General features: G+C 44.7%; 54 protein-coding genes and 2 tRNA genes. 29 read left to right on the forward strand and 27 right to left on the reverse strand.

What is annotated here, in order from left to right:
* Nucleotides 1-214: 214 nt before the first annotated feature.
* Nucleotides 215-302 (reverse strand) — tRNA-Ser (locus tag B5E64_RS00005).
* 288 nt (nt 303-590) lie between these two features.
* Here B5E64_RS00005 and B5E64_RS00015 point away from each other — a divergent pair.
* Nucleotides 591-1,514 (forward strand): alpha/beta fold hydrolase, encoded by a 924-nt coding sequence (locus B5E64_RS00015; protein ID WP_087166489.1) that lies wholly within the window; start codon nt 591-593, stop codon nt 1,512-1,514.
* Between the two features lie 91 nt (nt 1,515-1,605).
* On the opposite strand, the gene B5E64_RS00020 is transcribed toward B5E64_RS00015, so the two are convergent.
* The 11 genes from B5E64_RS00020 to B5E64_RS00070 form a co-directional block, all read right to left on the reverse strand.
* Complete coding sequence (locus B5E64_RS00020; protein ID WP_087166490.1) at nt 1,606-1,971, reverse strand: DUF1667 domain-containing protein; 366 nt, start codon at nt 1,969-1,971, stop codon at nt 1,606-1,608.
* Nucleotides 1,972-1,973: 2 nt separating this feature from the next.
* Nucleotides 1,974-3,239 (reverse strand): FAD-dependent oxidoreductase, encoded by a 1,266-nt coding sequence (locus B5E64_RS00025; protein WP_087166491.1) that lies wholly within the window; start codon nt 3,237-3,239, stop codon nt 1,974-1,976.
* Between the two features lie 17 nt (nt 3,240-3,256).
* On the reverse strand, nt 3,257-4,693 hold the full coding sequence (locus tag B5E64_RS00030; protein WP_087166492.1) for an NAD(P)/FAD-dependent oxidoreductase: 1,437 nt from the start codon (nt 4,691-4,693) through the stop codon (nt 3,257-3,259).
* A 33-nt stretch (nt 4,694-4,726) separates the two neighbouring features.
* Complete coding sequence (gene glpK / locus B5E64_RS00035) at nt 4,727-6,223, reverse strand: glycerol kinase GlpK (RefSeq protein ID WP_087166493.1); 1,497 nt, start codon at nt 6,221-6,223, stop codon at nt 4,727-4,729.
* A 38-nt stretch (nt 6,224-6,261) separates the two neighbouring features.
* Nucleotides 6,262-6,831, reverse strand: coding sequence for a glycerol-3-phosphate responsive antiterminator (locus B5E64_RS00040; protein WP_087166904.1), 570 nt, complete (start codon nt 6,829-6,831; stop codon nt 6,262-6,264).
* 204 nt (nt 6,832-7,035) lie between these two features.
* Entirely contained in the window at nt 7,036-7,746 is a 711-nt protein-coding gene (locus B5E64_RS00045) for a lysophospholipid acyltransferase family protein (protein WP_087166494.1), read from the reverse strand.
* 13 nt (nt 7,747-7,759) lie between these two features.
* The gene (locus B5E64_RS00050; RefSeq protein ID WP_162610106.1) at nt 7,760-8,398 is read right to left on the reverse strand and encodes a Fe-S-containing hydro-lyase; all 639 of its coding nucleotides are present in this window, start codon (nt 8,396-8,398) and stop codon (nt 7,760-7,762) included.
* Complete coding sequence (locus B5E64_RS00055; RefSeq protein WP_087166496.1) at nt 8,359-9,201, reverse strand: fumarate hydratase; 843 nt, start codon at nt 9,199-9,201, stop codon at nt 8,359-8,361. The genes B5E64_RS00050 and B5E64_RS00055 overlap by 40 nt, the downstream gene beginning before the upstream one ends.
* A 12-nt stretch (nt 9,202-9,213) precedes the next feature.
* Nucleotides 9,214-10,692, reverse strand: coding sequence for a DUF4173 domain-containing protein (locus tag B5E64_RS00060; protein ID WP_087166497.1), 1,479 nt, complete (start codon nt 10,690-10,692; stop codon nt 9,214-9,216).
* Complete coding sequence (locus B5E64_RS00065) at nt 10,673-10,909, reverse strand: helix-turn-helix transcriptional regulator (RefSeq protein WP_087166498.1); 237 nt, start codon at nt 10,907-10,909, stop codon at nt 10,673-10,675. Before B5E64_RS00065 ends, B5E64_RS00060 begins: the two co-directional genes overlap by 20 nt.
* Nucleotides 10,910-10,922: 13 nt before the next feature.
* Nucleotides 10,923-11,387, reverse strand: coding sequence for a DUF2975 domain-containing protein (locus B5E64_RS00070; protein ID WP_242960046.1), 465 nt, complete (start codon nt 11,385-11,387; stop codon nt 10,923-10,925).
* A gap of 213 nt (nt 11,388-11,600) precedes the next feature.
* Here B5E64_RS00070 and B5E64_RS00075 point away from each other — a divergent pair, with 213 nt between their 5' ends.
* The 3 genes from B5E64_RS00075 (at nt 11,601) to B5E64_RS00085 (ending at nt 13,594) form a co-directional block, all read left to right on the forward strand.
* The gene (locus tag B5E64_RS00075) at nt 11,601-12,197 is read left to right on the forward strand and encodes a type IV toxin-antitoxin system AbiEi family antitoxin domain-containing protein (protein WP_087166499.1); all 597 of its coding nucleotides are present in this window, start codon (nt 11,601-11,603) and stop codon (nt 12,195-12,197) included.
* Nucleotides 12,198-12,280: 83 nt separating this feature from the next.
* Complete coding sequence (locus B5E64_RS00080; RefSeq protein ID WP_343284028.1) at nt 12,281-13,021, forward strand: nucleotidyl transferase AbiEii/AbiGii toxin family protein; 741 nt, start codon at nt 12,281-12,283, stop codon at nt 13,019-13,021.
* A gap of 108 nt (nt 13,022-13,129) precedes the next feature.
* A complete protein-coding gene (locus B5E64_RS00085; RefSeq protein ID WP_087166501.1) occupies nt 13,130-13,594 on the forward strand; it encodes a C-GCAxxG-C-C family (seleno)protein in 465 nt (154 codons plus the stop codon).
* Between the two features lie 22 nt (nt 13,595-13,616).
* On the opposite strand, the gene B5E64_RS00090 is transcribed toward B5E64_RS00085, so the two are convergent.
* The 4 genes from B5E64_RS00090 to B5E64_RS00105 form a co-directional block, all read right to left on the reverse strand.
* Entirely contained in the window at nt 13,617-16,286 is a 2,670-nt protein-coding gene (locus B5E64_RS00090) for an ABC transporter permease (protein ID WP_087166502.1), read from the reverse strand.
* A complete protein-coding gene (locus B5E64_RS00095; protein ID WP_087166503.1) occupies nt 16,283-16,966 on the reverse strand; it encodes an ABC transporter ATP-binding protein in 684 nt (227 codons plus the stop codon). Before B5E64_RS00095 ends, B5E64_RS00090 begins: the two co-directional genes overlap by 4 nt.
* A 94-nt stretch (nt 16,967-17,060) precedes the next feature.
* Nucleotides 17,061-18,065, reverse strand: coding sequence for a HAMP domain-containing sensor histidine kinase (locus tag B5E64_RS00100; RefSeq protein ID WP_242960047.1), 1,005 nt, complete (start codon nt 18,063-18,065; stop codon nt 17,061-17,063).
* 2 nt (nt 18,066-18,067) lie between these two features.
* On the reverse strand, nt 18,068-18,745 hold the full coding sequence (locus B5E64_RS00105; protein WP_087166504.1) for a response regulator transcription factor: 678 nt from the start codon (nt 18,743-18,745) through the stop codon (nt 18,068-18,070).
* Nucleotides 18,746-18,998: 253 nt separating this feature from the next.
* Here B5E64_RS00105 and B5E64_RS00110 point away from each other — a divergent pair, with 253 nt between their 5' ends.
* Nucleotides 18,999-20,318, forward strand: coding sequence for an MATE family efflux transporter (locus tag B5E64_RS00110; RefSeq protein ID WP_087166505.1), 1,320 nt, complete (start codon nt 18,999-19,001; stop codon nt 20,316-20,318).
* Between the two features lie 83 nt (nt 20,319-20,401).
* Here B5E64_RS00110 and gyrA read toward each other — a convergent pair whose 3' ends face one another.
* The 6 genes from gyrA to dnaA form a co-directional block, all read right to left on the reverse strand.
* Nucleotides 20,402-22,900 (reverse strand): DNA gyrase subunit A, encoded by a 2,499-nt coding sequence (gene gyrA / locus B5E64_RS00115; RefSeq protein ID WP_087166506.1) that lies wholly within the window; start codon nt 22,898-22,900, stop codon nt 20,402-20,404.
* 17 nt (nt 22,901-22,917) lie between these two features.
* A complete protein-coding gene (gyrB, locus tag B5E64_RS00120; RefSeq protein WP_087166507.1) occupies nt 22,918-24,831 on the reverse strand; it encodes a DNA topoisomerase (ATP-hydrolyzing) subunit B in 1,914 nt (637 codons plus the stop codon).
* Nucleotides 24,832-24,844: 13 nt separating this feature from the next.
* Complete coding sequence (gene recF, locus B5E64_RS00125) at nt 24,845-25,930, reverse strand: DNA replication/repair protein RecF (RefSeq protein ID WP_087166508.1); 1,086 nt, start codon at nt 25,928-25,930, stop codon at nt 24,845-24,847.
* Nucleotides 25,931-25,944: 14 nt separating this feature from the next.
* Nucleotides 25,945-26,154, reverse strand: a complete 210-nt coding sequence (locus B5E64_RS00130) for an RNA-binding S4 domain-containing protein (RefSeq protein ID WP_087166509.1) — start codon at nt 26,152-26,154, stop codon at nt 25,945-25,947.
* A gap of 17 nt (nt 26,155-26,171) precedes the next feature.
* Complete coding sequence (gene dnaN / locus B5E64_RS00135) at nt 26,172-27,278, reverse strand: DNA polymerase III subunit beta (RefSeq protein ID WP_087166510.1); 1,107 nt, start codon at nt 27,276-27,278, stop codon at nt 26,172-26,174.
* 179 nt (nt 27,279-27,457) lie between these two features.
* Entirely contained in the window at nt 27,458-28,867 is a 1,410-nt protein-coding gene (gene dnaA, locus B5E64_RS00140) for a chromosomal replication initiator protein DnaA (RefSeq protein ID WP_087166511.1), read from the reverse strand.
* A gap of 545 nt (nt 28,868-29,412) precedes the next feature.
* On the opposite strand from dnaA, the gene rpmH reads away from it, so the two are divergent.
* The 8 genes from rpmH to rsmG all read left to right on the forward strand — a co-directional run bounded on the left by rpmH (nt 29,413) and on the right by rsmG (nt 36,533).
* Nucleotides 29,413-29,547, forward strand: a complete 135-nt coding sequence (gene rpmH / locus B5E64_RS00150) for a 50S ribosomal protein L34 (RefSeq protein ID WP_024733939.1) — start codon at nt 29,413-29,415, stop codon at nt 29,545-29,547.
* A gap of 88 nt (nt 29,548-29,635) precedes the next feature.
* Nucleotides 29,636-30,025: a ribonuclease P protein component gene (gene rnpA / locus B5E64_RS00155; RefSeq protein WP_087166513.1), complete on the forward strand. Its 390-nt coding sequence runs from the start codon at nt 29,636-29,638 to the stop codon at nt 30,023-30,025.
* Complete coding sequence (gene yidD, locus B5E64_RS00160) at nt 30,022-30,237, forward strand: membrane protein insertion efficiency factor YidD (protein WP_087166514.1); 216 nt, start codon at nt 30,022-30,024, stop codon at nt 30,235-30,237. The genes rnpA and yidD overlap by 4 nt, the downstream gene beginning before the upstream one ends.
* Before the next feature lie 31 nt (nt 30,238-30,268).
* Nucleotides 30,269-31,558, forward strand: coding sequence for a YidC/Oxa1 family membrane protein insertase (locus tag B5E64_RS00165; RefSeq protein ID WP_087166515.1), 1,290 nt, complete (start codon nt 30,269-30,271; stop codon nt 31,556-31,558).
* Between the two features lie 24 nt (nt 31,559-31,582).
* Nucleotides 31,583-32,449, forward strand: coding sequence for an RNA-binding cell elongation regulator Jag/EloR (jag, locus tag B5E64_RS00170; RefSeq protein ID WP_087166907.1), 867 nt, complete (start codon nt 31,583-31,585; stop codon nt 32,447-32,449).
* Between the two features lie 114 nt (nt 32,450-32,563).
* Nucleotides 32,564-33,934: a tRNA uridine-5-carboxymethylaminomethyl(34) synthesis GTPase MnmE gene (mnmE, locus tag B5E64_RS00175; protein WP_087166908.1), complete on the forward strand. Its 1,371-nt coding sequence runs from the start codon at nt 32,564-32,566 to the stop codon at nt 33,932-33,934.
* Nucleotides 33,900-35,801 carry a tRNA uridine-5-carboxymethylaminomethyl(34) synthesis enzyme MnmG gene (mnmG, locus tag B5E64_RS00180; protein ID WP_087166516.1) on the forward strand — a complete coding sequence of 634 codons (1,902 nt, stop codon included), beginning with the start codon at nt 33,900-33,902 and terminating at the stop codon, nt 35,799-35,801. Before mnmE ends, mnmG begins: the two co-directional genes overlap by 35 nt.
* An 18-nt stretch (nt 35,802-35,819) precedes the next feature.
* Nucleotides 35,820-36,533 (forward strand): 16S rRNA (guanine(527)-N(7))-methyltransferase RsmG, encoded by a 714-nt coding sequence (gene rsmG / locus B5E64_RS00185; RefSeq protein WP_087166517.1) that lies wholly within the window; start codon nt 35,820-35,822, stop codon nt 36,531-36,533.
* Between the two features lie 41 nt (nt 36,534-36,574).
* On the opposite strand, the gene B5E64_RS00190 is transcribed toward rsmG, so the two are convergent.
* Nucleotides 36,575-37,525 (reverse strand): alpha/beta fold hydrolase, encoded by a 951-nt coding sequence (locus tag B5E64_RS00190; RefSeq protein WP_087166518.1) that lies wholly within the window; start codon nt 37,523-37,525, stop codon nt 36,575-36,577.
* A 499-nt stretch (nt 37,526-38,024) separates the two neighbouring features.
* On the opposite strand from B5E64_RS00190, the gene B5E64_RS00195 reads away from it, so the two are divergent.
* From B5E64_RS00195 to B5E64_RS00255, 13 genes are all read left to right on the forward strand, one after another.
* Entirely contained in the window at nt 38,025-38,795 is a 771-nt protein-coding gene (locus tag B5E64_RS00195; protein ID WP_087166519.1) for an AAA family ATPase, read from the forward strand.
* A complete protein-coding gene (locus B5E64_RS00200; RefSeq protein WP_087166520.1) occupies nt 38,792-39,712 on the forward strand; it encodes a ParB/RepB/Spo0J family partition protein in 921 nt (306 codons plus the stop codon). The genes B5E64_RS00195 and B5E64_RS00200 overlap by 4 nt, the downstream gene beginning before the upstream one ends.
* A 1-nt stretch (nt 39,713) precedes the next feature.
* Complete coding sequence (locus B5E64_RS00205; protein WP_087166521.1) at nt 39,714-40,241, forward strand: DUF4446 family protein; 528 nt, start codon at nt 39,714-39,716, stop codon at nt 40,239-40,241.
* 17 nt (nt 40,242-40,258) lie between these two features.
* Nucleotides 40,259-41,539, forward strand: a complete 1,281-nt coding sequence (gene serS / locus B5E64_RS00210) for a serine--tRNA ligase (protein WP_087166522.1) — start codon at nt 40,259-40,261, stop codon at nt 41,537-41,539.
* On the forward strand, nt 41,539-42,417 hold the full coding sequence (locus B5E64_RS00215) for a DUF3881 family protein (RefSeq protein ID WP_087166523.1): 879 nt from the start codon (nt 41,539-41,541) through the stop codon (nt 42,415-42,417). The genes serS and B5E64_RS00215 overlap by 1 nt, the downstream gene beginning before the upstream one ends.
* Nucleotides 42,418-42,471: 54 nt before the next feature.
* Nucleotides 42,472-42,545 (forward strand) — tRNA-Arg (locus tag B5E64_RS00220).
* Nucleotides 42,546-42,716: 171 nt separating this feature from the next.
* The gene (locus B5E64_RS00225) at nt 42,717-43,685 is read left to right on the forward strand and encodes an ORF6N domain-containing protein (RefSeq protein ID WP_087166524.1); all 969 of its coding nucleotides are present in this window, start codon (nt 42,717-42,719) and stop codon (nt 43,683-43,685) included.
* Nucleotides 43,686-43,759: 74 nt separating this feature from the next.
* Nucleotides 43,760-44,371 carry a type I restriction enzyme HsdR N-terminal domain-containing protein gene (locus B5E64_RS00230; RefSeq protein ID WP_162610107.1) on the forward strand — a complete coding sequence of 204 codons (612 nt, stop codon included), beginning with the start codon at nt 43,760-43,762 and terminating at the stop codon, nt 44,369-44,371.
* 427 nt (nt 44,372-44,798) lie between these two features.
* A complete protein-coding gene (locus B5E64_RS00235; protein ID WP_087166526.1) occupies nt 44,799-45,209 on the forward strand; it encodes a peptide deformylase in 411 nt (136 codons plus the stop codon).
* A 1-nt stretch (nt 45,210) separates the two neighbouring features.
* On the forward strand, nt 45,211-45,798 hold the full coding sequence (locus B5E64_RS00240; RefSeq protein WP_087166527.1) for a class I SAM-dependent methyltransferase: 588 nt from the start codon (nt 45,211-45,213) through the stop codon (nt 45,796-45,798).
* A gap of 61 nt (nt 45,799-45,859) precedes the next feature.
* Nucleotides 45,860-46,873, forward strand: coding sequence for an acyltransferase family protein (locus B5E64_RS00245; RefSeq protein WP_087166528.1), 1,014 nt, complete (start codon nt 45,860-45,862; stop codon nt 46,871-46,873).
* A gap of 74 nt (nt 46,874-46,947) precedes the next feature.
* The gene (gene bsh / locus B5E64_RS00250; RefSeq protein WP_087166529.1) at nt 46,948-47,889 is read left to right on the forward strand and encodes a choloylglycine hydrolase; all 942 of its coding nucleotides are present in this window, start codon (nt 46,948-46,950) and stop codon (nt 47,887-47,889) included.
* Between the two features lie 132 nt (nt 47,890-48,021).
* Entirely contained in the window at nt 48,022-50,973 is a 2,952-nt protein-coding gene (locus tag B5E64_RS00255) for a lamin tail domain-containing protein (protein ID WP_087166530.1), read from the forward strand.
* A 49-nt stretch (nt 50,974-51,022) separates the two neighbouring features.
* On the opposite strand, the gene B5E64_RS00260 is transcribed toward B5E64_RS00255, so the two are convergent.
* Genes B5E64_RS00260 through B5E64_RS00270 form a run of 3 tightly spaced genes read right to left on the reverse strand, consistent with a single transcriptional unit; the run spans nt 51,023 to nt 53,323 of the window.
* A complete protein-coding gene (locus tag B5E64_RS00260; RefSeq protein WP_087166531.1) occupies nt 51,023-51,484 on the reverse strand; it encodes a hypothetical protein in 462 nt (153 codons plus the stop codon).
* Nucleotides 51,485-51,519: 35 nt separating this feature from the next.
* A complete protein-coding gene (locus tag B5E64_RS00265) occupies nt 51,520-52,986 on the reverse strand; it encodes a DNA methylase (RefSeq protein ID WP_087166532.1) in 1,467 nt (488 codons plus the stop codon).
* Between the two features lie 34 nt (nt 52,987-53,020).
* Complete coding sequence (locus B5E64_RS00270; protein ID WP_087166533.1) at nt 53,021-53,323, reverse strand: hypothetical protein; 303 nt, start codon at nt 53,321-53,323, stop codon at nt 53,021-53,023.
* A 268-nt stretch (nt 53,324-53,591) separates the two neighbouring features.
* Here B5E64_RS00270 and B5E64_RS00275 point away from each other — a divergent pair, with 268 nt between their 5' ends.
* A complete protein-coding gene (locus tag B5E64_RS00275) occupies nt 53,592-54,656 on the forward strand; it encodes a helix-turn-helix transcriptional regulator (protein WP_087166909.1) in 1,065 nt (354 codons plus the stop codon).
* Nucleotides 54,657-54,734: 78 nt separating this feature from the next.
* Here the strand turns inward: B5E64_RS00275 and B5E64_RS00280 are convergent, their stop codons facing one another.
* Entirely contained in the window at nt 54,735-55,397 is a 663-nt protein-coding gene (locus B5E64_RS00280; protein WP_087166534.1) for a GGDEF domain-containing protein, read from the reverse strand.
* Between the two features lie 638 nt (nt 55,398-56,035).
* On the opposite strand from B5E64_RS00280, the gene B5E64_RS00285 reads away from it, so the two are divergent.
* Together B5E64_RS00285 and B5E64_RS18575 are read left to right on the forward strand one after the other, a co-directional pair.
* Entirely contained in the window at nt 56,036-57,451 is a 1,416-nt protein-coding gene (locus B5E64_RS00285; RefSeq protein ID WP_162610108.1) for a D-alanyl-D-alanine carboxypeptidase family protein, read from the forward strand.
* A gap of 6 nt (nt 57,452-57,457) precedes the next feature.
* The gene (locus tag B5E64_RS18575) at nt 57,458-57,589 is read left to right on the forward strand and encodes a hypothetical protein (protein WP_255396377.1); all 132 of its coding nucleotides are present in this window, start codon (nt 57,458-57,460) and stop codon (nt 57,587-57,589) included.
* Nucleotides 57,590-57,671 lie beyond the last annotated feature (82 nt).

Below are 57,671 nucleotides of genomic sequence, written 5' to 3' on the forward strand. Positions count from 1 at the left end.
TCCTTGTTCTGAATAATTCTCATGAATTTTCAGGGATCGTTGTCTATTGTTCAGTTATCAAAGTTCTTTGTTTTCGTTGCCGCTCTCTCGCGACAGCTATATCAGATTATCACATCCGCTCGTTTCTGTCAAGCACTTTTTTAAAACTTTTTTTGTTTTTTTGATCTGATAATCTGTTCTTTATTTATCACCCGAAAAAGGGCAATAAATAAAACGGAGAAAGAGGGATTTGAACCCTCGCGCCGGTTGCCCGACCTACACCCTTAGCAGGGGCGCCTCTTCAGCCTCTTGAGTATTTCTCCGGATACTGAATTCATGTCAGTATTTTATTATGCGTTCCATAACGCATGAGTAATTATACTAAACTCCTTTCTTATTGTCAAGCAGAATTTTTCGGTTTTCTTGCCAATTTTTGAAATTTCACTTTTTTCATCTTTCATTATATAATTCTCTCTCCGTTTTTCCTGTTTTAATTTAAGAAAGCCGGAAAGATACGCATTCTTTCTTGACATCATTTTTTCTGAATTCTACAATGATTTTAGACAGATGAGATGAACTTACGATCTGTAATCTAGAATGGAGGTGTTTATATGTTACATGAAGTTCAGTTTCCATCTTATAATGAACGTGATACCGTCTGTGGCTGGATTTACGTTCCCGCTGCAAAGCCGAAGGGCATTGTCCAGCTGATCCACGGATATGGTGAACACTCACGAAGATATCTTCACATGATTTCAGCCTTTGTGGATGCCGGCTATATTGTTGCGGCCGATGATCATGTAGGACATGGAAAAACGGCTATGATGAACGATACCTGGGGAGACTGGGGTGACAAGGGATGCCATACTATGATGGAAGATGAACATGCACTGACCGGGATTGTCCGCGAAAAATATCCGGAGCTTCCATATTTTCTTTTCGGACACAGCATGGGATCTTTTATCGCAAGAGATTATGCAGCCAAATATGGTGCAGAGCTGACCGGTGTCACAATCTGCGGTACCGCCGGTGTTTTCCGGGGAGCCGGGGAGGCGGAGGAGGAACTGAAATCAGTTGTCGACGGTGGCCATGGCGATGAGGCAGATCCGTCCTATGCCGGAAAACTTCTCGGATGGATGTGTGAACGCTGCGAAAGTTCTGCTCTCGGCAATGAATGGATTTGTTCTGATCCATATGTTCAGAAAGACCATGCGGAAGATCCGTTCGATGCTTTTACCAAGCCAACGTTGAATCGTTCTCTTTACTATTTCACTCAGATGATGCGTGTAATCACAGGAAAAGAGTGGGCTGAAAAAGTACCTGCTTCTCTGCCATTCTATAATATTGGAGGAGATCAGGATCCGGTCGGCAACTATGGTCAGGGTCTCTATGAAGTATCCAACTGGCTTCATGATACCGGGCATCAGGTTCAGACAAAAGTGTATCCTGGATACCGCCATGAAATTCACAATTACGCAGACATCCGCTGTGATGTAGAACAGGGGATTATCGACTTCATGGACAGTCTGATCTGACATCCGGCTCCGATAAGATATTCTGCATAAATAATTAAAATGTGCCGTACAGGAATTATATTCTTTTCCGTGTACGGCACATTTTATTTCTTTATGCTTTTTCTACATGTTTCGTCGCAACAATATCCACGCCTGTCCCGGCCACATCTTTCAGGATTACGTCACCAATCTTTACCGGAGCTTCTTTCTCGATTCCTTTGAGTGCTTTGACGCAGTCAAAAATCTTCCCTTTTGGAATATCTTCCTTTGTCTTTACCGATACCATATCTTCAGCTCCGCCTTTTACCCGGATGGTGGAAGTCACAATCCGGGTCGGATTTGTCACTTCCTTTCTCGCGTAGATATCGCCTCTTTTGCATGTATTTCCTGTAACACTTACGACCTGTCCATCTTCCATCTCTACCGTAATCGGACAGCCCATCGGACAGCTGATACAGGTTAAATGTCGAATTTCCATTTCTACGCCTCCTCTATTGTTACTGTAATTATTTTCAGGTCAGCATGCTGAGAAAGTTGTTCCTTTGTCAGCCTGATCTCTTCCATCTCGCCCGGAGCCACAATCTGACGTCTGCGGCGAATGACCCTTTCCTGATCAAAATATACACTTACATAACAATTTTTAAATACTGCTCCCGCACGGAAGCGTACAGTAAGCTCATTTTCCATCCGTTCCGGATCAATCGTGGATGGAACCGTATAGCGTACTCCTCCTGTCGGATTCATTGTGATTCTCCGCCCGCTTCCCGGTCTGCTTTCGCCTTTTACATACGCTGCCGCATGTTTTCCCGCCGCAGCTGCCTCCTCAGACACAAAGTCCACCAGGTCATGTACGTGAAGCACGTTTCCGCATGCAAAGACTCCCTCAATATTTGTCTCAAGACTCTCATTGACAACCGGACCGGATGTAACTCTGCTCATTTCCACACCCATGCCGCGTGAAAGTTCGTTCTCCGGAATCAATCCGACAGAAAGCAGAAGTGTGTCACATGAATACTCTTCTTCCGTTCCAGGAATTGGTTTCCCGTTTTGATCCACTTCGGCCAGTGTGACTCCTTCCAGCCGTTCCTTTCCCTTGATGTCTACAACTGTATGACTTAATTTCAGCGGAATTCCATAATCGTCGAGACATTGAACAATATTCCTCTTCAGTCCTCCGGAATACGGCATCAGCTCCGCTACCACTTTGACTTTTGCCCCTTCAAGCGTCATTCTCCTGGCCATAATCAATCCGATATCTCCGGAGCCAAGGATCACGATCTCACGCCCCGGCATCATGCCTTCCATGTTGACCAGTCTCTGTGCAGTACCAGCGGAATAAATGCCTGCCGGACGATATCCCGGAATATTCAGCGCTCCTCTGGACCGCTCCCTGCAGCCCATAGACAAAATGACAGCCTTTGCCTGAATTTCAAACAGCCCTTCTTCCTTATTCATGGCCGTTACCACTTTTTCATGGCTGATATCCATAACCATGGTATTCAGCCGGTATTCAATGCCAAGTTCAACGACCTGATCAATAAACCGCTGGGCGTATTCCGGTCCGGTCAGTTCTTCCTGAAAAGTATGGAGGCCAAATCCATTATGAATACACTGGTTAAGGATTCCGCCAAGCTCCTTGTCTCTTTCCAGAATCAGAATACTGTCTGTTCCATTTCTTTTTGCTGAGACTGCGGCTGCAAGCCCTGCCGGTCCTCCCCCGATGATGACAATATCATAGTTTTTCATCTCCGAAGCCTTCCTTTCTACAATCTGTCTTTATTTGTACCGACGACAAGCCGGGACTCTCCGCCCGTTTTTGTAATTTCGGACATGTCTTTTCCCAGTTCCCGTGCGAGAATTTCCATGGTTCTTGGCGAGCAGAATCCAGACTGGCATCTTCCCATTCCTGCCCGTGTACGCCTTTTTACTCCATCCAAAGATTTTGCACCGAGCGGACGGTGAATGGCATCCAGAATCTCTCCTTCTGTAATCATTTCGCACCTGCAGATCACATTTCCGTATGCCGGCTCCTTCCGGATCAGCTCCGCATGTTCTTCTGTTGACAGCGTATTTGGATCAAGAATACCTTTCCTTGTCTCTATGAAATGCTCCTTCTTCTCCAGCCTCATTTTTTCTTTCAGAATATCCGCCACCATCTCCCCAATTGCCGGACAGCTGGTAAGTCCAGGGGATTCAATTCCCGCACAGTCAATAAATCCTTTTGCGTCCTCAACTTCTCCGATGATAAATTCACTGCCATCCTCATGAGCACGAAGTCCTGCAAAGGATGTGATGACCTGTCTCATCGGAAGGTCTTTCACACTTTGTCCCGCCTTTGTGATAACCTCATCAAGTCCTTCTCTGGTCGTATTGGTTCCTTCTTTATTTTCAATATCATTCGCAGTCGGTCCCAGAAGCAGATTGCCGTGTACCGTCGGTGTCACAAGAACGCCCTTTCCATATTTTGTCGGAAGAGAAAAGATGGTTCTGCTCACATGCTGACCGGCTGTCTTATCAAGCAGACAGTATTCCCCTTTTCTCGGCGTGATGTGAATCTTTTTCCTGCTGACCATATTATGAAAACGGTCTGCATACACCCCGGCCGCATTAACAACGTACCTTGTCTGGAAATTTCCATGATTTGTATGAAGTTCATATCCGCCGTCAATCTTGACAATGTTCTCCACTTCTGTTCCTAATCGAAATTCCACTCCGTTCTCACATGCGTTTTCCGCCAGAGCAATATTCAGTTCAAACGGACAGACAATCCCTGCTGTTGGCGCATAAAGTGCCGCACAGACCTGATCATCCAGATTCGGCTCCATGGCCTTTGCCTCTTCTCCGCTGATGATTTTTAAGTCTCTGACTCCATTTTTCAGTCCTTTCTCATACAGTTCCTGCAGTTTCGGCATATCCGTTTCGTTCAGACAGATGACAAGAGAACCGATTCTCCGAAACGGAAAATCCAGGTCTTTTGAAAGCTGTTCCATCATCTCATTCCCTTTGACATTCAGTTTTGCCATCAAAGATCCCGGAACTGCATCATACCCTGCGTGTACAATCGCGCTGTTGGCTTTTGATGTTCCGCAGCAGACATCCTCCTCTTTTTCCAGGACACAGGCTTTGATCTTGTATCGGGAAAGTTCCCTCGCGGATGCCGCGCCGGATACGCCCCCTCCGATTATGATCACATCATACATCTCTTCTCGTCTCCCTTCTTCCTGACACCATTCTCAGTCTTCTTTTGCCCATCCATAGGCATATTTTACAGCTTTATTCCATCCTTTGATTTTTTTCTGCCTCTTTTCTTCATCGATGGATGGAAGGAAAATCTGATCGATCTTCCAGTTTCTCTTTACATCCTGTTTATCTTTCCAGTATCCTACTGCAAGTCCTGCCAGATAGGCAGCGCCCATTGCCGTAGTTTCCACGCATCTTGGACGGTTGACCGGAGCATTGATGATATCCGACTGCGTCTGCATAAGGAAGTTGTTTGCACTTGCCCCGCCATCCACTTTCAAAGATGCCAGCTGGATTCCCGAGTCTGCTTTCATCGCTTCCAGCACATCGTTCACCTGATATGCGATAGACTCCAGTGTAGCCCGGATAATGTGATATTTGTTGACTCCCCGGGTAATTCCCACGATCGTCCCTCTTGCATACTGATCCCAATGTGGTGCTCCAAGTCCGGTAAATGCCGGAACAACATAGCATCCGTTCGTATCCTTTTCTTTTTTTGCCATATATTCCGAATCTGCCGCCGAATCAATCAGTCTCATTTCATCCCTGAGCCACTGCACTGCTGCTCCCGCGACAAAGATGGAGCCTTCAAGAGCATAATTCACTTTTCCATCCATTCCCCAGGCAATCGTGGTAACCAGTCCGTTCTGAGAAAAAACAGGTTTTTCTCCCGTGTTCATCAGAAGAAAGCATCCCGTTCCATATGTATTTTTCGCTTCTCCTGCCTCGAAACAGGTCTGTCCAAACAAAGCGGCCTGCTGATCTCCTGCCGCTCCTGCAATCGGAATCGCTCCGCCCAGAAATGAAGGGTCTGTCTCCCCGTATATGCAGCTGGACGGTTTCGGCTCCGGAAGCATAGCTTTCGGAATATCAAGTTCCTGAAGAATCTCATCGTCCCATTCCAATGTATTGATATTAAACAGCATGGTTCTGGACGCATTCGAATAATCTGTCACATGGACAGCACCTTTTGTCAGTTTCCAGATCAGCCATGTCTCCACGGTTCCAAACAAAAGCTCGCCTTTCTCAGCTCTTTCTCTTGCTCCCGGCACATTGTCCAGAATCCACTTGATCTTCGTTGCAGAAAAATAAGCATCGATCACAAGACCTGTTTTCTCCCGGAATTTTTCCGTCAGTCCCTTCTCTACAAGAGAATCACAGTATTCAGATGTCCTCCGGCACTGCCAGACAATTGCATGATAGACCGGTTCCCCCGTATTCTTATCCCAGACAATCACAGTCTCTCTTTGATTGGTAATACCGATTGCCGCAATATCCTCTGCAGAAGCGGAAATCATATTCATCGCCTCGACAGCCACTCCAAGCTGGCTTGCCCAGATCTCATCCGCGTCGTGCTCCACCCAGCCCGGCTTCGGAAAATACTGGCGGAATTCCCGCTGAGCCACGCTGCACATTTCTCCCCTCTCATTAAACAGGATACACCTGTTGCTTGTGGTTCCCGCATCCAGCGCCATTACATATTTAGCCATATTCAGTTCCTCCTTTTTTTCGGCTCCTGTGCCGTATTTTACATTGTCCAGACATTCTGGTTTGTGGAAGAAACACACAATGCTCCTGCCAACAGTGCAGCCATAACGGATTTTCTGTCTGTAATCAAACCTCCTGCGATAATCGGGGTCTTCAGATCCTGACAGATGTTCCGGATAATATCCGGCATCAGTCCGGGCAGGATTTCAATGACATCCGGTCTGACTCCGCCCGGAAGAGTCCTGACATTTTCCAGCGCCATGGAATCAATCAGGAAATACCGCATGACGGTGAACATTCCCAGTTCTCTCCCTCGTTTGATCAGAGCCGGTTTTGTAGAAATGATCCCGTCCGCCTGCGTAGCCTTTTTGATAAAATCCACCGCAATCTCCCTGCTTCCAAGTCCGGTAATCAGATCTGCATGGACAACTGCCATCTTCCCCGACTCCTTGATTCTTCCTACAAGATCCGGAATACTGCAGAGATCTCCAAAAAGGATGAAGACAACCTTGATGTCTTCCAGACTGCAGCATTTCTCCAGTCCCTCCTCATCCTTCACCGCCGCAATCACCGGATTTTCCTCCAGCATATCATAGAATCTCTGGTTCATTTTTCTTCCACTCACTTCCTTCATTCTGATTCTCCGGAATCAGAAACTCTATCCTCCTCTGTTTCCAGAAAAAAAGAAGAGCAAAACAAAACAACATCTCTGTTGTCCTGTTGCTCTCCCGTCTCAGCATTTGTTCTTCAATTAAGAAAAGTTTATCATAATGCTGTCTCTTTTACAAGAGATCCTGCCGAAATTCTTATGGTATCAGATATTCTCTTCTATTGTCTGTTCGATCCTTTTTTTTACCTCTGCTGCAATCTCCGTCGTTTTCATGTCTTTGTATTCTTCGTAATACATCGGTTTCAAAAAATGAACCTGTACAGTCACCGGTTTGATGCTGTTTGTATCAAACGGCTTAAATGCGTCAATCAGTGCCACCGGAATGATCGGACATTTTGCCTTTGTTGCCGATTTGAAGCTTCCTCCTTTGAAAGTCCCCGGTTTATTTCCCTCTTTAGATCTTGTTCCCTCCGCAAAAATCAGGTAATTTCTTCCACTTTTCACTTCATTTGTCACATCGATGATGACCTGCATGGCCTGCCTGACATCCTCCCTGTCAATCATGTACGCCTTCATGCAGGCAAAGACCTGTTTCAGAAACGGAATATTGGCAATTTCCTTTTTTGCGACAACCGAAAAAGGAACCGGGCATGCCTCAAGCACTGCCAGCACATCGTAAAGCCCCTGATGGTTTGGGAAAAACATAAATCCGTTTTCTTTCGGGATGTTTTCCTGTCCGTGTACTTCGATATGGACGCTGCCTCCCTTATTTGCCTTGTGGTCAATATACTTTAAAAGGCGGTATCGCTCTTCTTCCGTATATTTATCTACGTGGCTGGCGTAATAGCACAGTTTAATCCATCCGTACGGAACAAAAATCAGATTCCGGATGACCATCATTAATATACGCTTCATTTTTCTTCTCCTCTTATGCTTTCCTGTACTGTTCTATTGCTGTTTCGTACAGATTATTTCCTTTGCTGTCTGCCACTACGATAACCGGGAAATCTTTCACATACAGTTTGCGTACTGCCTCTGTTCCAAGATCCTCATAGGCAATCACTTCCGATGACTGGATGCACTTTGATAAAAGAGCTCCTGCTCCTCCGACAGCCGCAAAATAGACTGCCTTGTTTCTTACAACCGCATCCAGCACTTCCCTGCTTCTCTTTCCTTTTCCGATCATGGCTCCAAGGCCAAGATCCAAAAGTTCCGGTGTGTATTTATCCATACGGCTTGCCGTTGTCGGTCCTGCTGATCCGATCGGACGTCCTTCTCTTGCCGGAGACGGCCCCATATAATAAATCATCTGACCTTTTATATCAAACGGAAGTGCCTCTCCCCTGTCCAGAGTTTCCTTCATCCGCTTATGCGCGGCATCTCTTGCCGTATAAATCGTACCTGTAATATAGACATAATCTCCCGCCGTCAGTTCTTCGGCAGTCTTTTTATCGATCGGTGCGCTGATCTGCTTTTCCATCGTCTTATCCTTCCTTTCTGTATTCCATCTTTCTGCTGAGGTTCTTCCTACAGTTCCCGGACAATATGCCGGTTGACGTGGCAGCATATATTGACCGCCACCGGAAGTCCTGCAATATGTGTCGGATAAGTATTGATATGAACTGCCAGAGCTGTTGTAGTGCCTCCAAGTCCGCCCGGACCGATTCCAAGTCCGTTGATCTTTTCCAGCATTTCCTCTTCCAGTTCCCTGACATACGGAATCGTGGAATGAGCCCCGGTCTCACGTGTCAATGCCTGCTTTGCCATCAGTGCGCATTTTTCAAAAGTTCCCCCGATACCGACTCCTACCACCATCGGCGGACAGGCATTCGGACCCGCCTCGCTGACCGCCTTTAATATTGCGTCTTTGACTCCCTCGATGCCATCTGCCGGCTTTAACATGAAAACCCGGCTCATATTTTCACTTCCGAATCCTTTTGGTGTCACCGTAATCCGGACAGTATCTCCAGGGACAATGGAATAATGAATAACAGCCGGTGTATTATCTCCTGTATTGACCCGCTCAATCGGATCCCCTACAACAGATTTTCTCAGATATCCTTCGGTATAGCCTTTACGCACACCTTCATTGACAGCCTCCTCGACGGCTCCGCCCTCCAGATGGACATCCTGTCCGACCTCCAGAAAGACAACCGCCATCCCGGTATCCTGGCAGATCGGAATCATCTCATCCGCCGCAATCTGAAGATTTTCAGAAAGCTGTCCGAGAATCTGCCGTCCAAGCGGGGATGCTTCTGTCTCCTGAGAGTGTTTTAAGGCAGCCTCCATATCTTTTGAGAGATAATGGTTGGCTTCTATGCACATTTCTTTGATGTTCTCTGTGATCTCACTGACATTTACTGTACGCATCGTGTTTTCTCCTTATGTGATGTCTCCATATTCTTTCAAAAAACGCTCCGCTGATTCTTTCGCTCTCGCCTCACCGATACTGTATGTCCATCCCGGTTCATTGTCGTACATGTCTACGACTTCCTGACAGTAATGAATCAGATTTCCCGGATCTCCTTTGAGATGCTGGATCTGCTCCGCGTCCACCGCAAGCAGGAGATCTCTGGAAAACAGATACCGGATTTCATCGTATGATTCGATCCACTCTTCTTTATAGGCCAGATTATAACGTGCCATCCACTCATCCGGTCTGGAAAGGGACAAAATCAAATAGAATGCGGCACAGACAGCCGCACTGTAACGAAACAGTGGAAAGTCTTTTTTATATACATTTACTATAACACCTGCCAAAATGAAAGACAAGACACATAATCCCCACAGTACCAGGACTCTCGAAAGCGTAAACCTGTATGCTTCGATATACATGCACATCCGGTATCCGGAAGAAAGGATCATCACATACGTGCAGCCGGAAAAAACGGTAAGGAGTCTCTGCATCAGCCGTTTTGGGTAAAACAGGTGGATGACCGCAAGAACAATCAGCAGATTGATGATACTGACTCCAAGCAGTTCAAAAAATCCGCTTCTTGCGTATTCTGCATAAGTATATCCATCCGGAAGCCCCATTCCGTGTCCGAAGAACAGTGATCCGAGCTGAATCGCACAGAAAATCAGATAAACTGCCGTCAGAATCGATATGCAGGTGATCCCTGCAACCTGAATCGGACGCTCTTCTTTTTCTTCCGTCTCAAAGTCCGGATCATAATTGACAAATGCCTGCCATACGGCAAAGCAGAGAATAAATCCAGCCAGAAACAGGGTGATCCAGCCTGTCGAAAAAGAAAATCCTCTAAAATTTCCAGTAAACAGACGGATAAATTCCGCAAATACTATATCTCCTGAAAAAAGGAGCGGAAAAATTACAAGCAAAAGCAAACCTGCCAGAATGATTCCGAGCACCACCTGTCCGATATAACCTGATTTCTTCTTTTCTTCCCCGTCTTCCTTACTTTTCCGGTATCGGATCAGTGCCCGGAATGGAGACAGAAGATTTCCGAGCGGAGCAAACATCATTCTCAGATACACCACCGTATAAGAAAGGAAATTCCAGTTCCGGTCTTCGTAAAACTGGTGGATCAGGATCAGAAAGAACAATCCGATACTTCCAAACCAGTTAAACATAATAAAGAAATCCGATGTCGTCAAAGTCGATGATACACCGAGCAGCACCATCACGGTCATATAATAGACTGTCTCTTTTTTCAGTTTCATTTCAAACATCCGGAAAAATCCCGCAAGAAACAGGCAGGTTACCAGCATCAGGACCGGAATCCCGATTCCGCTCATATTCCGGTACAAAAGAACCGCAAACAAGATCCCGTAGATCAGACTGCCCGCAAGCAGTTTTCCCGTCTTTTGTTCCATGATTACTTCATATCTGCTCTTCTCCATCCTTTTCCTCCTCTTCTTCTACATATTCGATCAGATCTCCCGGCTGACAGTGGAGCGCCTTGCAGAGTGCTTCCAGAGTCGTAAACCGTACGGCCTTTGCCTTATTGTTTTTCAGGATTGACAGATTGGCCATCGTGATATCGACTTCCTTCGACAATTCCGTCAGCCCGATCTTTCTTTTTGCCATCATGACGTCCAGATTCATACGTATTGCCATCTTCAGAACCCTCCTAAATTGTCAGATCATTTTCTTTTTTATAGCGGACCGCTTCTGAAAAGACACCCGCCAGCACGAAGCTGAACAACGCCGCAATAAAAAATACAACAATAATCACCACGCCTGCCACGGTTCCCGCAAATATGGTTTTCACAAGAAACGCTGCCGCAATCACAAAACTTGCCGTGCCCATGATCTTGAGTTCTCTCACGTTTTCATCTACAAAACAGTCCTGACTTATGACAGTCTTCATCATCTTCCTGAGACAGAATACAATCGCAAGTCCCATCACACCGGAAATCAGATAAACCGCCACATACAGGATATAGTGTTCCCGGATGACTCCCGCAAAATGATCTCCCGCGTACCGTAAAAGAAACGGGGACATCAAAAGTACAATCACCCCGGAAACAAACATAAAATCCAGAATCCATTTTGTTCCCAGTATCAGTCTTCTCTCAGATCTTTTTCCCATCATTGTTTTGCATCCTCCTTGCTGCTCTTTGACTTTTCTATACCATAGCACGGTGCTTATTGTTTTTCAATATAGATTTATCGTTTTTCGATAAAATTAAGAATTTCTTCATTCACTACATTCAACCTGATACGGAAATTGAACTTCTAAAAAATATGTACAAATTTGACACTATATGATATAATGGTGTCAAGTTAAGCCGAAAAGGGTGATGTTATGATTGATTTAGATTCTTTAAAAAAACTTGTCAGGGAAAATGGTTATCTCTATACCAAAGACGTAACCAACGCAGGAATTCGCCGGGAATATCTCAAAAAATATTTGGAAGAAGGCAGCCTGATTCGGGAAAGTCGGGGAATCTATTCCTTTGCTGACAGTATCAATGATGAATTTGTATTGTTGCAGAGCAGATGTAAAAAAGGCGTTTTCTCTTATGGAACAGCATTGTATTTTCATGGCCTGTCAGATCGGTTTCCACAGATGATTTCCATGACAGTGCCGAAGACCTACAATGTATTTTATCTAAAAGAAGAATTATTTCATGTAGAGTTCCACAGAATCAAACCGTCCTTATGGGACCTTGGAATGATAAAGATGATCTCACCGCAGGGCGGGAAAATCACGGTCTATGATAGAGAACGGTGTATCTGTGATATGATACGAAGCCGCAAGCAGACTGATCCACAGGTTTTTATTCAGGCGGTGAAAGGATATTTTTCTTCCAAAGAGCGTGATAATATTCGCTTGATGGAATATGCCAAGAAATTTCACATTGAGGAAAAAGTGCAAGAGTATATGGAGATATTATTATGAAAACACCAGAACAATTAAAAGGATCCATCCGCAGCCTGGCAAAAAAGAAAGGAATCCATGCACAGGAAGTCCTCCAGATTTTCATGTTTGAACGTATCATTGAACGTCTTTCCGTTTCTTCATACAAGGACAAGTTTATTTTAAAAGGCGGTCTTTTAATTTCCGCCATCCTTGGAATAACTGAACGGACTACAATGGATATGGACACAACTGTAAAAGGATTTCCAATGGATGAAAAGAGCATACGGAAAGCGATCACCGAAATTCTGAATCAGCCAGTGAATGATGGAATCGAATTTCAGCTTTTATACCTAACACCTATCCGTGAAGATGACGAATACGAAAATTTCCGTGCTTCGATCCAAGCGACTTACGGAAAAATGAAAATATCTATGAAGATTGATATAACGACCGGTGACGAAATTACACCAAAAGAAGTCCAATTTCTGTTTGATGACCGCCAAGTACTTGTGAAAGCCTATACACAGGAAACTATACTGGCGGAAAAATACGAAACGATTATCCGAAGAAATATCGGAAATACGCGTGCAAGAGATTTTTATGATTTACACCTTTTGTATCGACTATATCAGGAAAATGCAGACTGGGACCTTTTAAAACAGGCAGTTCTTTCCACAGCGAAGAAAAGAGATTCCTTATCCGTTCTGCAGGACACGGCACGTATTCTGCCAGCGTTGAGAGAATCAACTGTTCTGCAGGGTTTATGGAAAAGGTATCAAACACAAAATTTATATGCAAGAGAGATTACATATCCTGCTATCATGGAAACAATAACTGAGTTTACAGAGAGAATGAATTTCTAGCAAGAACTGTAAACAAAATATAGAAAAATCCTGATGTGCTGCATTTTACTTTTTTCTTTCGGAATTGTATAATGGGATACAAAGAGAGAAGAGAAAAGAGGAATGTATATGAATACAAACATCGATATGGAGCAGCTTGCGCAGGACGCAGATAACATCTTTCATCAGGGATTTGCCTGTTCGGAATCTGTCATCTATGCAATCCGTAAAAATTTTGAAATTGATCTTTCTGATGACGCCATTGCCATGAGCAGCGGATTTCCGTGGGGTCTTGGCGGAGGCGGCTGCATCTGTGGAGCCCTGGCAGGAGGTACGATGTGCATTGGCTACTTCTTTGGCCGGAGAACGCCGGGAGATCCGAGAAATCAGCGGTGCTTCGCACTTACGAAGGAGCTACATGATTTCTTTACGGAATCTTTCCATTCGCCTTGCTGCGGAGTACTGATTAAAGACTACGACAGGGACGCCCCGGAACGGAAAGCCATGTGTACGGACATTGTCACTTCTACTGCGAAAAAAACTGCAGAGATTATTTTAAGAGAGCTGAAACATGACGAACAGCAGGAATCCTAAGCGCGATTCCTGCTGTTCTTTCTTATGAATCTTTCTTTAATTCATCAATAATATTCTGTTTTTTGATCTTACTCATGGAGTAGAGCATCGTGATAAATACAACTGCAAATACCCAGATCACCGAAATAAGAATTCCTTCCCAAGGCTGTCGGAAATCTACAGCTGCTCCCTGGCTCAGAACCATAAACATGGCAAAGCTGATCAGAAGAGACAGGATTACTCCGTAGAAGATCGAACGGAATCCGTAGATCAGACACTCGTAATTCATCATCTTCTTCATGCTTTTCATATTCATTCCCATGGACTTGAGCATGGCGAATTCCCGTTTTCTCAGCATGATATTGGTGGAGATCGTATTAAACACATTGACTGCCGCAATCAGGGAGATCAGTGTAATAAATCCAAATGAAAGAATACGGATCGCGATCTGAATTCCTCTGTCCTGTTCATACTGCTGCGCAATATTTCTGAGCGCATCTTTATCGATCCCTCTCTCTTCCATTTTCTGAGTCAGATCTTCATAAGAGTTCTGATAATTGGAAGACTGAATCTGATAGCACCAGATGAATCCAGAACGGTTATAACTGTTCGTTCCAATGAGCTCTTCTCCACGACTCTCTGGAATCACAATCGTACAGATGGAATTTGAATTTTCAACCCCTTCCGGCATCTGATCTACGCGCTGTCCCAATACAAGGCTTTCTGCTCCGTTCATAATTGTATTTGGATCCTGATATTCCTCATCATAGGATGGATTTTCCGGAAGGATCTGGATATTGATCCCCTCCTGGCCTATCGTACGGACATTCTCATAACGCCCGCTTTCTCCATTATAGAACTGATAGTTATCATAAAAGAGGACTTCTCTGTTCCCTTTCTGCATATACGGAGCCGGATTCACTCCCTGAGAAGAAGCATACTCCTCAAACGCTTCATCTGAAAGTCCGATCACCTCAAAATATCCGTAATAATTTTTCTCATTGAATGGTGATGCTGCTTCCTCGGTAATTGTATAAAATTCCTGAAGTCCATATCCCCATATATAGTTCGTAGCTTCATCAGCGAGATCCTCTTTCGCGATCCCGGCCGGCATGCTCATTTCTCCATGAAGTTCTACTTCATCCACATCCTCGCCCTGCTCAAACATCTGAAGCAGGTCTTCCCGTTCATTATCGGCTCCTTCTGTGGCATCTTCTTCGGAATCAACCAGTACAAACTGAAGTTCATATTCCGGTGCTTCCAGCATAAAGCTTCCGGTCATGTCCATATAATTCGAGAACAGGGTTGCCGACGTAAAGAGCACAATGCTAATGGTCAGAGAAAATACAGTTGCACGGTATTTCTTCCGATCCCTCTTGTAGTTTTTATCTGCCAGCATTCCTTCCAGTCCAAACAGCTTCTGGATGATTTTCGGACTTTTCACTTCTTTTGCACGGATGCGGACATCCTTATTTGCCCGGATTGCCTCCAGCGGCGTGATCTTTTTAATTCTTGCCGCAGGAATCCATACGGAAATGCAGATGATCAAAAACGCTATCAGAGCCGATAACAAAATGGCTCCCGGCGATGTCTGCAATGTCATCTTTCCACTCTGTGTACCATGGATAAACTGCGCCATGGAATCTCCGATAAAGTACAGAGTAACTCCGATTCCTCCGATTCCGCAGAGAATCCCGATCGGAATTCCGATTGCTCCCACAACCAGTGCCTCCTGCCACATGGATCTGCGCAGCTGACGCTTCGTTGCTCCAATGGAGGATAACAGGCCAAACTGCGTCGTCCGTTCTCTAAGCGAAATAGAAAACGCATTGTAGATAAGGGAAACGGCTCCTACTCCAATGATCACAATCAGTATTGTCAACATTCCATTCAACATTCCTTCAAAGGAAGCGTTTCCGGAGACGCCCATCCATCTCAGGACACTGGTATTTCCCTGCATGGAAAACTCATCCTCATATTTTTCCATAAAAGCAAATGCGTCCGAAGGGTTTTTCAGTTCCATATAGATCTGGTTGACAGACTGGGATTCCTCTCCTTTTCCTATAAAAGCATCCAGACCTGCGCCTGCTACCTGGGTGTCTCCCCAGTGTTCCAGAAAACCAACTACTTCAAACTGTCTCTGCTCACGCTCCTGGAAAGTCTCCATTGGATTCCCTTCCTCATCAACCTGAATATAGGCATTGAAAGGCAGGCTGTTTCCCTCTGCATCTTTTCTGTCTCCCACCGGGAATGAAATCGTATCTCCGATCCGGATTTCATTATCGTTTTGCTGAAGTCCTCCCTGAATAATGATCTCATTTTCATTTTCCGGAAGCCTTCCCTGGGTCAGTTTGACAGAAAGCATTTCAGCCGCTTTTTCATCAATACTCTGAAGATACAGATATTGTCCGAAAAGATCCTCATCATTTTCACCGATCTTGGCATATCCGATCTCGGAAATTACGGAAGAATCTTTCACTTCCTCATTTTCCTGAAATTCTTTCACCTGCTCTTCGGAAAGACCTTTTGCCACAACATGCCAGTTTCCATCAGTCTCTACCGCATAATCATACATATATCTCTGTAAGCTGATTCCCAGAGTGATGACCGCTGATATCATGGCGGTGGCAAGAATGACGCCGATGATCGTCACGATCGTTCTTGCCTTGTTCTGCTTCATTGTTCTGTTTGTAATAGTTGCAAAGATATTCATGAGCGGACCACCTCATCTCTTACAATCCGCCCGTCTTCCAGGGTGATAATCCGGTCCGCCTGAAGAGCGATATTTTCGTCGTGGGTGATTACAAGCATCGTCTGATCGTATGCACGGTTGGAATACCTCAGAAGATTCATGATCTCCTTACTGTTTTCCGAATCCAGATTTCCGGTCGGTTCATCCGCCAGCAGAATGGCAGGGGCATTTAAGAGCGCTCTTCCGATGGATACCCTCTGCTGCTGTCCTCCGGAAAGCTCGTTTGGCAGATGGTGAATCCGATCCTTCATGTTCAGTACTTCGATCAGCTCGTCAAACCTCTTCTGATTGACCTTTCTTGCATCCATCAGAACCGGAAGCGTCATATTTTCCTCTACATTGAGGACCGGGATCAGATTGTAAAACTGGTAAATAAGCCCTACCTGCCTTCTTCTGAAAATGGCAAGAGCATCCTCCTTCTGTGCATAGACGTCTTTCCCATCCACATAGACCTTGCCGGAGGTCGGCCGGTCCACCCCTCCGATCAGATGAAGAAGTGTGGATTTTCCGGATCCTGATGATCCGATAATGGAGACAAACTCTCCCTTCTCCACTGAAAAAGAAACTCCGTTGAGCGCGTGTACCTCATTTTCTCCTTTTCCGTAAACTTTCGTCAGATTTTCTATTTTTAGAATTTCCATACTTTTTCCTCCTCCCGCTTTCTGAAAATGAGTATACCCGGCCCGCATGACACCCGGATGACTTTTTCATAACAATTCTGTCACTTTGCATTTTTTAACGGTTTTCATAAAAACGCATCTGAAATTTTGCCCCTCCTTCTTTTGCGTTTTTTGCCGTAATCACCGCCTTCTCGTGTGAAAGGATGCTTCGTGAAAGTGCAAGTCCGATGCCAAAATTCTGCTGTTCCGACATTCTTCCTTTATAAAACCGCTCAAAAATGTGAGGAAGATCTTTTTCATCGATCCCCTTTCCGGAATCTGTCACCGAAATCTCCGTGTAGAGAGGATTCTCCTCCCAGGAAATCCGGATTGTTCCGCCGTAAGGGGTGTGCTCCATACAGTTTTTCAGAACATTCTCCACTGCCTCCATAGTCCAGGATTCATCCACATAAAAAGAAGCATCCTCATTTCCGTTCAAAATCACCTGTTGCTCCCGAAGTTCCATCGGAATTTCAAGGGTACTTAGTACTTCTCTCAGAAATGGTCTTACCATAATTTTCTGCTTTTCCAATGTAACCGCGCCTGCATCCAGTTTGGAAATTTTCAGAAGAGCCAGGATCAGCCACTCCATCCGCTGAAGCATCCCGGTCATTTCCCGGTAGATTTTTCGTTTCTGTCCTTCTTCCATATCCGGTCTTCTGAGCCGTTCCAACATAAGATTTAAAGAAGTAAGTGGTGTACGGATCTGATGGGAAATATCAGCCAGCGCATTGGCAAGATAACTCTTTTCCCGTTCCAGCTGTTCGTTCTGCTCTCTTAACCGCACAGTCATCTTATAGATCTCGTCTTTTAGAATTTCGAGATCCCCTTCCTTATATTCACCAAGCTCCAGCTGATCCTCTCCATGAAGAATCCGGTCGACCTTCTGGGTCAGTTTTTCCATATCCTCATACCGCCTTCTCAGGCAGATGAGAAAAATCCCAAGAAGGATCAGACCTTCCGCCATCAGATAAAAGACCGCATTTCCTCCTGTTAAAAGAAAACAGATGCAGACTGCAGCTGTAGTAAGCAGGAAAGCGGCCATATAGCTTCCAATCTCCCGGTTCCGAAACAGTTTCATCCTTATCCCTCCATCTTATATCCAAGTCCCCGAACCGTTTTGATGATCTTCGGCTCCTGTGGATTGTCCTCGATCTTTTCTCTCAGTCTTTTAATATAGACTGTCAGCGTATTGTCATTGACATACTCTCCTGCAATATCCCAGATTTCCTCCAGAAGCATGGATCTTGACATCACCATGCCCCGATGCTGGAAAAAGACAAGCAGCAGCCTGTATTCCAGCGCCGAGAGAAATACTTCCTCTCCCTTTTTTGTCGTAATTCCCTTGACCGGATCCACACAGATATCCTGACAGGAAAGCATCTTCTGGTTCCGGTCCGTTCTTCTGAGTACCGTCCGCATTCTGGATACCAGCTCCCTTGGCCGGAACGGCTTACTGATATAATCATCCGCTCCCATCTCCAGTCCGGTCACCACGGAAAATTCATCGTCCAGCGCCGTCAGAAAAATAATCGGAATCTCATATCTGGACTTGATCTGTGTACAGGCACTGTAACCGTTTCCCTGTGCCAGCGTAACATCCAGAAGGATCAGGTCAAATTCCTGCTCTTCCAGAAGTCTCATCGCTTTTTCCTGCCCTTCGGCGTACTGTACTTCAAAGCCTTCCCCCTTTAAAAATTCTGTCAGATTTTCTATAATCAGCCGGTCGTCCTCCACCAGCAGAATTTTTGTCGTCTGCATACCCGGTCTCTCCTTTCATCATCTTCTTCCTGTTTTTCATTAAACAGGATAGGCAGAAAAAAGTCAACTCATCTGAATTTTTCCTTGACTCTTTCCTGGCATTCTGATATTCTGATTCGAGAAATAAAATAAAGACTTACCGCCGGGTAATCAAGCGTTGGATTTTGTATCGTAGGCCTTTGAAGATACAAAATGTCAGCGCTTTTCTTTTTGTCTTTTCCGGCGTGGAAGTCCGAAATAACAGGAGGGTTTTATGACGAAAAATACACCATTTCAGGATTTTATCAGGTATTCCTTTTTCAGCATTATGGGTATGATTGCCATTTCCTGCTATATTCTTGCTGATACCTTTTTTGTGGCCCAGGGACTGGGGACAAATGGTCTTGCAGCCCTGAATCTTGCCATTCCGACCTATGATTTTATTCATGGAACCGGACTGATGCTCGGAATGGGAGGCGCTACCCGTTTTTCCATTCTGAAAAGCCAGAATAATCAGAAGGGTGCCGATACGATTTTTACGAATACCGTATATCTGGGGATCTTTTTCTCAATAATTTTTATGCTCGGAGGGCTGTTTTTCTCCGGTTCCCTGGCAAGACTCCTTGGTGCCAATCAGAATACCTTCGAAATGACAAATACGTATCTACGTGTGATGATGCTGTTTTCACCGGCCTTTATTTTTAATGATATCATTCTCTGTTTCGTAAGAAACGACGGCAATCCAAGACTTTCCATGATTGCAACCGTATGCGGAAGTCTGTTCAATGTCGTATTTGACTATATTTTTATCTTCCCTTGCAATATGGGAATGCTTGGTGCGGTTCTTGCCACCGGATTTTCTCCGGTTGTCGGACTCACTATCATGTCCCCGCACTGGCTTGGAAAGAAAAGAGGATTCCATTTCCGGAAACTGGTTCCGGATGCAGATTCCATCCGTACCAATATTTCCCTTGGATTTCCTTCCCTGCTGTCCCAGATCAGCGCCGCGATTGTCATGATTGTATTTAATATGCTGATTCTGGGCCTGGAAGGCAATACAGGAGTAGCTGCCTACGGAGTCATCGCCAATATTTCCCTCGTGGTTCTTTCTTTCTATACCGGAATCGCCCAGGGAATCCAGCCGCTTGTCAGCCATTCCTACGGCCGGAAAAAGACGGACGGCATCCGGCAGTTTCTGCGCTACGCCATGATTTCCATGGTGATCCTGTCCGCAGTGATGTACCTGATCCTCTTTGTATTTGCGGATCCGATCGCATCTGCATTTAACAGCGAACACAACGCAAAGCTGCAGGAGATTGCAATAACCGGACTGAAGTTATATTTTACCTCCCTTGTGTTTGCGGGATTCAATATCATCCTTTCGATGTACTTTACTTCCGTCGAGAAGGCACTTCCGGCACAGATCATCTCTCTCCTGCGGGGGCTGATCCTGATTATCCCGATTGCCTTTCTCTTTGCAAACCTCTGGGACATGACAGGTGTCTGGATGTCCTTCCCGGCTACCGAGCTTGTGACAGCGGTTGTTGGAGCTGTACTGTATTTCATTTACAAAAACCGGCTTTATAGCAGATAAAAAAACAGGAAGACATTCTCGATCTGAGAACATCTTCCTGTTTTCTATGTAACCGTGCACAAAATAGGGGCGCGGTTACTTCTTTATTCTTCTGTCACTTCTTCGTTCTCTTCCTGGCTTTCTTCCTCTTCGTCCCCGTCATCTTCCGTCTTTCTGACTTTGGCGATGCTTGCCACGCTGACGTTATCGTCCAGGTTGATGAGTTTGACGCCGGATGTAATCCGTCCCAGTTTTGAGATGCCGGAGCACTCGGTCCGGATGATAATGCCTTCGGTATTGATAATCATGATCTCATCGTCCTCATCGACGGCTTTCACACCTACGACATTTCCTGTCTTTTCAATGATCTTGTAGCATTTGATTCCTTTTCCGCCTCGGTTCTGTGGTGTGAATTCTTCCATAGCGGTCAGTTTTCCCATACCTTTTTCCGATACAATCAGGAGATATTCTCCCTGGATATCAAGCTGCATTCCGATAACTTCATCCTGATCACCAAGATTCATTCCACGTACTCCCATGGATGTTCTTCCTGTCGGCCGGACATCTGTTTCGTGGAAGCGGATACACTGTCCGTATTTTGTTACAAGCAGAATGTCCTTCGTATCGTCTGTCGTCTTAACCTCGATCAGTTCGTCGTCTTCTCTGAGTGTGATGGCTGCCAGTCCTGTCTTTCTGACATTTGCGTAGTCCATGATCGGAGTCTTCTTGACAAGACCCTTCTTGGTTGCCATGAACAGATACTGTCCTTCTTCATACTCCTTGATCGGGATGACTGCGGTGATCTTCTCCTCCGGCTGAAGCTGAAGCAGATTGATGATCGCCGTTCCTCTTGCGGTCCTTCCCGCCTCCGGAATTTCATATCCTTTCAGACGGTAGACTCTTCCTGTATTGGTGAAGAACATAATATAGTGATGGGTTGAGCACATAAAGAGCTCTTCCACGTAGTCCTCATCCAGTGTCTGCATTCCTTTGATACCGCGGCCTCCACGGTTCTGGCTCTTGAAGTTATCCGTTGTCATCCGCTTGATATATCCAAGCTTTGTCATGGTGATCACAACGTCCTCTCTCGGAATGAGATCTTCTGTAGAGATGTCGTAAACATCGAATCCGATCTGTGTCCGTCTCTCGTCTCCGTATTTTTCGCTGATCGCAAGGATCTCTTCTTTGATGACTCCAAGAAGCAGGTTTCTGTCTGCCAAAATTGCTTTCAACTCCCCGATCCGTTTCATCAGTTCTTCAAATTCTTTTTCCAGCTTCTCTCTTTCCAGTCCGGTTAGAGCACGCAGACGCATGTCTACGATTGCCTGTGCCTGTGCGTCGGAGAGCTGGAAGCGTTCCATCAATTCCGTCTTTGCAAGCTGTACGGTCTGGGAACCACGGATGATCTTGATGACTTCGTCAATATTGTCAAGGGCAATGAGCAGTCCCTGTAAAATATGGGCACGCTCTTCTGCCTTGTTTAACTCGTACTGGGTTCTTCTCGTAATGACTTCTTCCTGATGTTTCAGGTAATGTCCGAGCATATCCAGAAGATTCATGATCTTCGGCTCCCCGTTCACGAGTGCCAGCATGATGACTCCAAACGTATCCTGGAGCTGGGTGTGCTTGTAGAGCTGGTTTAAGATGACGTTTGCGTTGGCGTCACGTCTCAGCTCAATACAGATTCTCATACCTTCCCGGCTGGACTGGTCGCTTAAATCGACGATACCGTCGATTCTCTTTTCTTTCACCAGATCCGCAATCTTTGCAATGAGTCTTGCTTTATTGACCATGTACGGGAGCTCTGTCACAATGATCCGGCTCTTGCCGTTTGCCATGGCCTCAATATTAGTTACGGCCCGGACAACAATCTTTCCTCTTCCGGTGCGGTACGCCTCGTTGATTCCTCTTGTTCCGAGGATCGTCGCTCCGGTCGGGAAGTCCGGTCCTTTTACAATCTTCATAATGTCTTCGATGGTCGTTTCTTTATTCTCCATCTGGTCATCGATGATCCTGACTACCGCACCAATGACTTCTTTTAAGTTGTGCGGCGGAATATTTGTCGCCATTCCGACCGCGATACCGGAGGTTCCGTTTACGAGAAGATTCGGAAATCTCGCCGGAAGTACAACCGGTTCCTTTTCCGTCTCGTCAAAGTTCGGCTCAAAGTCTACGGTATTTTTATTGATATCCGCAGTCAGTTCCATGGAAATTTTACTGAGTCTTGCCTCTGTATAACGCATGGCTGCCGCGCCGTCCCCGTCCACGGATCCGAAGTTTCCATGGCCGTCTACAAGCGGATAACGTGTGGACCAGTCCTGTGCCATATTAACCAGGGCTCCATAGATGGAACTGTCACCGTGCGGATGATATTTACCCATCGTATCACCGACGATACGCGCACATTTACGGTGCGGCTTGTCCGGACCGTTGTTCAGCTCGATCATCGAATACAGGATTCTTCTCTGTACCGGCTTCAGACCGTCCCTTACATCCGGAAGCGCACGGGAAGCGATAACGCTCATGGCATAGTTGATATACGACTCTTTCATTTTTTTCTCAAGATCGATTTCCTCGATCTTATCAAAGATAGTATCTTCCATTGCTTATCTCCCTTCCCTTATACATCCAGATTCTTCACGTATTTCGCATTTTCCTCGATGAACTCACGTCTCGGTTCGACCTTGTCTCCCATCAGAGTCGTAAATGTCAGATCCAGTTCCGAGGATGTCTCTTCATCCATCGTCACACGGATCAGAATTCTCTGTTCCGGATCCATCGTCGTCTCCCAGAGCTGATCTGAATCCATCTCACCAAGTCCTTTGTATCTCTGGATCTTGTTATTCTGGTCACGTCCCACTTCCGCGAGAATGGATGCAAGCTCCTCATCGCTATACGCATACCAGACTTTTTTATTTTTCTCAAGTTTGTAAAGCGGCGGTTTTGCAAGGTATACATGTCCTTCTTTGATCAGATCCGGCATAAACCGGTAAAGGAATGTCAGAAGCAGGGTACTGATATGTGCCCCGTCCACATCCGCATCGGTCATGATGATAATCTTGTCATACCGTAGCTTGCTGATATCAAAATCTTCATGGATTCCGGTTCCGAAAGCTGTAATCATAGCCTTGATCTCCGCGTTTGCGTAAATCTTGTCCAGTCGTGCCTTCTCCACATTCAGAATCTTACCACGAAGCGGCAGAATCGCCTGGGTCGTACGGTCTCTCGCCGTCTTTGCGGAACCGCCGGCGGAGTCTCCCTCTACAATGTAGATTTCACAGTTTTTCGGATCCTTGTCGGAACAGTCCGCAAGCTTTCCAGGCAGAGACATGCCTTCCAGCGCCGACTTTCTTCTTGTCAGATCACGCGCTTTTCTCGCTGCCTCTCTCGCTCTTTGTGCCATCACAGACTTCTCAATAATTGTCTTTGCCACAGCCGGATTCTGCTCCAGGAAAATCTCAAGCTGGGAGCTTACGATACTGTCGACCGCTCCTCTTGCCTCGCTGTTTCCAAGCTTCTGCTTTGTCTGTCCCTCAAACTGAGGCTCCGGAAGTTTAACACTGACAATGGCAGTCAGTCCTTCCCTGATATCTTCACCGCTCAAGCTCTGCTCATTTTCCTTGATCAGTTTATTCTTCTTTGCATAAGCGTTGAACGTCTTTGTCAGAGCATTACGGAATCCCACAATATGAGTACCACCTTCCGGTGTTGTAATATTATTGACAAACCCGTATGTACTCTCTGTGTAGGAATCGTTATGCTGCATTGCAACCTCCACATACACATCATCTCTTGTGCCCTCACAGTAGATAATCTGCTCATAAAGAGGCTGCACGCTTCGGTTTAAATAGCTTACAAATTCGCGGATTCCTCCTTCATAGTGGAAGGACTCCTCCCGTTTTTCCTCTCTGTCGTCTTTTAATGTGATCTTCAGATTTTTTGTAAGGAATGCCATTTCACGGAGACGCTGTCTTAACACTCCGTAATCAAACACTGTCTCCTCAAAAATCGTCTCGTCCGGAAGGAAAGTGACTTTCGTTCCGGTTTTATCAGGGTCACATTCCCCGATTACAGTCAGCGGAGTGACGACCTTGCCTCTCTCATAACGCTGTTCATGAATTTTGCCGTCTCTCCATACTTCTACTACAAGCCAGTCTGAAAGCGCATTGACAACGGATGCCCCTACTCCGTGAAGACCGCCGGATACCTTGTATCCTCCGCCTCCGAATTTTCCGCCGGCATGAAGTACCGTAAATACGACTTCCACGGCAGGAAGCCCGGATTTATGGTTGATGCCGGTTGGAATGCCTCTTCCGTTGTCAATGACTGTCACGGAATTATCCGCGTTGACCGTCACTTCGATCGTATCACAAAATCCCGCAAGCGCCTCATCCACCGCATTGTCCACGATTTCGTACACAAGGTGGTGAAGTCCTCTTGCAGAAGTGCTGCCGATATACATTCCTGGTCTTTTGCGGACCGCCTCCAACCCTTCCAAGATCTGGATTTGATCTCCACCATATTCTGCGCTCATACTGATCCTCCTATTAATTTTCATTTGTTACATGTCCATTCTGGACAAGGAACACTTTATTGATTGAAAAACGATGATTCACGAACTCTTCCACACCGGTACAAGTGATCAGAGTCTGAATATCGTGTATGCTGTCTAATAAATAGTTTTGCCTGTGTTTATCAAGTTCAGACAACACATCATCCAAAAGTAAAACCGGCGTGTCATGAATCACCCGCTTTACGATCTCAATCTCCGCAAGCTTCAGGGAAAGTGCCGCTGTACGCTGCTGTCCCTGAGAACCGAACTTCCGGATGTCCATATCATGGATCCGAAAGCAGATATCATCCCGGTGTGGACCCGCAGAGGTACTCTTCATCCGGATATCCCGCTCCCGGTTCTTTTTCACCGCCTCCTCAAGGGACATCTCCCCTGTGGACGGTTCGTACTCCATGACAAGCCGTTCCTTTCCCCCGGTCAGCTTTTCATGTATCTCTCCGACGATCTCATTGATCTCCCGGATAAACTTCCGCCTTCCTTCCATGACCAGCTCCCCGTACCGGATGAGCTGCAGATCCCAGATGTCCAGCGTATCTCTTAAATTATCCTGAAATGCCATCTCTTTTAACAGTCGGTTCCTCTGGTTGACCACCCGGTTATAGTCCGCCAGGTTGTTCAGATAGATCTTATCGAGCTGGGAGAGCTCCAGATCCATGAACCGTCTCCTCTGAGCCGGACCATCCTTGATAATATTCAGATCCTCCGGTGAAAAAAACACCAGATTAATGATCCCGAACAGTTCGCTTGCACGTTTCACCGGCATCCGGTTGATGGCCGCCCCCTTCGGGCTATTTTTTTTCAGATGGATATCGATTCGAAAAGGAACCCCATTTTTCAGAACCTCGACCTCAATATGGGATTCCTCTTTTCCAAACGAAATCATATCCCTGTCCTTTGTTCCGCGGTGCGACTTCGTCGTGCCTGCAAGGTAGACCGCCTCAAGAATATTCGTCTTTCCCTGGGCATTATCCCCGTGAAAAATATTTGTGACAGGATGAAATTCAAGATTTAAAAGTTCATAGTTTCTAAAATTTTTTAATTTCAATGACTGGATGATCATGCCGCACCTGTCCGCTATTTCTGTATTTTGATTTCCTGTCCGTCGAAGGATACGACGTCCCCGTCATACAGCTTTCTTCCGCGTCTTGTGTCGACACTTCCATTGACCTTCACAAGGCCGTCCTGGATGACTTCTTTCGCCTCTACCCCGGATTCACAAAGTCCGGCGGCTTTCAGCGCCTGTCCAAGTTTGATAAATTCATCCCGAAGTGTAATTGTCTCCATCTGGTAACCTCTTTCCTTTAGATTGCGTTAAAGTTGACCGGAAGGATCAGATATACATAACTTTCCTTCTCATCCTTGATAAAGCATGGAGCCTTCGCATTCATAAAGTAGAGCGCGACATCCTCGTCATCGATCACTCTCAGGGCATCGATCAGGAATTTCGGATTGAATCCGATCAGAAGATCCTTTCCTTCTTTTGTGATAAAAATCTCCTCATCCATGGATCCAAGCTGTGACTGAATCTTCAGCTCCATTGTTTCGTCGCCGATCTGAATGATGATCGGACGCTTGTCTCCTTCTTTTACAAGAAGCGTTGCACGGTCAATACAGTTTAACAGTTCTTTTTTATTAATGTGTACCTTCGTCTCATAATCGCTTGAGAGCATCTGCTCAATGCGGAAATACTCTCCCTCGATCAGACGGGATACGACAACAGTCTGATCAAATTCAAATACAATATGATTTTCTGCAAAGTAAATCTGTACTTCGCTCTCGGCATCGCCGGATAAAATCTTGCTGATTTCTGTGAGTGTCTTTCCTGGAACGACAACTTTTTTATGGTCATAGTTGTCTTTCAGCTCAATCTTCCGGATGGAGATTCTGTGACCGTCCAGTGAAACTACTTTCAGAATGTTATCTTCTACTTCAAACAGCTCACCGGTCATCAGCTTGTTGCTCTCTGTATCAGCAATAGAAAAGATTGTCTGGCGGATCACTTCTTTTAATGTATATTGTGATACCAGAATGGATTCGTTCTTTTCAATATATGGAAGGTAGGCGAAATCACTTCCGGATTTTCCGGCAATCTGAAATTTCGCTTTCTCACAGGTAATTAATGTTTGTTCATTTTCATCCGTTGTGATAACGATTTCACTATCCGGGAGCTTTCTGACAATTTCAGAAAAGATTTTTGCATCCAGAGCAATCATACCAGGCTGTACAATTTCACCTTCGATAATTGTTTCGATTCCAAGTTCCATATCATTTGCTGTCAGTTTGATTATATCGTTTGTCGCATCAATCAAAATACATTCCAGAATCGGCATTGTTGTTTTAGAAGGAACTGCTTTGGAGACGATTCCCACACCTTTTGCCAGATTGGATTTTGTGCAGATAATTTTCATGTGTATAACTCCTTTCGCTGAGCCAGATAAATTTTTATATATAAGATATCCGCATTCGCCGCCTTAGGATGTGTGGATATGTGCATAACCTGTGCAAACCCGCGCCAGTTCGTGGATTCCGGGATGGAAATCTTCGTTGAACGGGCTTGGATTTCATGAGGATGAATGCAGGAAAACCATCAAAGCGGACTGATTTTCTTTTGAATGATACTGATTGTATTTTTCAGAGAATCATTGTTTTCCATATCTTTCGACACTTTATCCACACCATGTTTCACAGTCGAGTGGTCTCTTCCGCCAAGTAAGGATCCGATCATTTTCAGAGGGGTGTCTGTCATGGAACGGCAAAGATACATGGCAATATGGCGTGCGCTTGTTGTCTTTGCATCGCGGCTTGCGCTCTTTAAGTCCGCTACAGAGATCCCGAAATGTTCGGAAACTGTTTCGATGATCAGTTCCGGCGTGATCTTCCGGTTTTCATCCGGCGAGATCAGATCTTTTAAAGCCTCGGCTGCAAGTGAAATATTGATCTCTTCGTTCTTTAATTTATACAGTGCGATCAGTTTGTTAAGAGAACCTTCCAGCTCCCGGATGTTGGATTTGATGTTAGTCGCAATAAACTGCAGAACATCTTCCGGAATATGGTAGCGTTCCAGCTGATCGGATTCGATTTTTTTCTTCAGAATTGCCATTCGGGTCTCGTAATCCGGAGCCGAAATATCAGCGATGAGTCCCCACTCAAACCGGGTACGAAGCCGTGCCTCCAGTGTTTCGATATCCTTAGGAGGTTTGTCCGAGGAAATGATGATCTGTTTTCCGGCCACATGCAGGTGATTGAATGTGTGGAAAAACTCTTCCTGGGTACTCTCCTTTCCTATAATAAACTGGATATCGTCAATCAGGAGCACATCGACATTTCTGTATTTATCACGAAAAGCAGTCATCGGAAGTTCGTTTCCTGTTTTACCGCTTCTGAGGGATTCGATCAGTTCATTGGTAAAGGCCTCACTTGTCACGTAGAGAACCTTTTTCTTCGGATCTTTTTCCAGAATAAAATGAGCAATCGAATGCATCAGATGGGTTTTCCCAAGTCCTACACCTCCGTAGAGGAATAAAGGATTGTATACTTCACCCGGTGATTCTGCAACTGCAAGGGATGCGGCATGGGCGAAATTGTTGTTTTTGCCGACGACAAAGGTATCAAATGTATAGCGCGGGTTTAAGTTTGCACGCTCTATCATAAGAAGATTGTCGTTTTTCTTTGTGTGTGCCGCTGCTTTTTTCTTGTGAGCATTTGCTATTTCTTCTACCTTTTCCAGTTCGCTCGGGTTATCCGGAATAAATTTGACATCATACTCGATTCCGGTAATTTCAGCGATCGAAACTTTAAATGGAAGGAGGTATTTTTTCTCTATGTAATCGATATAATCACCGGTCCCATCTAACGTCACGAGAATATAGACGGTATTTTCAATTACATCATAGACTTTTAATGGAAGAATCCATGTTTTAAATGAAACGTCGGAAAGACTATGCTCAAGTCTTAAATTTTCAATTATTTCATTCCATTTTTCTGTTACGATGTCCATTTTGATGACTCCTAATCTTATTGTTTTAGTACTGTCCGCCTGTCAGAGACGTCTGATCAGGACATGACTGAAAAGCACAGCAAAAAACACCCGACACAAAAAAACGGGCCGGATTTTCGCTGCGATCTCGTGAAATAAATAGATTCACTCCCTTATATATTACAACAAAAAGATTTCAAGTGCAATGTAAAATCGATGTGGATAAGATTTTGAACAGTGGAAAACCGCATGAAACCGGAAAAAAAATGACGAATTTAGTAGAATCCAACATGTTTTCCACACAAAATCACAAAATTATCCACAAAATGTTGAAAACATGTGGAAATCAGCGTGTAAAGCATTCAGGAGCAGATAAAATTGTCCCGGTCCTGTGGAAAGGAGCTGTATAACTGTGGATCCTTGTGAAAAAACGTAAAAAAATCACGGAATTACTTGACTTGCAGGGGGTTTTTGACTATAATCAGACGTGGTGTCTTTTAGCAAAGAACGATATTAATGTACTTATATTTATATATATAAGTTTCAGGTTAAGGAGGTGGAAAGTAATGAAAATGACATTTCAGCCAAAGAAACGTTCCAGAGCGAAAGTTCATGGATTCAGAGCAAGAATGAGCACGGCAGGCGGAAGAAAAGTTCTCGCAGCCAGAAGAGCAAAAGGAAGAAAAAGATTATCAGCGTAGGCCGCATATATGTGGCCTTTTCTTCTATACAGAATGAAGAAAAGGCGGATAATCTGCGTACCGTAGAACATATCAGGAGCATACGGCAATGCAGTTTTCAGAATCATTGAAAAAGAACAGGGATTTTCAGCTGACCTATAAAAAAGGAAAATCCTATGCAAACAGATATCTTGTCATGTATGTCAGAGAGAATGGTACCTCGGGCAACAGACTGGGACTTTCAGTCAGCAAAAAGGTAGGGAACAGTGTAGTCCGTCACAGGGTTACACGGCTATTGAGAGAAAGTTATCGACTGCAGGAAGAGCATTTCCGGCGTGGATATGACATAATTATCATTGCACGGGCTTCGGCAAAGGACAAAAGCTATCAGGAAATAGAAAGTGCAGTGGTCCATCTCGGAAAACTTCATCATATATATTTACAGGACACACAGCAGGATTCTTCGGATAAGGGAAATGAAATGGAGATGAAACGATGAAAAAACTGTTGCTTGCAGTAATTCGTTTTTACAGAAAGCATTTATCAAAGTACAAGCTGCCGACACAGCACTGTATTTATACGCCGACCTGTTCGGAGTACGGACTGGAGGCAATCGAGAAGTACGGAGCCTTAAAGGGAGGACTTCTTACGGTCTGGAGAATACTCAGATGTAATCCGTTCCACCGGGGAGGATACGATCCGGTACCGTAATTAAATAATACCTGAATATGGAGGAGAACTGATGGAAGGTTTATTATTGACACAGTCATCGGCTCCGATCGTCGGCCAGATTTCCTGGCTTCTGGGGCATCTGATGAACGGAATTTTCAGTGTGCTTAGTAATGTATTCCATATTGAAAATATTGGTCTTTGTATCATTATTTTTACAATCATTATCTATACACTGCTTCTTCCATTGACGTACAAACAGCAAAAGGCGTCAAAACTGACCGTTGTAATGAATCCGGAGCTTAGAAGGATTCAGAACAAATATAAGAACAAAAAAGACCAGGCATCGATGATGAAGATGCAGGAAGAAACCAAGATGGTCTATGAGAAATACGGAACTTCCATGATGGGAGGCTGTTCGCAGCTTTTGATCCAGCTGCCGATTCTGTGGGGGCTGTTTTATGTAATCCGTAATATCCCGGCTTATGTAGACGGAATCAAAGAAGTTTACATGCCGCTCGTAAATCAGCTTTTGTCCACCGAAGGCGGACAGGCGGCAATGGAGGCGCTTGGTAAGACGAATGCGATTGCAATGGATCCGTCCAGATATAAATTCAGCCAGCCCAACGTTATGGTGGATGCGCTTTACAAATTTCAGGAAAGCAGCTGGGATACTCTGGCCGACAAACTGCCGGATCTGGAGTCGCTGATCCGTTCTACTCAGGATAGTCTGACACATTTGAATTCTTTCCTCGGAATCAATATTGCGGAAACTCCACTGAATATTTTCATGAATTCGATTCAAACAGGAGCTGTTATAGCGGCAATCCTGGCTCTGTCTATTCCGATTATTTCGGGATTGACACAGTATATCAGTATGAAACTTTCACCGACGGCAGCGCCGACAGAAAATGACAGCAGTGACAATTCCATGGTAAATTCCATGAATGCAACGATGAAGATCATGCCGTTATTTTCAGTGGTAATGTGTTTTACATTCCCTTCCGGTATCGGACTTTACTGGATCGCCAGTGCAGTAGTACGTATGATTCAGCAGCTTGCTATTAATAAATATCTTTCCAGGATATCGATTGAAGAACTGATTGAGAAGAATCAGAAAAAAGCGGCGAAAAAGAGAGAAAAGAAGGGCACAAACGCACAGAAACTTTCTGAGATGGCTCAGGTTCACGCAAGAAGCATTGAAGAGCCAAAACAGAAAAAGATGACAGAAAAAGAAAGAGAAGAAGCCTTACAAAGAGCGGCTGAGAAGAGCAAAAACGCAAAATCAGGAAGCCTCGCAGCGAAAGCAAATCTGGTAAGACAGTATAATGAAAGTAATCATAAAGACAGTCAAAAGAAGTAAGAGATGAAGAAAGAGGTTATCAGGATGGGTGAAATTACAGTATCAGCAAAAACAGTGGATGATGCAATTACAGAAGCCCTGATCCAGCTTGGTGTTACAAGTGATATGCTGGAATACGATGTAATTGAAAAAGGAAGCAGCGGTTTTCTTGGAATCGGAAGCAAACAGGCTGTCATCCGTGCATGGAAAAAGAAAACAGTAGAAAAAGAAGATGAATTAGAAGAGCTTAAAGAAGAAATCCAGGAGGTTATCTCTGAGGTAAAAGGCGAAGAAAAAGCAGTAAAACCGGAGATGAAATCCGAGGTAAAAGAGAAAAAACCGCGCAGAGAAAAGAAAGAGCGGAAAGAAAAAAGAGAAAAAGAAGCGGCTGAAGTGAAAGAAGTAAAAGAAACAAAGCCGGTTCAGGAGAGTAAAAAGCTCGCAAAAGTGCAGGATGAGACAATTGCAGCATGTGAGAAATTCCTCACAGACGTGCTTCACGCAATGGATATGGAAGTTAAAATTTCATCCCGTATTGATGAAGAGGGCGCCCTCGAAATCGTGATGGATGGAAAGAATATGGGAATCCTGATCGGTAAGAGAGGTCAGACACTGGATTCTCTTCAGTATCTTACAAACAGAGTAGCAAACAAGACACAGGATGGATATGTGAGAGTGAAGCTGGATACAGAAGACTACAGAAGAAGAAGAAAAGAAACTCTCGAAAATCTTGCGAAAAACATTGCCTACAAGGTAAAGAGAACGAAGAAACCGGTTGCTCTGGAACCGATGAATCCATACGAAAGAAGAATTATTCATTCTGCTCTTCAGGCAGACCGTTATGTGACGACACACAGTGAAGGAGAAGAGCCTTACAGAAGAGTCGTAGTAACCTTAATCAGAAATAAGTAAAGATAGAAAAAGGGCTGATTTCCATGACAACAGGAGAATCTGCCCTTTTTGTTTTTTGAACAGGAAAATATTTCCAGTGCAGAATATGCAGGAACAAGAGAGGGTGCAGACATGATGAAAGTAACGGAGACAATCGCAGCGATCTCGACAGCCATGTCGGATTCCGGAATCGGAATTGTAAGGATCAGCGGACCGGATGCATTTGAAATTGCAGACAGGATCTATAAAGGGAAGAAAACACTTTCCTCGCAGCCATCTCATACCGTACATTACGGGTGGATCAAGGACGGGGAAAATACGATAGATGAAGTGCTGGTGATGCTTATGAAAGGGCCGCACAGCTATACAGGAGAAGATACCGTGGAAATCGACTGCCACGGAGGAGTCTTTGTCGTCAGAAAAATACTGGAAACCGTACTGAAAAACGGTGCCAGAGCTGCTGAACCGGGTGAATTTACAAAGAGGGCTTTCCTGAACGGAAGGATGGATCTGTCGCAGGCAGAGGCGGTCATAGACGTCATTCATTCCAAAAATGAGTATGCCCTGAAGAATTCAGTCAGTCAGTTGAAAGGAAGCGTACAACGCAAAATCAGCGCCATGAGGGAAGAAATTCTGTATCATACAGCCTACATTGAGTCTGCCCTGGATGATCCGGAGCATATTTCTCTGGACGGATACGGAGATACCCTTGTGGAAAAAGTAGAGGAATTGTTGAAAGAACTGAAAAAACTGATCGATACTGCGGATAACGGCAGGATGATGCAGGAAGGAATCCGGACGGTGATCGTAGGAAAGCCAAATGCAGGGAAGTCCTCTCTTCTGAATGCGCTGGTAGGAGAAGAGCGGGCCATTGTGACGGAGATTGAGGGGACGACAAGGGATATTCTGGAAGAGCACATCCAGTTAAACGGAGTCAGCCTGAATATTATGGATACGGCCGGAATCCGAAAGACAGAAGATGTGGTGGAAAAAATCGGCGTCGACCGGGCGAAAAATCAGGCGGAAGATGCGGATTTGATTATTTTTGTAGTTGACTCATCGCGAAATCTGGATGAAAATGATTTTGAGATCATGGAGATGATCCAGGATAAGAACGTGATTGTTCTGTTGAATAAGTCGGATCTTGAGACAAAGGTGACAAAAGAAATGATCCAGGAACATCTGGATAAGCCGATGATTGAGATTTCAGCAAAGGAAGAAGAGGGAATCTACGAACTGGAACAGACCGTAAAGGAGATGTTTTTCCGGGGCGAGATTGCTTTTAATGATGAAGTCTATATTACGAATGTGAGACAGAAAGAGGCTCTGGAACAGGCCTTTACAAGCCTGAAACAGGTAAAACGAAGTATCGAAGACGGCATGCCGGAGGATTTTTATACGATTGATCTGATGGATGCATACGAAGCACTTGGAAGTATTACGGGAGAAACGATAGGAGAGGATCTGGTTAATGAAATATTCAGTAAATTCTGTATGGGAAAATAAAGACGTGTACGATGTTGCCGTAATCGGCGCCGGACATGCGGGCTGTGAGGCGGCCCTGGCGGCGGCAAGACTTGGGATGAGGACGATTGTCTTTACGGTCAGCATGGAAAGCGTGGCGATGATGCCGTGCAATCCGAATATCGGTGGAACATCAAAGGGGCATCTGGTAAAAGAGGTGGATGCTCTCGGCGGAGAGATGGGAAAGGTCATCGACCGCACATTTATTCAGTCAAAAATGCTCAACCGTTCCAAAGGGCCTGCGGTTCATTCATTGAGAGCGCAGGCGGATAAACAGGAGTACAGCAAGGCCATGCGTATGGTGCTGGAAAACCAGCTGGGGCTGGATTTAAAGCAGGCGGAAGTGGTGGATATTCTCGTGGAAGACGGGAAAGTTACCGGAGTACAGATCATCTCCGGTGCCATATACCGCTGTAAGGCCGTAATCCTCTGTACAGGGACGTATTTGAAGGCGAGGTGTATTTATGGTGATGTCAGCATAGAAACCGGCCCAAACGGCCTTCAGGCGTCCACATACCTGTCTGACTGCATGAAGAAGCTCGGTGTATCAATGTACCGTTTTAAGACAGGAACTCCGGCGAGAATCGACCGCAGATCGATTGATTTTTCCAAGATGGAAGAGCAGAAGGGAGACGAAAGAATTACACCGTTTTCCTTTACAACAGATCCGGAATCGGTGCAGAGAGAGCAGATTTCCTGCTGGCTGACGTATACGAATGAAAAAACCCATGAAATCATCCGGAATAATCTGGACAGATCCCCTCTGTTTTCCGGCGCGATCGAGGGAACCGGACCGAGGTATTGTCCGTCTATCGAAGACAAGGTCGTAAAATTCGCAGATAAAAACAGGCATCAGGTATTCATCGAACCGGAGGGAGAATATACGAATGAGATGTATATCGGCGGAATGTCCAGTTCTCTCCCGGAGGATGTACAGTATGAGATGTACCGTTCTGTACCGGGGCTGGAGCATGCGAAGATTGTGAGAAATGCCTATGCGATTGAGTATGACTGTATCGATGCAAGACAGCTTTATCCGACGCTGGAATTTCGGAAGGTGGAAGGGCTCTACAGTGCCGGACAGTTTAACGGAAGCTCCGGATATGAGGAGGCTGCGGCACAGGGACTTGTAGCGGGCATCAATGCGGCGCAGAAGATTCTTGGCAGGGAACAGCTCATTCTGGACCGTTCCCAGGCTTATATCGGTGTTCTCATCGATGATCTGGTTACAAAAGAGAGCCATGAACCATACAGAATGATGACCTCCAGGGCAGAATACCGCCTCCTGCTTCGTCAGGACAATGCGGACCAGAGACTGACGAAGATTGGGCATGAAATCGGGCTGGTTTCAGAAGAACGGTATGAAAAGCTTCTGGAAAAGGAAAAAATGATTACATCTGAGATAGAACGAGTAGAACATGTAAATGTAGGAACTAGTGAAAAAGTACAGAATCTGTTAATACAGTATGGAAGTACTCCGCTGAATTCCGGAGCAACCATTGCGGATCTGATCCGGAGACCGGAGCTTCATTACAATATTCTGGCTTCAATTGATGAAAACAGGCCGCAGATTCCGGAAGAAGTGGCAGAGCAGGTTGATATTAATATTAAATATGACGGATATATCAAGCGGCAGATGCGGCAGGTGGAACAGTTCAAGAAGATGGAGAAAAAGAAAATACCGGAGGATATTGATTATAACGATGTGAAAAGCCTTCGGATTGAGGCAGTGCAGAAGCTGAGCGCGCAGCGTCCGGTATCCATCGGACAGGCATCCAGAATATCCGGGGTTTCACCGGCAGATATTTCCGTGCTGCTGGTCTATCTGGAGTCCATGAGACGGGCTTAACGGGAAAGGAGAAGAAGAGTGGATAAGGTGTTTGAAGCAAGATTAAAAGAGATCGGTCTTTCCCTGACGGACAGACAGTACGAACAGTTTGATCAGTATTATGATATTCTGGTGGAATGGAACAAGGTAATGAATCTCACCGGAATTACAGAATATGAGGAAGTGAATGAAAAGCATTTCCTGGACAGCCTTTCGATTGTCAAAAGCTGTGATATGACAAAGGTATCATCATTGATCGATGTGGGGACCGGAGCCGGATTTCCGGGAATTCCGCTTAAAATCGTCTTTCCGGAGATCAAAGTTGTGTTGCTGGATTCATTAAATAAAAGAATCCGTTTTCTGAATGAGGTAATTGCAAAGCTGGGACTTAACGGAATTGAAACGATCCATGGAAGAGCAGAAGATTTCGCTAAAAAGGCGGATTATAGAGAAAAGTTTGACCTTTGTGTATCGCGCGCAGTGGCAAATCTGGCCACTTTATCGGAATATTGCCTTCCTTATGTAAAAGTTGGCGGCTATTTTGTACCGTATAAGTCGGAAGAAGTGGATGAAGAAGTAGAACAGGCACGCAATGCGGCAAAAATTCTTGGAGGAACAATCGAAGAAGTGTATAAGTTCAAGCTGCAGGGAACCGAGATTGGCCGTTCATTCATTAAAATTAAGAAAATCAAATCTACGGCAAAGAAATATCCGAGAAAAGCAGGCCTGCCTGCAAAAGAGCCATTACAGTAATAAAAAAATGAGTGTTTCACGTGAAACACTCATTTTTTTTGTTATTTTGGATCAAGAAGGATCTCAACCTGTTCGCAAAATTCTTCCGGTTTTTCAATGTGAGGATAGGCTTTTGTCTCTCCCATGGAGACAATTTCGATTGACGGAAGGTATTTTTGATACTGGGATGCGTTCTCATTAAAGAGAGGATTCTCAGCACCGGTAATAATAAAGATACTGTGTGTGATCCTTGAAAGGAATGGTGCAAGGTTCACATTCGTATAGTTTCCGCGGATGCTTGCAAACAGGTATCTGGAATGCATATGATCCAGATGAGCAGACTCATAATAGGTATTGACCATAAGCTCATCGATCTGAGCAGGATCAAAGAATGCTTCTTCCGATTTTGCGGCAATCCGTCTCCGGCAGAACAAGATATTATAAAGGAAAGTGCCAAGCAGTGGCATATTGATAAAGTGGTATAATAATTTGCTACGCTTGGAAGGTATTTTAGCCAACTCATGCAGGCTCTGCGGATTAACGAAGATCATTTTATCAATTAGTTCCTGGCTGGAGGTTGCTGTCATTGCTACAAGAGGAGCAGAAGCACCAGTGGCGATGACATCTACAGGTTCATGGACTACATGTTTGATAAAATCGGAAATCATCTGTACATACAGAAAATTGGTATAGGTCAGGTTTGGCTTATCTGACTGACCACATCCGAGAAGATCTACCGTATAAACAGTATGCTCCCTGGAAAGTAAAGGAACAATGTGAGACCACTCTACAGATGAGCTTGCCGGAGCAAGATCGTGGAGCAGCAGCAAAGGCTTCCCAGTGCCGCATTTTCTATAATGAATCTTCCCAAAACGCCATTCATAATCAGATTCATTCTCTTTGTGAAGCAGATTATGCAGTGTAGAGAGATGATGAATCGTTCTGTTTATAATATGTATTGTAGCTGCACATAAGGCAGTCAGGATAACAAAAGATCTTATTTTTTTCTTCATAAATTCGGCCAACTTTCATAGTTATTCTTATGATATATTATACTACATTGGATAGAGCAAGAAAAGAAGTGAATGTATGAAATTTTCGACACGATTCTTGTTTTGGTTATTGCTCATCGAGAATTCAAGGCGCAGTGGTTTGGTGCAAAAAGAAAATGTTTCACGTGAAACATCATGTGTTTGAGGGACGATTTTAGTTTGAAGATAAAGATCTGGTTTTGTTCCAAAATGTTCCACGTGAAACATTTTTGCCGAAATCGGAGCTGCACGGCTGAATTGACACGAGTTTCTTGATGTTTCACGTGAAACATGCTACTGAAAGTTGAGTTATGGAGCTGAATGGCCACGAAATTTTTTTGTTTCACGTGAAACATTTCACCGAAATCTGAACCACATAGCCGAATCGTTACGAATTTTTCATGTTTCACATGAAACATTATATAGATTATAGAAATAAAAAATGTTATAATAAGGCTTATGAAAGAAAGGTGAAGTATAAATGGGTAGAATAATTGCGGTTGCCAATCAGAAAGGCGGCGTCGGCAAGACGACAACAGCTATTAATTTATCCTCGTGTCTGGCGGCAAAAGGACAGAAAGTATTGGCGATTGACATGGACCCGCAGGGAAATATGACCAGCGGGCTGGGGGTAGAGAAAGATCAGGTGGAAAATACAGTCTATGATCTGATCATTGGAAAAGCAGGAATTGAAGAGGTTCTGTGCAAAGAAGTGATTGAAAATCTGGACGTGCTTCCTACAAATATTGATTTGTCGGCCGCCGAAATCGAAATGATTGGAGTAGAAAACAAAGAATATATCCTCAGAGATGAGGTGGCAAAGATAAGAGAAAATTATGATTATGTGATTATCGACTGCCCTCCGTCTTTGAATATGTTGACAATCAATGCGATGACGACAGCTGACAGTGTACTGGTCCCGATTCAGTGTGAATACTATGCTCTGGAGGGATTAAGCCAGCTGATCCACACAATTGAACTTGTACAGGAAAGATTGAATGAGAATCTGAAGATGGAAGGCGTCGTGTTCACAATGTATGATGCGAGAACAAATCTTTCACTTCAGGTAGTGGAAAATGTAAAAGATAACCTGGAACAGACGATCTACAAGACCATCATTCCGAGAAATATCAGACTTGCTGAGGCGCCAAGCTATGGTATGCCGATTAATCTGTATGATCCAAAGTCAACCGGAGCAGAGAGTTATATGCTATTGGCAGATGAAGTGATTCATAAAGGAGAAGAAGAATGACAGCGAAAAGAAGTGGATTAGGAAAAGGACTTGGAAAGGGACTGGACAGTCTGATCCCGGATAACCGTTCGGCCAAAAAGAGTACGCCTGCAAAGGAAAAAACAGAAGAAGTGGTATCAACTGGAGAGAAACTGGTGAAAATCAATATGATTGAACCAAACAGAGAACAGCCGAGAAGAAATTTTGAGGAAGATTCCCTTCTGGAACTTGCAGAGTCGATCAAGCAGTTTGGAGTGCTGCAGCCGCTTCTTGTACAGAAAAAGGACGGATATTATGAAATTATCGCCGGAGAACGGAGATGGAGGGCAGCTAAGCTGGCCGGAGTCAAGGAAGTGCCGGTGATTATAAGAGAATATTCAAAACAGGAAGTCGTTGAGATTGCTCTGATAGAAAACATTCAGAGAGAAAACCTGAATCCAGTAGAAGAAGCACAGGCATATAAAAGACTGATGGAAGAGTTTTCCATGAAGCAGGATGAAATCGCGGAGCGTGTCGGAAAGAGCAGAACAGCAGTAACGAATTCGATCCGTCTCCTGAAGCTGGATGAAAGAGTACAGCAGATGCTGATTGACGATATGATTTCAAGTGGACATGCAAGGGCACTGCTTGCTTTGGAAGATAAGGAAGAACAGTATGCGGCTGCCGCTCAGGTTTTTGATGAAAAACTGAGTGTAAGAGAGACAGAAAAACTGATCCGTGAATGGAATAAACCAAAACCGGAGAAAAAGAAAGTAAAAAAGGAAAATGATTTTATTTACCATGATCTGGAGGAAAAAATGAAAGGAATCATGGGAACGAAAGTCAGCGTCAACAGAAAGGCAAATGGCAAAGGAAAAATAGAAATAGAGTATTATTCTGACGAAGAACTGGAAAGACTGTTTGAGATGATCATGAGTATTAGAGAGGAAGTCAGATAAGATGCAGAGTAAAATTCTGGAATCGATAGGTATTGATCCGGCATATATTCTGATTGTCATGTTTCTGATTCTGATTATACTGGGAGCTTTTCTTGTGAGTCTCAACATGAAGTATAATCGACTGAAAAGAAGCTATTCCCGGTTTATGCGAGGAAGCGACGGGAAGACGCTGGAAGATAATATCCGGCGTCACCTGGAAGAAATGGAGAGGATTGAAGAACTTTCCGGACAGAATCAGATGGAACTGCGGTCATTAAAAGAAAAAATCAGTGGAAGTATTCAGAAAACGGGACTGGTGCAGTACGATGCTTTTAATGAAATGGGCGGGAAATTGAGCTTTGCGTTTACGATACTGGATGGAGAAGATAATGGCTGGATCTTAAATGCCATGCACAGCAGAGAAGGATGTTACATTTATATAAAAGAAATTGTGAACGGAGAATGTCACACAGAACTTGCCGAGGAAGAGGCGGAATCACTGGAACAGGCTATGTATGGTGATTCAGAGGAACTGGCAGGAATAGAATAAGGAAGGAAGAGTTTAAAATGTTAGATATTAAGTTTGTCAGAAGTAACCCGGATGTAGTAAAAGAAAATATCAAAAAGAAATTTCAAGATGAGAAACTGCCGCTGGTAGATGAAGTACTGGAACTTGACAAGAGAAACCGTGAAATCAAACAGGAAGTAGAAGCGCTGCGAGCAGATAAGAACAAAATTTCAAAACAAATCGGTGCCTGCATGGCTCAGGGAAAGAAAGAAGAAGCGGAAGAACTGAAAAAACAGGTGGAGGAAAATGCCGGAAGAACAGCTGAACTTTCTGCAGAAGAAAAGGAAGTAGAAGAGAAAATCAAAAAGATCATGATGGTGATTCCGAATATCATTGATCCGTCTGTACCAATCGGGAAAGATGACAGCGAAAATGTAGAGCTGGAACGCTTCGGAGAGCCGGTTGTTCCGGACTATGAGATCCCATATCATACAGAAATCATGGAAAAATTCAATGGAATCGATCTGGAAAGCGCCGGAAAAGTGGCAGGAAACGGTTTCTATTACCTGATGGGGGACATTGCAAGGCTTCACTCAGCGGTAATCTCTTATGCAAGAGATTTTATGATTAACCGCGGATTTACTTACTGTGTACCGCCGTTTATGATCCGCAGCAATGTCGTGACCGGAGTAATGAGCTTCGCAGAAATGGATGCAATGATGTATAAGATTGAAGGAGAAGATCTGTACCTGATCGGAACAAGTGAACACTCCATGATTGGAAAATTCATTGATTCCATGCTTCCGGAGGAGACACTTCCGAGAACACTGACCAGTTATTCTCCATGCTTCAGAAAAGAAAAAGGGGCACACGGAATTGAAGAGCGTGGTGTATACAGAATACATCAGTTTGAAAAGCAGGAAATGATTGTTGTATGTAAACCGGAAGACAGTATGGAATGGTATGAAAAAATGTGGAAAAACACAGTAGATTTCTTCCGCACTCTGGATATCCCGGTACGTACACTGGAATGCTGCTCCGGAGATCTTGCGGATCTGAAAGTGAAGTCCTGCGATGTGGAAGCATGGTCTCCAAGACAGAAAAAATATTTTGAAGTAGGAAGCTGCTCCAACCTTGGAGACGCTCAGGCAAGACGTCTTGGAATCCGTGTAAAAGGACAGGACGGAAAGAAATATTTTGCACATACACTCAATAACACAGTAGTAGCGCCGCCAAGAATGCTGATCGCATTTCTGGAAAACAATCTTCAGGCAGATGGCTCTGTGAAGATTCCGGAAGCGCTTCAGCCTTACATGGGTGGAATGAAGGAAATCAGATAATGCATAAATATTCAAAAGCAATCGGGTTCGGAGGTGATATCTCCGGATCCATGATGAGAAAAGTGGAAGAGGAAGTCCGCAGAGAATTCACCTCCCATGAAAGAATGATACTGGATGAAGATACCGATTACTGTGAATTCCGAAAGATTCTTGGAGAGCGTCTGGAACTGGCCATGTACGGTGTAATGGATCTGGACGAAAACTTTGAAAAAGAATACAGCGTACCTGTATTTCAAGGAAAAGGAATCACCACATACGCGGATGTTATTGTAGAGAAAAAGATTGACAAAGAGGCTTATATAGGCATCTGCGAGGATGCCAGAGTGGACATTTCCCTGATGTTTTATCTTCAGAATCCGATGGAGTATGTAAGAGAACTTCAGTCTGGAAATCTCAGCAAAAAGAAAACATCCGTGACGCTCGCGGGACTTGCATATGATGGTACTGTTCTGTTCCCTGTCACAAAAAATGAAAAGGACAAAAAGGAACAAAGAGAACAGTTCCGGGACCGGATGATGCTTGTAAGCGCCGCCAGAAAAGGCGATTCCGAGGCAATAGAGACACTGACACTCAAAGATATGGATACGTACCAGAAAGTGTCCAAAAGAGTGGTTACAGAGGATATTTTCAGTATTATAGACACGTATTTTATGCCGTACGGCGTAGAATGTGACCTGTATTCAATCATGGGTGAAATCCTGGATATGGATCTGGTTATCAATGAGGTGACAAGGGAAAAAATCATGATTCTCACACTGGATGTCAATGAAATGATTTTTGATGTCTGCATTCCGAAAGCCAATATACTGGGAGAACCGGCAGTGGGAAGAAGGTTCCGCACGAATATCTGGCTCCAGGGTAAAATTAATTTTTCATAAAAGCTTCACAACACCCCCGGGATATGGTATAATCAGGGGTGTTGTGACAATTATGTTTCCGTAGCTCAGCAGGATAGAGCGACCGCCTCCTAAGCGGTAGGTCGGGTGTTCGAATCACCTCGGGAACGGGTTTTAAAAGCAGGAATTATCAGCCGAAAAGGCGAAATAATCTCCTGTTTTTTATTTTGTCCTTTATAGATTTAGGCAAAAAGCCTGCAACATGGTATAATTGCTTTATAGGGAAAGAGATAGTTGGTGTGCTGAATTGATTCGTTGAAATTCGAGAGGCAGGTATAGCTATGAGCAAAACAGAAAAAGAATTGGTAGTTATTGATGAAAAAGCCCAGGCACCAAACAGTGAAGTGGCACACTATGATATTAAGAGCATGATTTATGTTATACGCAACCAGCAGGTTATGCTGGATAGCGATTTAGCCATGTTGTATCAGGTGGAAACAAGAGTTTTTAATCAGGCTGTAAAAAGAAATATAGCACGCTTTCCGGATAGTTTTAGGTTTCAAATTAGTAAAGACGAGTATGAGGCTTTGAGATCACAAATTGTGACCTCAAAAGAGGAGGATGCTAATGGTAACAAAAAAGGTGGCAGAAGATATTTACCTTATGTTTTTACTGAACAGGGAATCGCAATGTTATCGGCTGTTTTAAGAAGCGATGTTGCTATTCAAGTTAGTATCAATATTATGAATGCATTTGTAGAGATGAGGCGTTTTATAGCCAATAACGCTTTGCTTTTTGAACGTATCAGCAACATAGAACTAAAACAGCTGGAATACCAGAAACAGACTGATGAGAAATTAGAGCAGATATTTGAGTACATATCCGGGCATGAGGAAGCTGGCCAGAAAGTGTTTTTTGATGGTCAGATTTATGATGCATTCAGTTTGATTGTCAGTCTGATACAAAAGGCAGAAAAAGAAATTACACTGATAGATGGATATGTGGATGTGGGAACATTAAATTTACTCTCCAAGAAAAATGAAAACGTGTCTGTTACAATCTACACTCAAAAACGGACAAGACTTACCAAAACAGATGTGGAGAATTTCAATGCACAGTATCCAACTCTGGAAGTGAAATACACAAAGGTGTTCCATGATCGCTTTTTAATTCTTGATAGAGGTACAGCTTATCATGTGGGAGCATCATTAAAGGATGCAGGAAAAAAGTGTTTTGGGATTAACCTTATTCAAGATGCAGGGATCATCAGGGATATATTGCAGAGGTTAGAACTGGAAACGGAGGAATGAGTTTCAAAAGCAGGAATTATTAGCTGAAAATGCGAAACAGTTCCTGCTTTTTATTTTTTGAAAGGGGAATTTTTATGCAAAAACTTCTCTCATTTCACAGAGAATATACATTTGACGGGAAGAAGTATTTTTATGATAAATGCAGGAAAAAGTACATCTTAAAAACACCGGAAAAAATCAAACGGCAGACAACGGTCAAATTTTTCAGATGGAAACTGCATATCCCTTTAAGAAACATACAGACCGAAGTTTCCATGAAGCGGTACGGATATCCGGAACGAAGAGACCGGGCAGATATACTGATTTTACGGCCCGATGGAAATACAATTCTGGCTGTAGTGGAGTGCAAGGCAGCGTATATTCCGATCGATGAGAAGGTAATTGCTCAGCTGTTGCGCTATGCCGAAGCTTTAAATTCAGAATTTGCTTTCGCAACGAACGGAAGTGATCTGAGAGTATTTCGGTTTGATCAGAGATCCGGATATAAAGAGACAGAATGTCCTGCCTCATACAAACGGATGTGCAGATCTAACTGTAATGAAACACCACAGGCAATGACACTTTCTTCACGTCCGGATTTAAAGACGCTTGAGAATATCACATATGTACGCAGACATTATGACAGCTATATAGGAAGACAGACCAGGGAGCATCTGAAGAAAAAACGATACTGGCCGCAGCAGTAGACGATGGGAATAGATGCCATCATGCGCTGCAATTAATATTAGATACAAATATGGAACTATGTCATACCAAAGAAGGAGTGCGTTGCTTTATAAACCACAGCGGGAAAATTAATGTCGGCCGCAAAGGCAGGGCAAAAGTGCAGGAAGTGCTTGAGTATGTAAGGATGAGAATGCCTTCGTTAGTGGACGAAAAGAACGGGCGGATACATTTGGGAGAATTTCGGACTGACAGGTTACTATATGTTACTTCTGAGGAATTTAGTGATTTCTTTGAACACGTGATAAGCTCCGTTCTGATTCTTGAAGCGTTTAGAAATATAAAAAAACATTAAACAATAAGGAGTTTCAGCTTCTTTCATGTATTTGAAAGCAATTTATGATATCATAGATTCAGCTGAAAATTAGTGCATAGACAGGATGGATACAAATGGTAAAAACAATTATGAAAGATATTTTCTTCCTTGGGCAGAAGTCTGAGCCTGCTTCAAGGGAAGATTTGCAGGTTGGGAGAGACCTGCAGGATACATTGGCGGCTAACCGGGAGGCGTGTGTCGGCATGGCGGCCAATATGATCGGAGTCAGAAAACGGGTGATTATTGTGAATATGGGGATGTTTGACGTTGTCATGTTTAACCCGGTCATGGTCAGAAAGGACACGCCGTACGAGACAGAAGAGGGATGTCTTTCCCTTCCCGGTGTCCGGAAAACCACCCGTTATCAGAACATTGAGGTGGAATATTATGATATGAACTGGACAAAGCAGCGGCAGAAGCTGAGCGGCTGGCAGGCTCAGATCTGCCAGCATGAACTCGATCATCTGGAAGGAATTCTGATCTGATATGAAAGAGGAAAAATGGGACAAGCTGCTGCAGATCCGCACAACCGGGCGAGATGATTCTCATGCAGACCAGTACCGGTATCCATATGAGCCGACGCCGTATCCGGTTCTGGAGCGTCTGGCAAACAGCGGATATATCCGGAAAGGAAATATGCTTTTGGACTATGGATGCGGCAAAGGCCGTGTTGATTTCTTTTTGTCGTGGCAGACCAGGTGCAGGTCCATTGGAATCGAGTATGATGAGCGGATTTATGAAAAAGCAGTGGAAAATCAGAATATGTCGTCAGTTTCGGGAAGGGTAACGTTTCAGGCTGTCGATGCGGGAGAATTTCCGGTGCCGGAAAGTGTGGACCGGATCTATTTTTTCAACCCGTTTTCTCTGGAAATCCTGCAAAAAGTGATCAGCAGGATTCGGGATTCGTATTACGAGGCGCCAAGAGAAATTTTACTGTTTTTCTATTACCCGTCAGATGAATATATTTCTTTTCTGATGACGGTGAATGAACTGACATTTTATGATGAGATTGACTGTGGAGATTTATACGATGGAAAAGACAGCCGGGAACGGATTGTAATTTTTAAAATGTAAAAAGGAGAAAAGGGATGATATGGAATCCGGCAATTCCTGAAGTCGGGGGAGAACAAATGAGATGAAAGAAAAGAATTATAATCTTGAACTGATCAGGATGATTTCTTTTGTTCTGGTCATTGCGATTCACGTAAGTAATTATTTCTGCAGAGCTTATGGAGAAATTCCGAACAGCGAGTACGCATTTTCTTTGGTGGTCGATACGGCAGCGAGGGTAAGTGTACCTTACTTTTTTATGATTTCCGGGGCGTTGCTGCTGGGAAGAGAGGAGACACTGAAAAAGCACTGCAGAAGGATCTTACGCTTTTTGTCGGTATTGGCTGTATGGAGCGTGGTTTATTATCTGTGGAATACCTGTTATATGAAAACAGAAGTAAAACTGCAGGAAATTATTTTTGTTCCTGCGGAAGCACATCTTTGGTACCTGTATGCTATGATACCGATTTATCTGGTGCTTCCGTTTCTGCAGGTTATGTGCAGAAACCTGTCGAAGAATCTTGAAACTGCACTCCTGATTATTTCGACAGGAGCAGTGCTTCTGAATTTTCGTACTACTTTTACAGGTGAGGAACTGTATTATGATCTGCCGTTGATTGGAGATAAAGTCTATACATACTATTTGTTTTTCGGTTATTATATTAGCAAGTACAGGAAAAAAATCCCGATTCGCCAGAAAACAGCAGTGCTGATTTGTATATTCAGTATGGCGGTATCTTTTGGAGCAACCATGGGGGCAACATTTGCAAAAGGGTATCATTATGAAAAAGAACTGACTTATGGTTCGCCGTTTGTGATTTTGGCATCCGTTATGTTTTTTATCATTATGATAAGGGTGAATGATGGAAATTTTCAGCCTTCAGACCGCAGGAAGCGTATAATAGACCTTTTTTGCAACTGTTCGTTTGGCATATATCTGATCCATATTTTATTTCTGGATAATTACAAAAAATATATGGAACCAACTGATTTTACGGCATGGATTGCAATACCGGGGCTGACGTTTGTGATTGCGGCAGTGTCCTTTGTGTGTGTCCTGATTATGAGGCAGACAACGATCGGGAAGAAAATTACATAGAGGGAATGAATGTCCGGATAGAGGAAAGTGAATAATAGAATCAAAACGTGCGATAGCGGAAAGGAAAGAATGATATGTGTACCTGTATTACGTATGACAATGGAGATTTTTACTTTGGAAGGAATCTGGATCTGGACTGCTCTTTCGGGGAGAAGGTTGTGATTACACCGAGGAATTTCCCGCTGGATTTCCGTCTGGCAGGGCGTAAGGAACAGCATTATGCCATGATCGGCATGGCATCAGCTGTCAGCCGGTTCCCTTTATATGCGGAAGCGGTAAATGAAAAGGGGCTGTGTATGGCAGGGCTGAATTTCCCGGGAAACGCATACTATCAGAAACCGGAAGGTCAGGGAATGGAACTTGCCTCTTTTGAGATCATTGCCTGGATTTTGGGAAACTATTCCACGGTGGCGGAAGTGAAAAATGATCTTGAGAAAATGAAAATTGTGGACCTTGCGTTTTCTGAGAAGATGCCTCCGGCGCCGCTTCACTGGATGCTGGCGGACCGGGAACAGTGTCTTGTTCTGGAGGCTGTTCAGGAAGGACTGAAAATTTACGAAAATCCATTTGGTGTGCTGACGAATAATCCGCCGTTTGAATATCACAGGCTGAATATGAACAATTATATGAATCTCAGCGCAAAAAGCCCGGAGAACCGCTTTTGTGACAAGCTGAGTTTAAAGCCTTACGCACAGGGAATGGGAGCGGCAGGATTGCCGGGAGATGCTTCTTCCGCGGCCAGATTTGTAAGGGCTGCCTTCCTGAAATGGAATTCCGTATCGCCGCAGGACGAGAAATCGAATGTTTCCCAGTTCTTTCATATTCTGGACGGGGTATCGATGGTGCGCGGGTCTGTGATTACAGAGGCCGGAACATATGATATCACCACTTATTCCTGCTGTATTAATACACGGACAGGTGTATATTATTACAAAACATACGATGACAGCCGGATCCGGAAAGTAGAGATGCAGGAAACGGATCTGGAAGGGGCTGAACTGATAACGGTGTTTTAGGAAGGAAAAAAGGCAGAGCGTAAGATTGCTCTGCTTTCTTTTTACGATGATTTTACGTGTTGCAACTTCAGATTTGACATTCTCCTGTTAAACTTAAAAAAATCATAATTTGAGAAGGGAGAACGTCTAAATATGAAGAAACGACAGCTCAGTATAGCACTTGCAGCATTTTTAACCGCATCCGCAGTTGCCTCGGCAGCAGGCATGCCTGTGTCTGCTGCATCTTCCGGAAATACGGTTTTTATCAATGAAGTCGAGTCTGATGATCCGAATGGAGGGAATGACTGGATTGAGATAGTAAATACAGGAGATCAGGCCGTGGATATCAGTGGCTGGTTTGTCACAGACGACAAGGGTCTGGAACGGCTTACGAGCAATGAGACAAAGCAATTTCCAGATGGAACAGTGCTGGAAGCAGGAGCGGTAATGGTATTGGAGGACAGTATTGATTTTAGTTTTGGGCTTGGGAAAAGCGATACTGTTTCCTTGTACAACGCAAACAGCAGTCTGAAGGATACCTACAGCTATGACGGACATGCTTTGGGAACTTATTCCAGAGTACCAGATGGGACAGGAGAGTTTGTTGATCAGAGTTCTACAAAGGGAGCGGTAAATGTTACCGCACAGGAACCAGGAGAAGGGGAAAACGGCGAATCCGGACAGAATATGATGGCGCTTGTGATAAATGAAATCAATTCCTCTCCGGATGACTGGGTAGAACTGATGAATACAGGAAATGAAACCATTGATCTGTCAGGGTGTGAAATTCGTGATAATTCCGATGACCATCGGTGGAGATTTCCGGAAGGTTCCACGATAGAACCGGGAGCGCTGCTGGTGGTTGATGCTAAAACAATGGGAAGAATTTATAATGACCAGACAGACACGTTTGAAGAAAATACGTTTGAGGCAGCAATCGGAATCGGGTCTGCGGATTCTATCCGGCTTTATGATTCACAAGGAACTCTTCTAGATGAATACTCCTGGACTGAACATGCTTCATATGAAGGAGATGCGGCTCAGGCTTCTTATGGAAGATATCCGGATGGAACAGGAGCATTTGCACTCACAAAAGAGACAAAAGGACAGGCGAATGAATGGTATGCTCCATCTGTTGTAATCAACGAAGTAGAATCGAATGGTGACAGCACAGACTGGGTAGAAATCAAAAATACAGGAGATACTGCGGTAGATATTTCAGGATGGTACCTGTATGATAATGATCCGGTAGGACATGCGTCCGATATTACTCCTGTAGCGGAAGGAACGATCTTAAATCCGGGAGAATACTATGTTTTTGAGGGAAACCGTGATTTTTCATTCGGTTTGGGGAATGAGGACAAGGTATCCATTTATAACAGCGAAGGCGCGGCTGTTGCTGAATACAGCTGGACGACTCATGCAGCGGGAGTATATGCAAGAATTCCGGACGGAACAGGAGAACTGACGGATTTCCAGACTTCCACTAAAGGAGAGGCTAACCTGATCGTGAATCCCGTGGTGCTTAACGAAGTGCAGTCCAATGATCCGGATGGAGGAGCGGACTGGGTGGAACTGGCAAACCCGACACAGGAAGCGTTAGATGTTTCCGGAATTGTTATCAAAGATAATGATGATTCGCATGAGTATGTAATACCGGAAGGGACGACCATTCCGGCAGACGGGTATCTGGTGATTGATGACTTGAATTTCGGACTGGGAAGCGATGATTCTGTCCGTCTGTACGAAGATGGAAATCTGATTGCGAACACTACATGGACCGGGCATACAAGTCCGACCTGGGGACTTTATCCGGATGTAAACGGACAGGAGTACAGGAATACGCAGGAAGCAACTCCGGGAGCAGCGAATAAGTTTGCGGATATTCCGGAAGTAATCGCATGGCCGGGAGCAGAAGAGGTTACCGTATTTGATACAGAATCTACATTTCTGGAAGATTCTTCAGGACTTGACTTTTTTGGAGGACAGTTGTATGCGGTAGATAACGGAACCGGAAAATTCTGGATTCTGGATGTTGCAAAAGACGGCACATTAAGCTTTGCGAATGGATTTGAAGAAGGAAAGAGGATTCGTTTTCAGAAGGATGCATCTGATCCGTCTGCTGCCGGACCGGATGCGGAAGGAATTACAGTAGATGGAGCCGGACTTGTTTATATTGCATCGGAGCGTGATAATAGTCAGAAGGGAATCAATTATAATTCTATTCTGGTGGTAGATCCGGACACAGAAGGATCAGACCTGACAGCAGTCAATGAGTGGGATTTGACGTCTTCTCTGCCGCAGGTATCTGCAAATATGGGAATTGAAGCAGTCGAATGGGTTTCTGACACGGCTGTAACAGGAAAACTGTTTGACCAGAATACAGGGGCTGCATTTGACCCGGCAGACTATCCGGATGCGGTCGCTGATGGTGTATTTTTCGTGGCTTTGGAAGATAACGGACATGTTTACGCCTATGTATTGAATGAAGATGGTACATCTGTACAGATTGCAGATATTGATTCCAAACTTGGAGGTGCCATGTCACTGGACTATGATACCTACGAAAATGTTCTTTGGGTGATGACGGATGACGGTTACGGTAATAGAGGAGCAAAAATCACTCTGAATGGAACGGAGACACCGGAAATTGTCCATGTACTTCCGCCGTCAGGTGTGGATACCTCCGCCAATAATGAAGGCTTTGCCATTGCGGATGCTTCTTATACTGTAAACGGACAAAGGCCGGTATACCGGTTCCGGGATGGAGTTACATCCGGTGCACTGACAGTTGGTTCGTTGAATTGTGACTACAGTGAGACATCAGGAGATGATGGACAGCAGACTGGAGGAAATCAGCAGACAGGGGATAACCAGCAGACTGGTGGAAACCAGAACAGCGGAGACAAGAATGCCGGAGGAATGGATGCTCAGAATCAAAACTTTGCGGATCAAAATAAGACTGCCGTTTCTGAAAGTGATTCAGGAACACAGGCACCAAAAACCGGAGACAGCAGTAATGTACTTCTCTGGGCCGGAGCAGCCGTAATTTCTCTTGGAGGAATCATCAGCGGCTTCATCATGAAAAAGAGACATTTTATGTAATGCTTTGTTAAAATAGCAGAAAGCTTCCGGGGTGAGTAAAAAAATCAGCTCATTCCGGAAGCTTTATTTCCGCCAGAGAGTCAAAAGAAATCACTGTTTCAGTTTCTCCGTCAGAGATGACAAGTTTCTGAAAGACAGAATCAATTCTGGTTACAATTCCTGAAACCTCTTTATAGATTCCAAGAGGTGGCGTGTCAGAATGGTGCATGTCCTCCTGAAAAAAACGAACTGAGAGAGAGCTTCCCTTTTCTACCCGAGAAAGGAGCACGGAAATCTGCAGGGACTTCTCTTCTGACAGAAGTTTTTTCGGGACCAGATTCTTTTTCCAGTCTTCCTCGGCGATTTCCTCTTCATATCCGCGCAGAGCGGCGAAAGGTGAGAAGATCTTTGCGCGGCCGGCAACGGGCATACGGGGATGCCGGTAGGATGGTTCCGGACGGGAAAGATGCAGAATATCCTGATATTTTGCAGTGACGATGCGTCCTTCTGCTGAATTTTTATAGTCTGTCATGGCAACATTTCTCCTTTTTATATGGCGGAAACAGATCAGGCCTTGTGGCCGCCGATCTGCCCGTTGCGCTCCCGCATGGTAGCGCCGTCTAAAAAACTGGTACCTTTCAGTACCGCATTTTTTCCAAAGCGCTTCCGGATATCCAGCATGGATTCCTGAAGCTTCTTTTCTTTTTCCAGCTTCTTTGTGTCGGTAAACAGATTGAGCTGATAGATCCCGTCATCTTTCATTACCCGGTTTGCCGTGATCGTAATACGGCGTACCAGAAGACGGGGATCTGTGATCTGCTCAAACAGCTCTGAAGCTGCCTGGATCAGGCTGCCTGCCAGATTGGACGGAGGATCCAGACGGATCGTACCGTGTGCGCCTTTCGGAACTTTCCGGCCGTAGTGATCGATGTGAACTTCTCCGTGATATGAGCCGCTGTCGCAGTTTTCACGGTCATAGCCGATTCCCAGAGTCAGAGAATCTGTCGTCAGATTCTGTTCCAGAAGACGGTAGGAGAGACTTTCTGTCATCTCCTGGACGACGATCCGGGCTTTCTGATGGTCGTAAGGACAGGAGAGCACCTGGCCCTCACTGGTGCTGTTGTCCGAAGGGCGGTATGATTTAATATCCTGCATGGTGCACGGCTCGATCCCCCAGGCATGATCGATGAGGATTTCAGCATCAATACCAAATTCCTTGTAAAGCATATCTTCTTCTGTGAGGCTGGCCCGTGCCAGCTCGCCCATTGTATGAATCCCGTGCTTTTCCAGACGTCTGACGGTACCGGTACCTGTCTGCCAGAAATCGGTAAGCGGCTGATGATCCCAGAGAAGATACCGGAAAGATGCCTCATCAAGCTCGGCAATCCGGACGCCGTCCGGGTCCGGAGGCGTGCGTTTGGCAACGATATCCATGGCAAGTTTGCAAAGGTACAGATTGGTCCCGATTCCTGCGGTGGCGGTGATGCCGGTGGCGTAAAGGACTTCGCGGATCATTGCTTTGGCAAGGTCATGGGCGGACATCTGATAATGCTCCAGATAGGAGGTCACATCCATAAAGACTTCATCGATGGAATAGACATGAATGTCCTCCGGGGCAATGTATTTCAGATAGATAGAATAGATCTTTGCGGAAAGTTCCATATAGTAGGCCATACGGGGAGGGGCAACCAGATAGGAAACCGTAAGCGTCGGATCCTGTTTCAAGGCATTTGCGTCAAAGGAAGGCTCTCCAAGAGACAGCCGTCCGTTTTGATTCAGTGCAGTATGACTCTGGATGGCGGCCTGAAGCCTGCGCGTATTGACTTCCTTGACCTTCTGAATGACTTCAAAGAGCCGTGCCCTGCCGGGAATCCCATATGCCTTCAGAGAAGGGGAGACGGCAAGGCAGATCGTCTTTTCAGTGCGGGATTCATCCGCCACTACCAGATTGGTGGTCAAAGGGTCGAGATGACGTGCTGCGCACTCGGCAGATGCATAGTAGGATTTCAGATCAATTGCGAGATAGGTTTTCATCTTGCGTCGCCTTCTTTCTTTTCAGAGTAACAGATTATACAGAAGCACTTCTTTCTACAAACCATCTTCCGACACGGCTTGGAAATAGAGGATCCGTACGTTCAAAAAACAGATGCTTTTCCTGACCGTGAATGACTACGGTATAACAGTCGCCCCGGGATAAAGCGGGTACAGGCCGGCAGTCCCGGACACTTTCGATGGGAAAGGTACGGCCGTCCGCCCAGGTGATGGATGTCGGCTGCATATAGCCGGTGGCATCAAAAATGGAAGAAACACTGACATAAATGCGCTCTGTGGTATGTGGACCGGGAGCTGGACTGTGCAGGGTCTGATTCATACAAAGCGTCTCCTTTCCTGAAAATAGTGATCAAACAAAACAAACGTATGTTCGAATTCTTCTGAGTTCATCATACTATAGAAAAACAGAGAATGTCAAGATGAAGAAACTTCCAGAAAAGAGAATCGTGTTCTGTTTTTCAGAAGAAAACCAATGGTTTCTTTTTTAACCAAAAGTTTAAAAAGCAGTTCATTGCCTTATGCAGCGGCAGATTGATATAATCAAAGTAGAAACAGAAACAGTCAGAACGTATAAGGGGAAAAGAAAAATGAAAATCAATGAAATCATAAGAACAAGGCGAATGGAGAAGCATATGACGCAGGAGCAGATGGCAGGATATCTTGGAGTGACGGCCCCGGCGGTCCACAAGTGGGAGAAAGGAACTTCCTACCCGGACATTACCCTGCTCCCTGCGCTTGCAAGGCTTCTGGACACGGATTTAAATACGCTGCTTTCTTTTAAAGAGGAACTCTCGGATCAGGAGATTGCCATGTTTTTGAATCATTTAAGTGAAGTGAGCGATGAGGATGGAGTAGAAAAGGCCTATGAAGAGGCGATGGAAAAGGTAAGGGAATATCCATCCTGCTATCCGCTGATTCTGAATATCGCGCTGTTTCTGGACGGGGCGGTATTGATGGATGTCAAGGTAAAGGAAGCGGAACAATACCGGGAGGAGTGTGAAGCACTGTACAGGAGAGCACTCGAGAGTACGGATGCCCGGATACAGAATCAGGTGCGGTCCATGCTGATATCCAGGTACCGGGGACGGAAAGAGTATGATAAGGCATGGGAACTGCTGGAAGCTCTGCCGGATGAAAGCCCGGTGGATAAAAAGCAGGTACAGGCAAATCTGATGATTGATTGTGGAAAACTGCAGGAGGCTGCGAAGCTGGAGGAAGAAAAGCTGCTCATGGCCATGACGGAGATTCATTCGGTACTCATGACGTTGATGGAAATTGCCATCAAAGAAGAGCGGTTTGAAGACGCGGAGTACATTGCAGATGTATCCAGAGATGCCTCGAAGCTTTTCGACCAGTGGGAGTACACTTCATATGTAGCACATTTTCAGTTATACTCAGCGCAAAAAGACTGGGTGAATACGCTGAAAGTTCTGGTGCCGATGCTGAAGTCAGTAACAAAGCGGTGGGATCTTAAGAAGTCCCCGCTTTACCAGCATATCCAGACAAAAAAAGTGGAGACTGAGGACAAATCCAGGATGAAGCAGATGTTGTTAAAAATGATCAAGGAAGATGAAGATACCGCATTTTTGCGGGAAAGAGACGAATTTCAGGATGCCGTCAAAGAAATAGAAGACGAAAACGGGGAATCATAAAAAGGCTTACAAAAACCCCGGCCGTCCGGCACGTGTGTACCGGATGACCGGGGTATATTTTTGCATTTTTCCTGTTGTTTATGCCTGCTGTCGTCGTTTTCCGGACCGGATTTTGATCAGATCGTAAATAGATACATAATGAAGTTCATCATTGTAAGCTGCTTCCGCATAGTAGGTGATCGGCAGCAGTCCGTTTGTCTCATTGTGAATCTCCACGCCGCGTTTCAGCCTTTCCAGAAACAGTTCTGTCTTTTCGTGGGAGTTTTCCCGGAAGATGGCGAGGAAAGTACGGCCGCTTTTTCTGCCGATAAAACACAGATCTTCCGCAGAAACCCGGAGAATATCCGCAAATTCCCGGAATACAGCATCTCCCGCCTCGTGCCCGTAAGTACGGTTCAGACGGTGGATATTGTCAAAAGAAATCACCGCGCAGGAAATGTCATCTTCCAGTACTGTTTCAGAAAGCTTTACGAGTTCGTTTTTAAGTGCGGAGGTATTCGGAAGCCGGGTCAGAGCATCTGTCTGGGCCAGCTGGAACAGCCGCTGTTCTTTCTTTTTCTGACGGTTCCAGGAAATCAGATCGAAAGCCAGAAACGCAAGGCATCCGAAAAGCCCGGAAAAGAGAAAGATGGAATATTCCGTGGATAAAAAGTGTTCTGCACGGAGCAGAATACAAAAGGCCATAAAAAAGAATACGATGAATATACCCTGTATCCATTTTAAAGCTCTATAAGATTTCATTACCAATCATCTCCTTTGATGTTCCAATAGCAAACCAGGTATTATAATTAAGTATAGAAAGAAAAAGTAAAAAATATGTGTTTTTTTTTCTTTGAATTTTATGAAAATCGTATCATAGTCTTGTGTCAAGTAAAATTTTAGATACAGGATGTTGATAACTATGTGGAAAGAGTGGATAACTTTGTGGACATGTTCCAAAAACGTTTGGATAAAGCTTGGAGAATCCGTAGAAAAAAATAGTTGGTTTTCGACACGGGAAAGTGGATAAAGGGTAAAAAAGGAGGATAAAAAAACAGATTGAAGAAAAAGTTATCCACATAATAGGGAAAAGAGGGCATAAAAGAAAATAGAGCGGATATAGTATGGAAAAGCCCGATTTTTAAGAGAAACTGAAGGATAGATACTAATAAACCGGGGAAAGAAAAGAGGAAAAAAAGAAAGTTATCCACAACTTTATCCACATAAGGTGGACAGTTTTGCATGTGGAGAAAAACGGTGTGAATATCGTGGAAAAACAGAATCGGGATGTGTAAAAAGAAAAGTGCACGGAAAAGTGGATTTTTTTCACTTTCTTTCCGAAGATATGGTAAACTATAAGGTACGAAGAAAAACAGGGGAGACATATGATGAAAAGAAAAATGAAAAAAATACTGGCAGGACTGCTCTGTATTGCAGCGGTTACAGTGCCCGCATCAGGAGTCAGTGCGGCGGATGCAGAGGAGGAGGCGAAGCAGTCCTATGCGCTTCCGGTTCAGAGTAATGAGGTTGAAAACTGGCCGGAAGGTCCTGCAGTCTATGGAAAGTCGGCCATTGTGATCGATGCCGATACAAAGGCGGTACTTTATGCAAAGAATATTGATGATGAGCACTATCCGGCGAGTATTACGAAAGTGATGACAGCACTTCTGGCGGCGGAAAATGGAGATCTGGAGACTGGACGGGTGACGATCTCACAGGAAAGCGTGGATTTCCTCGAACCGGGGGACGCTTATATCGGGATGCGGCCGGGAGAGGAGATATCCCTGACGGATGCGCTGTACGGGGTACTCCTGGCATCGGCAAACGAGGTGTCCTACGCGGTTGCGGAAAATATCGGCAATACACTTTCAGGAACCGGAACGGGATATGAAAAGTTTGTGGTGGCCATGAATGACCGGGCCGGGGAGCTTGGTGCCACCCATACGCATTTTGTCAATCCGCACGGCCTGCAGGATGAAAATCATTATACGTCGGCACATGATATGGCACTGATTTCGTCAGAGCTGTTTTCTCATCCTGAGCTCATGGAAATCATGCAGACATATGAGCATACGATTGGACCTACCAATCTGGAGACAGAGTCCCGGACATTCCAGCAGAGGCATGAGATGCTGGTCAACTGGAACGATCATTATTATGAGTACTGTGTCGGAGGAAAAACAGGATATACTGATGAGGCCGGAAATACACTGATTACTCTTGCGGACAACGGAAAAATGCACCTTGTCTGCGTGGAGATGGAGACAAGAGGCCAGCACATTTATGATGATACAAGAAGTATTCTGGATTACGCGTTTGAGAATTTCACCAGGCAGGAGGTAGAAAGCAGTGTTCTGGAGCAGGCACAGGAAGAAGCACATGCAACTGTCACGGAGACAGAACCGGTTTATGTAAGTCTTCCGGTTGACGCTTCCCAGGAAGACCTGAAGTTTGAGACCGGAGAAGAAAATGGAGAGTCCATGCTGTATCTGACGTATGAAGGACAGACTGTCGGCAAAGCAAAAGCGGATGTCGATGAGAAAGCCGTGGCCCGGAAGGAAAAAGAAGAGCAGGGAACAGCATCGGTTCTGGACACCATCAAAAATGTATTCGAGGGAAGACAGTGGATCGTGATCGCAGCGGCAGCGGCTGTAATCATTGTGGCAGTTGTGATTCTGATTCTGGTATTCCGCAGAAGAAGACGGAGATCGTTCCTGAGGACGAGCAGACGGCAGAAGCGTCTGGAGCGTCAGAGACGGAGAAGAATGAAGAGAGCCGCCAGAAGAAGCAGAAGGCGCGGAAGGAAAAGATGGTAAAAATACTTGACGCATACGAAAACTATCAAGTATAATAAACGAAGTATGGGACAGACCATACATAAATATATCGAAAAAGCGATGACGAAGAGAGTAAGACAGATGTCAAAAGCCTTCAGCGAGCCGGAGATGGTGTGAGCCCGGTGTAAGTAGACCCTGCCTGAAGATCACTTCCGAGCTGCAGACGCTGAACGGGAATCCTACTAAGCGCTGCCGGTAT

This window comes from Drancourtella sp. An12 (genome assembly GCF_002160935.1).
Taxonomy (GTDB): Bacteria; Bacillota; Clostridia; order Lachnospirales; family Lachnospiraceae; genus Sellimonas; species Sellimonas catena.

What these genes read in the sequence shown, in the direction of transcription:
- B5E64_RS00015 (WP_087166489.1), top strand. Translation starts at nt 591, where the DNA reads ATGTTACATGAAGTTCAGTTTCCATCTTATAATGAACGTGATACCGTC.
- B5E64_RS00020 (WP_087166490.1), bottom strand. Translation starts at nt 1,971, where the DNA reads ATGGAAATTCGACATTTAACCTGTATCAGCTGTCCGATGGGCTGTCCG.
- B5E64_RS00025 (WP_087166491.1), bottom strand. Translation starts at nt 3,239, where the DNA reads ATGAAAAACTATGATATTGTCATCATCGGGGGAGGACCGGCAGGGCTT.
- B5E64_RS00030 (WP_087166492.1), bottom strand. Translation starts at nt 4,693, where the DNA reads ATGTATGATGTGATCATAATCGGAGGGGGCGTATCCGGCGCGGCATCC.
- glpK (WP_087166493.1), bottom strand. Translation starts at nt 6,223, where the DNA reads ATGGCTAAATATGTAATGGCGCTGGATGCGGGAACCACAAGCAACAGG.
- B5E64_RS00040 (WP_087166904.1), bottom strand. Translation starts at nt 6,831, where the DNA reads ATGAACCAGAGATTCTATGATATGCTGGAGGAAAATCCGGTGATTGCG.
- B5E64_RS00045 (WP_087166494.1), bottom strand. Translation starts at nt 7,746, where the DNA reads ATGAAGCGTATATTAATGATGGTCATCCGGAATCTGATTTTTGTTCCG.
- B5E64_RS00050 (WP_162610106.1), bottom strand. Translation starts at nt 8,398, where the DNA reads ATGCTGCCACGTCAACCGGCATATTGTCCGGGAACTGTAGGAAGAACC.
- B5E64_RS00055 (WP_087166496.1), bottom strand. Translation starts at nt 9,201, where the DNA reads ATGCGTACAGTAAATGTCAGTGAGATCACAGAGAACATCAAAGAAATG.
- B5E64_RS00060 (WP_087166497.1), bottom strand. Translation starts at nt 10,692, where the DNA reads ATGGAGAAGAGCAGATATGAAGTAATCATGGAACAAAAGACGGGAAAA.
- B5E64_RS00065 (WP_087166498.1), bottom strand. Translation starts at nt 10,909, where the DNA reads ATGGCAATACGTATGAATCTGGACGTCATGATGGCAAAAAGAAAGATC.
- B5E64_RS00070 (WP_242960046.1), bottom strand. Translation starts at nt 11,387, where the DNA reads ATGATGGGAAAAAGATCTGAGAGAAGACTGATACTGGGAACAAAATGG.
- B5E64_RS00075 (WP_087166499.1), top strand. Translation starts at nt 11,601, where the DNA reads ATGATTGATTTAGATTCTTTAAAAAAACTTGTCAGGGAAAATGGTTAT.
- B5E64_RS00080 (WP_343284028.1), top strand. Translation starts at nt 12,281, where the DNA reads ATGTTTGAACGTATCATTGAACGTCTTTCCGTTTCTTCATACAAGGAC.
- B5E64_RS00085 (WP_087166501.1), top strand. Translation starts at nt 13,130, where the DNA reads ATGAATACAAACATCGATATGGAGCAGCTTGCGCAGGACGCAGATAAC.
- B5E64_RS00090 (WP_087166502.1), bottom strand. Translation starts at nt 16,286, where the DNA reads ATGAATATCTTTGCAACTATTACAAACAGAACAATGAAGCAGAACAAG.
- B5E64_RS00095 (WP_087166503.1), bottom strand. Translation starts at nt 16,966, where the DNA reads ATGGAAATTCTAAAAATAGAAAATCTGACGAAAGTTTACGGAAAAGGA.
- B5E64_RS00100 (WP_242960047.1), bottom strand. Translation starts at nt 18,065, where the DNA reads ATGAAACTGTTTCGGAACCGGGAGATTGGAAGCTATATGGCCGCTTTC.
- B5E64_RS00105 (WP_087166504.1), bottom strand. Translation starts at nt 18,745, where the DNA reads ATGCAGACGACAAAAATTCTGCTGGTGGAGGACGACCGGCTGATTATA.
- B5E64_RS00110 (WP_087166505.1), top strand. Translation starts at nt 18,999, where the DNA reads ATGACGAAAAATACACCATTTCAGGATTTTATCAGGTATTCCTTTTTC.
- gyrA (WP_087166506.1), bottom strand. Translation starts at nt 22,900, where the DNA reads ATGGAAGATACTATCTTTGATAAGATCGAGGAAATCGATCTTGAGAAA.
- gyrB (WP_087166507.1), bottom strand. Translation starts at nt 24,831, where the DNA reads ATGAGCGCAGAATATGGTGGAGATCAAATCCAGATCTTGGAAGGGTTG.
- recF (WP_087166508.1), bottom strand. Translation starts at nt 25,930, where the DNA reads ATGATCATCCAGTCATTGAAATTAAAAAATTTTAGAAACTATGAACTT.
- B5E64_RS00130 (WP_087166509.1), bottom strand. Translation starts at nt 26,154, where the DNA reads ATGGAGACAATTACACTTCGGGATGAATTTATCAAACTTGGACAGGCG.
- dnaN (WP_087166510.1), bottom strand. Translation starts at nt 27,278, where the DNA reads ATGAAAATTATCTGCACAAAATCCAATCTGGCAAAAGGTGTGGGAATC.
- dnaA (WP_087166511.1), bottom strand. Translation starts at nt 28,867, where the DNA reads ATGGACATCGTAACAGAAAAATGGAATGAAATAATTGAAAATTTAAGA.
- rpmH (WP_024733939.1), top strand. Translation starts at nt 29,413, where the DNA reads ATGAAAATGACATTTCAGCCAAAGAAACGTTCCAGAGCGAAAGTTCAT.
- rnpA (WP_087166513.1), top strand. Translation starts at nt 29,636, where the DNA reads ATGCAGTTTTCAGAATCATTGAAAAAGAACAGGGATTTTCAGCTGACC.
- yidD (WP_087166514.1), top strand. Translation starts at nt 30,022, where the DNA reads ATGAAAAAACTGTTGCTTGCAGTAATTCGTTTTTACAGAAAGCATTTA.
- B5E64_RS00165 (WP_087166515.1), top strand. Translation starts at nt 30,269, where the DNA reads ATGGAAGGTTTATTATTGACACAGTCATCGGCTCCGATCGTCGGCCAG.
- jag (WP_087166907.1), top strand. Translation starts at nt 31,583, where the DNA reads ATGGGTGAAATTACAGTATCAGCAAAAACAGTGGATGATGCAATTACA.
- mnmE (WP_087166908.1), top strand. Translation starts at nt 32,564, where the DNA reads ATGAAAGTAACGGAGACAATCGCAGCGATCTCGACAGCCATGTCGGAT.
- mnmG (WP_087166516.1), top strand. Translation starts at nt 33,900, where the DNA reads ATGAAATATTCAGTAAATTCTGTATGGGAAAATAAAGACGTGTACGAT.
- B5E64_RS00190 (WP_087166518.1), bottom strand. Translation starts at nt 37,525, where the DNA reads ATGAAGAAAAAAATAAGATCTTTTGTTATCCTGACTGCCTTATGTGCA.
- B5E64_RS00195 (WP_087166519.1), top strand. Translation starts at nt 38,025, where the DNA reads ATGGGTAGAATAATTGCGGTTGCCAATCAGAAAGGCGGCGTCGGCAAG.
- B5E64_RS00200 (WP_087166520.1), top strand. Translation starts at nt 38,792, where the DNA reads ATGACAGCGAAAAGAAGTGGATTAGGAAAAGGACTTGGAAAGGGACTG.
- B5E64_RS00205 (WP_087166521.1), top strand. Translation starts at nt 39,714, where the DNA reads ATGCAGAGTAAAATTCTGGAATCGATAGGTATTGATCCGGCATATATT.
- serS (WP_087166522.1), top strand. Translation starts at nt 40,259, where the DNA reads ATGTTAGATATTAAGTTTGTCAGAAGTAACCCGGATGTAGTAAAAGAA.
- B5E64_RS00215 (WP_087166523.1), top strand. Translation starts at nt 41,539, where the DNA reads ATGCATAAATATTCAAAAGCAATCGGGTTCGGAGGTGATATCTCCGGA.
- B5E64_RS00225 (WP_087166524.1), top strand. Translation starts at nt 42,717, where the DNA reads ATGAGCAAAACAGAAAAAGAATTGGTAGTTATTGATGAAAAAGCCCAG.
- B5E64_RS00230 (WP_162610107.1), top strand. Translation starts at nt 43,760, where the DNA reads ATGCAAAAACTTCTCTCATTTCACAGAGAATATACATTTGACGGGAAG.
- B5E64_RS00235 (WP_087166526.1), top strand. Translation starts at nt 44,799, where the DNA reads ATGGTAAAAACAATTATGAAAGATATTTTCTTCCTTGGGCAGAAGTCT.
- B5E64_RS00240 (WP_087166527.1), top strand. Translation starts at nt 45,211, where the DNA reads ATGAAAGAGGAAAAATGGGACAAGCTGCTGCAGATCCGCACAACCGGG.
- B5E64_RS00245 (WP_087166528.1), top strand. Translation starts at nt 45,860, where the DNA reads ATGAAAGAAAAGAATTATAATCTTGAACTGATCAGGATGATTTCTTTT.
- bsh (WP_087166529.1), top strand. Translation starts at nt 46,948, where the DNA reads ATGTGTACCTGTATTACGTATGACAATGGAGATTTTTACTTTGGAAGG.
- B5E64_RS00255 (WP_087166530.1), top strand. Translation starts at nt 48,022, where the DNA reads ATGAAGAAACGACAGCTCAGTATAGCACTTGCAGCATTTTTAACCGCA.
- B5E64_RS00260 (WP_087166531.1), bottom strand. Translation starts at nt 51,484, where the DNA reads ATGACAGACTATAAAAATTCAGCAGAAGGACGCATCGTCACTGCAAAA.
- B5E64_RS00265 (WP_087166532.1), bottom strand. Translation starts at nt 52,986, where the DNA reads ATGAAAACCTATCTCGCAATTGATCTGAAATCCTACTATGCATCTGCC.
- B5E64_RS00270 (WP_087166533.1), bottom strand. Translation starts at nt 53,323, where the DNA reads ATGAATCAGACCCTGCACAGTCCAGCTCCCGGTCCACATACCACAGAG.
- B5E64_RS00275 (WP_087166909.1), top strand. Translation starts at nt 53,592, where the DNA reads ATGAAAATCAATGAAATCATAAGAACAAGGCGAATGGAGAAGCATATG.
- B5E64_RS00280 (WP_087166534.1), bottom strand. Translation starts at nt 55,397, where the DNA reads ATGAAATCTTATAGAGCTTTAAAATGGATACAGGGTATATTCATCGTA.
- B5E64_RS00285 (WP_162610108.1), top strand. Translation starts at nt 56,036, where the DNA reads ATGAAAAAAATACTGGCAGGACTGCTCTGTATTGCAGCGGTTACAGTG.